This window comes from Sphingomonas quercus, from assembly GCF_018863195.1.
GTDB lineage: Bacteria > Pseudomonadota > Alphaproteobacteria > Sphingomonadales > Sphingomonadaceae > Solisphingomonas > Solisphingomonas quercus.
On the sequence record NZ_JAHKRT010000007.1, the window covers coordinates 114,457 to 169,547 of the forward strand.

At 68.1% G+C, this 55,091-nt stretch carries 54 protein-coding genes, 4 tRNA genes and 1 pseudogene (2 of these 59 only partly in view); 39 read left to right on the forward strand and 20 right to left on the reverse strand.

What is annotated here, in order from left to right:
* Both ruvX and KOF26_RS13550 read right to left on the reverse strand, forming a co-directional pair.
* On the reverse strand, window positions 1-302 hold the 5' portion of the coding sequence (ruvX, locus tag KOF26_RS13545) for a Holliday junction resolvase RuvX (RefSeq protein ID WP_216325940.1). Its footprint begins 157 nt before the window's first position; only the first 302 of its 459 coding nucleotides appear in the window; its start codon is at window positions 300-302; its stop codon lies off the left edge, out of view.
* Window positions 299-1,375: a DUF3089 domain-containing protein gene (locus tag KOF26_RS13550; RefSeq protein WP_435876857.1), complete on the reverse strand. Its 1,077-nt coding sequence runs from the start codon at window positions 1,373-1,375 to the stop codon at window positions 299-301. Before KOF26_RS13550 ends, ruvX begins: the two co-directional genes overlap by 4 nt.
* A 147-nt stretch (window positions 1,376-1,522) precedes the next feature.
* On the opposite strand from KOF26_RS13550, the gene gatC reads away from it, so the two are divergent.
* The 15 genes from gatC to KOF26_RS13625 all read left to right on the forward strand — a co-directional run bounded on the left by gatC (window position 1,523) and on the right by KOF26_RS13625 (window position 16,437).
* Entirely contained in the window at window positions 1,523-1,810 is a 288-nt protein-coding gene (gatC, locus tag KOF26_RS13555) for an Asp-tRNA(Asn)/Glu-tRNA(Gln) amidotransferase subunit GatC (protein ID WP_216325945.1), read from the forward strand.
* Window positions 1,810-3,297 carry an Asp-tRNA(Asn)/Glu-tRNA(Gln) amidotransferase subunit GatA gene (gatA, locus tag KOF26_RS13560; protein WP_216325948.1) on the forward strand — a complete coding sequence of 496 codons (1,488 nt, stop codon included), beginning with the start codon at window positions 1,810-1,812 and terminating at the stop codon, window positions 3,295-3,297. The genes gatC and gatA overlap by 1 nt, the downstream gene beginning before the upstream one ends.
* Complete coding sequence (gatB, locus tag KOF26_RS13565; protein WP_435876858.1) at window positions 3,294-4,796, forward strand: Asp-tRNA(Asn)/Glu-tRNA(Gln) amidotransferase subunit GatB; 1,503 nt, start codon at window positions 3,294-3,296, stop codon at window positions 4,794-4,796. Before gatA ends, gatB begins: the two co-directional genes overlap by 4 nt.
* 88 nt (window positions 4,797-4,884) lie before the next feature.
* Window positions 4,885-4,969, forward strand: a tRNA-Leu gene (locus tag KOF26_RS13570).
* Between the two features lie 71 nt (window positions 4,970-5,040).
* On the forward strand, window positions 5,041-6,732 hold the full coding sequence (gene tig / locus KOF26_RS13575; RefSeq protein ID WP_216325954.1) for a trigger factor: 1,692 nt from the start codon (window positions 5,041-5,043) through the stop codon (window positions 6,730-6,732).
* 84 nt (window positions 6,733-6,816) lie between these two features.
* A complete protein-coding gene (locus tag KOF26_RS13580) occupies window positions 6,817-7,779 on the forward strand; it encodes a glycosyltransferase family 2 protein (RefSeq protein WP_216325958.1) in 963 nt (320 codons plus the stop codon).
* Window positions 7,780-7,835: 56 nt separating this feature from the next.
* Window positions 7,836-8,474 (forward strand): ATP-dependent Clp endopeptidase proteolytic subunit ClpP, encoded by a 639-nt coding sequence (gene clpP / locus KOF26_RS13585; RefSeq protein ID WP_216325960.1) that lies wholly within the window; start codon window positions 7,836-7,838, stop codon window positions 8,472-8,474.
* Between the two features lie 148 nt (window positions 8,475-8,622).
* On the forward strand, window positions 8,623-9,897 hold the full coding sequence (clpX, locus tag KOF26_RS13590; protein WP_216325962.1) for an ATP-dependent Clp protease ATP-binding subunit ClpX: 1,275 nt from the start codon (window positions 8,623-8,625) through the stop codon (window positions 9,895-9,897).
* Window positions 9,898-10,138: 241 nt separating this feature from the next.
* The gene (locus tag KOF26_RS13595; RefSeq protein WP_216325964.1) at window positions 10,139-11,041 is read left to right on the forward strand and encodes a choice-of-anchor P family protein; all 903 of its coding nucleotides are present in this window, start codon (window positions 10,139-10,141) and stop codon (window positions 11,039-11,041) included.
* An 87-nt stretch (window positions 11,042-11,128) separates the two neighbouring features.
* A complete protein-coding gene (locus KOF26_RS13600; protein ID WP_216325966.1) occupies window positions 11,129-12,064 on the forward strand; it encodes a glutaminase in 936 nt (311 codons plus the stop codon).
* Window positions 12,065-12,216: 152 nt separating this feature from the next.
* Window positions 12,217-14,628 carry an endopeptidase La gene (gene lon, locus KOF26_RS13605; RefSeq protein WP_216325968.1) on the forward strand — a complete coding sequence of 804 codons (2,412 nt, stop codon included), beginning with the start codon at window positions 12,217-12,219 and terminating at the stop codon, window positions 14,626-14,628.
* A 76-nt stretch (window positions 14,629-14,704) separates the two neighbouring features.
* On the forward strand, window positions 14,705-14,977 hold the full coding sequence (locus KOF26_RS13610) for an HU family DNA-binding protein (RefSeq protein WP_216325970.1): 273 nt from the start codon (window positions 14,705-14,707) through the stop codon (window positions 14,975-14,977).
* Window positions 14,978-15,075: 98 nt separating this feature from the next.
* Window positions 15,076-15,150, forward strand: a tRNA-Val gene (locus tag KOF26_RS13615).
* Between the two features lie 61 nt (window positions 15,151-15,211).
* A tRNA-His gene (locus KOF26_RS13620) sits at window positions 15,212-15,288 on the forward strand.
* 99 nt (window positions 15,289-15,387) lie between these two features.
* Window positions 15,388-16,437 carry a Glu/Leu/Phe/Val family dehydrogenase gene (locus KOF26_RS13625; RefSeq protein ID WP_216325972.1) on the forward strand — a complete coding sequence of 350 codons (1,050 nt, stop codon included), beginning with the start codon at window positions 15,388-15,390 and terminating at the stop codon, window positions 16,435-16,437.
* 7 nt (window positions 16,438-16,444) lie between these two features.
* Here KOF26_RS13625 and KOF26_RS13630 read toward each other — a convergent pair whose 3' ends face one another.
* Window positions 16,445-17,365 (reverse strand): DMT family transporter, encoded by a 921-nt coding sequence (locus tag KOF26_RS13630; protein WP_216325974.1) that lies wholly within the window; start codon window positions 17,363-17,365, stop codon window positions 16,445-16,447.
* Window positions 17,366-17,470: 105 nt separating this feature from the next.
* Between KOF26_RS13630 and ccmC the strand changes: the two genes are divergently transcribed.
* The 8 genes from ccmC (at window position 17,471) to KOF26_RS13665 (ending at window position 24,382) form a co-directional block, all read left to right on the forward strand.
* Complete coding sequence (gene ccmC, locus KOF26_RS13635; RefSeq protein ID WP_216325976.1) at window positions 17,471-18,187, forward strand: heme ABC transporter permease CcmC; 717 nt, start codon at window positions 17,471-17,473, stop codon at window positions 18,185-18,187.
* On the forward strand, window positions 18,184-18,312 hold the full coding sequence (locus KOF26_RS17340; protein WP_301183145.1) for a hypothetical protein: 129 nt from the start codon (window positions 18,184-18,186) through the stop codon (window positions 18,310-18,312). The genes ccmC and KOF26_RS17340 overlap by 4 nt, the downstream gene beginning before the upstream one ends.
* Window positions 18,309-18,743, forward strand: coding sequence for a cytochrome c maturation protein CcmE (gene ccmE / locus KOF26_RS13640; RefSeq protein WP_216325979.1), 435 nt, complete (start codon window positions 18,309-18,311; stop codon window positions 18,741-18,743). Before KOF26_RS17340 ends, ccmE begins: the two co-directional genes overlap by 4 nt.
* Entirely contained in the window at window positions 18,740-20,680 is a 1,941-nt protein-coding gene (locus KOF26_RS13645) for a heme lyase CcmF/NrfE family subunit (RefSeq protein ID WP_216325982.1), read from the forward strand. The genes ccmE and KOF26_RS13645 overlap by 4 nt, the downstream gene beginning before the upstream one ends.
* Window positions 20,677-21,207 (forward strand): DsbE family thiol:disulfide interchange protein, encoded by a 531-nt coding sequence (locus KOF26_RS13650; protein ID WP_216325984.1) that lies wholly within the window; start codon window positions 20,677-20,679, stop codon window positions 21,205-21,207. The genes KOF26_RS13645 and KOF26_RS13650 overlap by 4 nt, the downstream gene beginning before the upstream one ends.
* Window positions 21,204-21,614: a cytochrome c-type biogenesis protein gene (locus KOF26_RS13655; RefSeq protein ID WP_216325987.1), complete on the forward strand. Its 411-nt coding sequence runs from the start codon at window positions 21,204-21,206 to the stop codon at window positions 21,612-21,614. The genes KOF26_RS13650 and KOF26_RS13655 overlap by 4 nt, the downstream gene beginning before the upstream one ends.
* Entirely contained in the window at window positions 21,611-22,234 is a 624-nt protein-coding gene (locus KOF26_RS13660) for a tetratricopeptide repeat protein (RefSeq protein WP_216325990.1), read from the forward strand. Before KOF26_RS13655 ends, KOF26_RS13660 begins: the two co-directional genes overlap by 4 nt.
* 219 nt (window positions 22,235-22,453) lie before the next feature.
* Window positions 22,454-24,382, forward strand: a complete 1,929-nt coding sequence (locus KOF26_RS13665; RefSeq protein WP_216325993.1) for a potassium transporter Kup — start codon at window positions 22,454-22,456, stop codon at window positions 24,380-24,382.
* 3 nt (window positions 24,383-24,385) lie between these two features.
* Here KOF26_RS13665 and KOF26_RS13670 read toward each other — a convergent pair whose 3' ends face one another.
* Window positions 24,386-25,051 carry a glutathione S-transferase family protein gene (locus KOF26_RS13670; protein WP_216325996.1) on the reverse strand — a complete coding sequence of 222 codons (666 nt, stop codon included), beginning with the start codon at window positions 25,049-25,051 and terminating at the stop codon, window positions 24,386-24,388.
* 117 nt (window positions 25,052-25,168) lie between these two features.
* Between KOF26_RS13670 and KOF26_RS13675 the strand changes: the two genes are divergently transcribed.
* On the forward strand, window positions 25,169-25,672 hold the full coding sequence (locus KOF26_RS13675) for a 2'-5' RNA ligase family protein (RefSeq protein WP_216326000.1): 504 nt from the start codon (window positions 25,169-25,171) through the stop codon (window positions 25,670-25,672).
* Here KOF26_RS13675 and KOF26_RS13680 read toward each other — a convergent pair.
* Window positions 25,669-26,082, reverse strand: coding sequence for a DUF3775 domain-containing protein (locus KOF26_RS13680; RefSeq protein WP_363182253.1), 414 nt, complete (start codon window positions 26,080-26,082; stop codon window positions 25,669-25,671). The two genes, KOF26_RS13675 and KOF26_RS13680, sit on opposite strands and share 4 nt — an antisense overlap.
* A 132-nt stretch (window positions 26,083-26,214) precedes the next feature.
* Between KOF26_RS13680 and KOF26_RS13685 the strand changes: the two genes are divergently transcribed.
* From KOF26_RS13685 to mltG, 9 genes are all read left to right on the forward strand, one after another.
* Window positions 26,215-26,291, forward strand: a tRNA-Met gene (locus tag KOF26_RS13685).
* A 74-nt stretch (window positions 26,292-26,365) separates the two neighbouring features.
* A complete protein-coding gene (locus KOF26_RS13690; protein WP_216326001.1) occupies window positions 26,366-28,531 on the forward strand; it encodes a penicillin acylase family protein in 2,166 nt (721 codons plus the stop codon).
* 31 nt (window positions 28,532-28,562) lie between these two features.
* Complete coding sequence (locus KOF26_RS13695; RefSeq protein ID WP_216326005.1) at window positions 28,563-28,967, forward strand: hypothetical protein; 405 nt, start codon at window positions 28,563-28,565, stop codon at window positions 28,965-28,967.
* A 59-nt stretch (window positions 28,968-29,026) separates the two neighbouring features.
* Window positions 29,027-31,282, forward strand: a complete 2,256-nt coding sequence (locus KOF26_RS13700) for a TonB-dependent receptor (protein ID WP_216326009.1) — start codon at window positions 29,027-29,029, stop codon at window positions 31,280-31,282.
* Entirely contained in the window at window positions 31,282-32,679 is a 1,398-nt protein-coding gene (locus KOF26_RS13705; RefSeq protein WP_253201440.1) for a PepSY-associated TM helix domain-containing protein, read from the forward strand. The genes KOF26_RS13700 and KOF26_RS13705 overlap by 1 nt, the downstream gene beginning before the upstream one ends.
* Window positions 32,680-32,980: 301 nt before the next feature.
* Window positions 32,981-33,118 (forward strand): hypothetical protein, encoded by a 138-nt coding sequence (locus KOF26_RS13710; RefSeq protein ID WP_216326012.1) that lies wholly within the window; start codon window positions 32,981-32,983, stop codon window positions 33,116-33,118.
* Window positions 33,119-33,185: 67 nt separating this feature from the next.
* Window positions 33,186-33,422 carry an acyl carrier protein gene (locus KOF26_RS13715; protein WP_216326015.1) on the forward strand — a complete coding sequence of 79 codons (237 nt, stop codon included), beginning with the start codon at window positions 33,186-33,188 and terminating at the stop codon, window positions 33,420-33,422.
* Window positions 33,423-33,530: 108 nt separating this feature from the next.
* Window positions 33,531-34,793: a beta-ketoacyl-ACP synthase II gene (fabF, locus tag KOF26_RS13720; protein WP_216326018.1), complete on the forward strand. Its 1,263-nt coding sequence runs from the start codon at window positions 33,531-33,533 to the stop codon at window positions 34,791-34,793.
* A gap of 1 nt (window position 34,794) precedes the next feature.
* Window positions 34,795-35,766, forward strand: a complete 972-nt coding sequence (gene mltG, locus KOF26_RS13725) for an endolytic transglycosylase MltG (RefSeq protein WP_216326055.1) — start codon at window positions 34,795-34,797, stop codon at window positions 35,764-35,766.
* A 14-nt stretch (window positions 35,767-35,780) separates the two neighbouring features.
* Here mltG and argC read toward each other — a convergent pair whose 3' ends face one another.
* The 11 genes from argC to KOF26_RS13780 form a co-directional block, all read right to left on the reverse strand.
* Window positions 35,781-36,713: an N-acetyl-gamma-glutamyl-phosphate reductase gene (gene argC / locus KOF26_RS13730; RefSeq protein WP_216326058.1), complete on the reverse strand. Its 933-nt coding sequence runs from the start codon at window positions 36,711-36,713 to the stop codon at window positions 35,781-35,783.
* Window positions 36,710-37,558 carry a C40 family peptidase gene (locus tag KOF26_RS13735; RefSeq protein WP_363182259.1) on the reverse strand — a complete coding sequence of 283 codons (849 nt, stop codon included), beginning with the start codon at window positions 37,556-37,558 and terminating at the stop codon, window positions 36,710-36,712. The genes argC and KOF26_RS13735 overlap by 4 nt, the downstream gene beginning before the upstream one ends.
* A 4-nt stretch (window positions 37,559-37,562) precedes the next feature.
* A complete protein-coding gene (locus KOF26_RS13740; protein WP_216326061.1) occupies window positions 37,563-37,904 on the reverse strand; it encodes a MarR family transcriptional regulator in 342 nt (113 codons plus the stop codon).
* A gap of 175 nt (window positions 37,905-38,079) precedes the next feature.
* Window positions 38,080-39,246 (reverse strand): trypsin-like serine peptidase, encoded by a 1,167-nt coding sequence (locus KOF26_RS13745; protein WP_216326065.1) that lies wholly within the window; start codon window positions 39,244-39,246, stop codon window positions 38,080-38,082.
* An 11-nt stretch (window positions 39,247-39,257) separates the two neighbouring features.
* On the reverse strand, window positions 39,258-40,064 hold the full coding sequence (locus KOF26_RS13750; RefSeq protein ID WP_216326066.1) for a gasdermin: 807 nt from the start codon (window positions 40,062-40,064) through the stop codon (window positions 39,258-39,260).
* Between the two features lie 57 nt (window positions 40,065-40,121).
* A complete protein-coding gene (locus tag KOF26_RS13755) occupies window positions 40,122-41,654 on the reverse strand; it encodes a DUF1353 domain-containing protein (protein ID WP_216326068.1) in 1,533 nt (510 codons plus the stop codon).
* 85 nt (window positions 41,655-41,739) lie between these two features.
* Window positions 41,740-43,002 (reverse strand): bifunctional alpha/beta hydrolase/OsmC family protein, encoded by a 1,263-nt coding sequence (locus KOF26_RS13760; RefSeq protein WP_216326070.1) that lies wholly within the window; start codon window positions 43,000-43,002, stop codon window positions 41,740-41,742.
* Between the two features lie 25 nt (window positions 43,003-43,027).
* Window positions 43,028-43,414 carry an OsmC family protein gene (locus KOF26_RS13765; RefSeq protein ID WP_216326072.1) on the reverse strand — a complete coding sequence of 129 codons (387 nt, stop codon included), beginning with the start codon at window positions 43,412-43,414 and terminating at the stop codon, window positions 43,028-43,030.
* A 13-nt stretch (window positions 43,415-43,427) separates the two neighbouring features.
* The gene (locus KOF26_RS13770; RefSeq protein WP_216326074.1) at window positions 43,428-44,348 is read right to left on the reverse strand and encodes a pirin family protein; all 921 of its coding nucleotides are present in this window, start codon (window positions 44,346-44,348) and stop codon (window positions 43,428-43,430) included.
* A 160-nt stretch (window positions 44,349-44,508) separates the two neighbouring features.
* Entirely contained in the window at window positions 44,509-45,207 is a 699-nt protein-coding gene (locus tag KOF26_RS13775) for a pirin family protein (protein WP_216326076.1), read from the reverse strand.
* A gap of 33 nt (window positions 45,208-45,240) precedes the next feature.
* Entirely contained in the window at window positions 45,241-45,540 is a 300-nt protein-coding gene (locus tag KOF26_RS13780; protein WP_216326079.1) for a hypothetical protein, read from the reverse strand.
* A 95-nt stretch (window positions 45,541-45,635) separates the two neighbouring features.
* Between KOF26_RS13780 and KOF26_RS13785 the strand changes: the two genes are divergently transcribed.
* Window positions 45,636-46,565: a LysR family transcriptional regulator gene (locus tag KOF26_RS13785; RefSeq protein WP_216326082.1), complete on the forward strand. Its 930-nt coding sequence runs from the start codon at window positions 45,636-45,638 to the stop codon at window positions 46,563-46,565.
* 13 nt (window positions 46,566-46,578) lie between these two features.
* On the opposite strand, the gene KOF26_RS13790 is transcribed toward KOF26_RS13785, so the two are convergent.
* Both KOF26_RS13790 and KOF26_RS13795 read right to left on the reverse strand, forming a co-directional pair.
* On the reverse strand, window positions 46,579-48,909 hold the full coding sequence (locus KOF26_RS13790; protein WP_216326084.1) for a putative bifunctional diguanylate cyclase/phosphodiesterase: 2,331 nt from the start codon (window positions 48,907-48,909) through the stop codon (window positions 46,579-46,581).
* Between the two features lie 44 nt (window positions 48,910-48,953).
* Entirely contained in the window at window positions 48,954-50,723 is a 1,770-nt protein-coding gene (locus KOF26_RS13795) for a fatty acyl-AMP ligase (RefSeq protein WP_363182255.1), read from the reverse strand.
* 135 nt (window positions 50,724-50,858) lie between these two features.
* On the opposite strand from KOF26_RS13795, the gene KOF26_RS13800 reads away from it, so the two are divergent.
* From KOF26_RS13800 to KOF26_RS17195, 5 genes and pseudogenes are all read left to right on the forward strand, one after another.
* Entirely contained in the window at window positions 50,859-51,389 is a 531-nt protein-coding gene (locus KOF26_RS13800; protein WP_216326087.1) for a RecX family transcriptional regulator, read from the forward strand.
* Window positions 51,390-51,563: 174 nt separating this feature from the next.
* Window positions 51,564-52,118 carry a cold-shock protein gene (locus KOF26_RS13805; protein ID WP_216326091.1) on the forward strand — a complete coding sequence of 185 codons (555 nt, stop codon included), beginning with the start codon at window positions 51,564-51,566 and terminating at the stop codon, window positions 52,116-52,118.
* 262 nt (window positions 52,119-52,380) lie between these two features.
* Window positions 52,381-52,770 (forward strand): NADH:ubiquinone oxidoreductase subunit NDUFA12, encoded by a 390-nt coding sequence (locus tag KOF26_RS13810; RefSeq protein ID WP_216326094.1) that lies wholly within the window; start codon window positions 52,381-52,383, stop codon window positions 52,768-52,770.
* Window positions 52,771-52,773: 3 nt separating this feature from the next.
* On the forward strand, window positions 52,774-53,304 hold the full coding sequence (mlaD, locus tag KOF26_RS13815; protein WP_216326097.1) for an outer membrane lipid asymmetry maintenance protein MlaD: 531 nt from the start codon (window positions 52,774-52,776) through the stop codon (window positions 53,302-53,304).
* A 239-nt stretch (window positions 53,305-53,543) separates the two neighbouring features.
* Window positions 53,544-53,750 (forward strand): annotated as a pseudogene (locus tag KOF26_RS17195) (DUF2155 domain-containing protein); the annotation flags it as partial.
* Between the two features lie 35 nt (window positions 53,751-53,785).
* On the opposite strand, the gene aat reads toward KOF26_RS17195, so the two are convergent.
* Window positions 53,786-54,559: a leucyl/phenylalanyl-tRNA--protein transferase gene (gene aat, locus KOF26_RS13825; RefSeq protein ID WP_216326100.1), complete on the reverse strand. Its 774-nt coding sequence runs from the start codon at window positions 54,557-54,559 to the stop codon at window positions 53,786-53,788.
* Window positions 54,560-54,616: 57 nt separating this feature from the next.
* On the reverse strand, window positions 54,617-55,091 hold the 3' portion of the coding sequence (locus KOF26_RS13830) for a hypothetical protein (RefSeq protein WP_216326104.1). 305 nt of this gene lie beyond the right edge of the window; 475 of the gene's 780 nt are visible here — the last part of the coding sequence; its start codon lies beyond the right edge, outside the window; it ends in the stop codon at window positions 54,617-54,619.

The following is a 55,091-nucleotide window of genomic DNA, read 5'->3' on the forward strand; positions in this document are numbered from 1 at the left end:
TTGAGGACCGACAGGTTGCGGGCGAAGGCGCGCACCCCTTGCGTGCGCGGCGAATCGCTGCCGTCGAGCGACAGCGGCAGGCCGATCACCAGCCCGCGCACCGCCTGCTTCGCGAAGAAGGCGTCGAGCGTGGCGAGATCCTGCCCGAACTTGGTGCGCTTGATCGTCTCGGCGGGGGTGGCGATCGTCCATTGCGCGTCGCACAGCGCGAGGCCGATCGTGCGGGTGCCGACGTCGAGCCCGGCCAGCCGGCCGCCCTGCGGCAGCGCCTCGGCGAAGGCGGCGACGTCGGTGCCGATCATCCGTGCTGCGCGTGGAAGGCGGCGACGCGCGCCTCGGCGTCGGCGCGGATATTCGCCCAGAACAGGGCATAGTCGAACACATGGTAATTCTCGCCGCGCAGCACGAAGGCGCCATAGCCCTCGGGCGGCGGCCCGATCAGCAGCACGCCGGACGCGTCGCAGCGCGCCGGCACCGCGCCGGGCTTGAGGATCGCGTCGGTCAGGCTCGCCGTCGGCTGTAGCGCGCCGAGATTGGCCGAGGCCGGGGCGGTATCGCCCGGCCTGCCGGTCAGCGGATTGACGCAGAGCATGTGCGTGCCCTTGCGCGGCCGGCCGGTGAAGCCGGTGGAAAGGTCGAACACGTCACGCACCTGACTGGGGTCGGCGGGCTCGGCGAAGCTCTGCCAGGACAGGATGCACCCGGTCTGCCCGGCGCGCGCGCAGGGCTGGAGACCGAGCGCCGGCACGTCTGCCTCCACCGACACCGGCCAGCCCACGGCATAGGCCGCGACGATGCGCCGCTGCACCGGCTGCCCGGCGACATGTTCGGCGAGCAGGCGCAGCAGGTGGAGCGAGCCCTGGCTGTGCCCGGCGAGGATGATCGGCACATGTGGCGGCACCTGCGCGAGGAAGGCGCCGAAGGCGCGCTCCACGTCGCGATAGGCGAAATCGAGCGCCTTGCCGGCGTCCGCGGTGGAGGTGAGGAATGCCCCCATCGTCGCCTGCCGATAGCGCGGCGCCCAGATCGCGCCGACCGAGTTGAATGCGCTCGCCTGGCTGGCCGCGAAGATGCGCAGCCGGCCGTTGGCCTCGGCGTCGTCGAGCGGCGCGTTCCAGGCGGTGCGGCGCAGATAGGTTGTCGGCGGCACATAGAAAACGGCGACGTCGGGATGGGCCGCGCGCGTCACGCCCTTGGGCGTCCAGTGTGTCGGATCGTCGGCGAGGTCGGGCCGGGCGAGCCACGCCGCGGCGGTGCCATAATCCGGCGCACCCGCATCCCCGGGGGGCGCGAACGGGGCGGAGGGCACCAGGGCGGCACGCATCAGCCTGTCCTGGAACAGATTCCATCCAATCCCGGCGGCGAGCGTCAGCATGATCAGACCTGCGACAATATAAAGAAAACGACGGGCCGCCATGCATCCTCACAGAGACTTGGCCCGCCTCATGGACCCGATAGCGGCGAACGACAACCTTTCCGCACCAAGCTTGAAAGCGGCGGCTACGTCGGCTAGCCGCCATGCATGTCCGTAGACGCCGCCACCGTTCGCAAGGTCGCCAGCCTGGCCCGCATCGCCGTCACCGATGCCGAGGCCGAGGCGCTGGTGCCCGAATTCAACAATATCCTCGGCTGGATCGACCAGCTCGCCGCGGTCGATACCGACGGGATCGAGCCGCTCGCCGCCGTCATCCCCAATCATCTGCGCCTGCGCGATGACGTGGTGACGGACGGCAATGTGCGCGACAAGGTGCTTGCCAACGCGCCCGAGGCGCAGCACGGCTTCTTCGCCGTTCCCAAGGTGATCGAATAGTGACCGACAAGTCCCTGACCGACCTCGGCATCGCCGCCATCCGCGACGGCGTGAAGGCCGGCGCTTTCACCGCGCGCGAGGTGGCGGAGGCGCATGTCGCCGCTGTCGCTGACGCCCGCGCGCTCAACGCCTTCCTTGTCGAGACGCCCGATCGGGCGCTCGCCGCTGCGGACGCCGCCGACGCCGATCGCGCCGCCGGCACGTTGAAGCCGCTGTCGGGCGTGCCGCTCGGCATCAAGGACCTGTTCTGCACCGAGGGTGTCGAGACGACTGCGGCGAGCGGCATCCTCAAGGGCTTCACGCCCACCTATGAATCGACGATCACGGCGAAGCTGTTCGCGGCCGGCGCGGGCATGCTCGGCAAGCTGAACCTCGATCAGTTCGCGATGGGCTCGTCCAACGAGACCTCCGCCTTCGGCAACGTCATCTCGCCATGGCGGCGGGGCGATGGCGGCAACGCCCCGATGGCGCCAGGCGGCTCGTCCGGCGGCTCCTCGGCGGCGGTGGCGGCACGGCTCTGCCCGGGCGCCACCGGCACCGACACCGGCGGCTCGATCCGCCAGCCGGCCGCCTTCACCGGCATCGCCGGCATCAAGCCGACCTATGGCCGCTGTTCGCGCTGGGGCGTGATCGCCTTCGCCTCCTCGCTCGATCAGGCGGGGCCGATGGCGCGCGACGTGCGCGATTGCGCGATCATGCTGGAGGCGATGGCCGGCTTCGACGCGAAGGACGCGACCTCGCTCGACCTGCCCGTGCCCCACTGGGAAGCCAATCTTTCCGGCGATCTCAAGGGCAAGCGCGTCGGCGTTCCCGCCGAATATCGGGTGGATGGAATGCCGGCCGAGATCGAGGCGCTGTGGCGTCGCGGCGAAGAGTATCTGCGCGACGCCGGCGCCGAGATCGTGCCGGTGTCGCTGCCGCACACCGCGCATGCGCTGCCGACCTATTACATCATCGCGCCGGCCGAGGCCTCGTCGAACCTCGCCCGCTATGACGGCGTGCGCTACGGGCTGCGCGACCTGCCCGACGGCGCGAACCTCCAGGAGATGTACGCCGCCACCCGCGCCGCCGGCTTCGGCGCGGAGGTGCGCCGGCGCATCATGATCGGCACCTATGTGCTCTCGGCCGGCTTCTACGACGCCTATTATACCAAGGCGCAGAAGGTCCGCGCGCTGATCGCCCGCGATTTCGAGCGCGCCTTCGGGGCCTGCGACGTCATCCTCACGCCGACGGCGCCGTCGGCCGCGTTCGCGCTCGGCGAGAAGATGGCCGATCCGCTGGCCATGTATCTCAACGACGTGTTCACCGTGCCCTCCTCGCTGGCGGGCCTGCCGGCCATGTCGGTGCCGGCGGGGCTGGACGGGCAGGGCCTGCCGCTCGGCCTTCAGATCATCGGCCGCCCGTTCGACGAGCAGGGCGTGCTCAACGCGGGTCTGGCGATCGAACAGCGCGCCGGCTTTGTCGCGCGACCGGAGAAATGGTGGTGAGCGTCTATCAGCTGGAAGGCGCGACCGGCGCCTGGGAAGTGGTGATCGGGCTGGAAGTCCATGCCCAGGTCACCTCCGAGGCCAAGCTCTTCTCGGGCGCCTCGACGAAATTCGGCGCAGAGCCGAACGCGAACGTGTCGCTGGTCGATGCGGCGATGCCAGGCATGCTGCCGGTGCCGAACCGGGAATGCATCCGCCAGGCAGTGCGCACCGGCATGGCGATCGAGGCGGAGATCAATCGCTGGTCGCGCTTCGATCGCAAGAATTATTTCTACGCCGATCTGCCGCAGGGCTATCAGATCAGCCAGCTTTACCATCCCTTGGTCGGCGAGGGCGTCGTCGCCATCGAGCCGCTGGAGCGCGACGGCCCCGGCGAGGCGAAGAAGGTCCGCGTCGAGCGCATCCATGTCGAGCAGGACGCCGGCAAGCTGATGCACGATCAGCATCCGACCCGCTCCTATGTCGATCTGAACAGGTCGGGCGTGGCGCTGATGGAAATCGTGTCGCGGCCGGACATGCGCTCGCCGGCCGAGGCGGGGGCCTATATCCGCAAGCTGCGCGCCATCCTGCGCTATGTCGGCTCGTGCGACGGCAATATGGAGGAAGGCTCCATGCGCGCGGACGTGAACGTGTCGGTGCGCCGCGTCGGAACGGAAGAGCTCGGCACGCGCACCGAGACGAAGAACGTCAATTCGGTCCGCTTCGTCATGGCCGCGATCGAGCATGAGGCGCGCCGCCAGATCGCCGTGATCGAGGATGGCGGCAAGGTGGTGCAGGAAACCCGCCTGTTCGATCCGGACAAGGGCGTCACCCGCTCGATGCGCTCCAAGGAGGACGCGCACGACTATCGCTATTTCCCGGACCCGGACCTGCTGCCGCTGGAACTCGACGAGGCGTTTATCGCGGAATGCCGCGAGAGCCTGCCCGAGCTGCCGGACGCCAAGCGCGATCGTTATGTCGACGCCCTCGGCCTCACGCCTTACGCCGCCGACGTGCTGACCGCGGACGTCGAGACGGCGCGCTGGTTCGAGGCGTTGCTGGTCGATGCGGCGGCCGCGCAGAATGCGCCGCAGGAGGCGGTGGCCAAGGCGGCGGCCAATTGGGTGACGTCCGACCTGTTCGGCGCGCTCAATCGGCTCGGCCGCGAGATCGGCGACAGCCCGGTCTCGCCGAGGCAGGGCGCGGCGCTGCTCGCGCTCGTGGCCGACGGGACGCTGTCCGGCAGCCTCGCCAAGCAGGTGTTCGAGGTGATGCTTGAGACCGGCGAGGACCCGGCGGCGATCGTCGAGGCACGCGGCCTGAAGCAGACCAGCGACACCGGCGCGATCGAGGCGGAAATCGCGAAGATCATGGCGGCCAATGCCGACAAGGTCGCCGAATATCGCTCGGGCAAGGACAAATTGTTCGGCTTCTTCGTCGGCCAGACGATGCGGGCGATGGGCGGCAAGGCCAATCCGGCCGTGGTCAACGAAGTGCTCAAGAAGGCGCTGGACGGCTGAGGCGGTATTGGCGGGCGGTGGCGCGGGCTCCCGCCTTGCCCTGCCGCCGTCGCTGCGATAGACGCGCCTTCGACCGGCGGCTCTCTAAGCGGGCGTGGCGGAACTGGTAGACGCGCTGGATTTAGGTTCCAGTATCGCAAGATGTGGGGGTTCGAGTCCCTTCGCCCGCACCAGCTCCCGTGCTTTCGTGGACGGGAGACGCCCATTTGCAATTTCAGGATAAGCAACGGGAAGGCCCGATAACATGCAGACGGTCGAGACTTTGAACGAGGGGCTTCGCCGCGCCTACACCCTCACCATCACGGCGACGGAAATCGATGCGCGCGTCAACGACCAGCTGGCGCGTGTCGCGCCGCAGGTGCGCATGCCCGGTTTCCGCCCCGGCAAGGTGCCGGCCAACCTCGTTCGCAAGATGCACGGCCCCGCCCTCCAGCAGGAGGCGCTGCAGGACGCCGTGCAGCAGGGCGTGCAGTCGCTGCTCGCCGAGAAGCAGCTGCGCCCGGCGATGCAGCCGGCGGTAGAGTTGGACGAGGGCTATGAGCCCGGCAAGGACGCCGAGGTCAAGGTGACGCTGGAGGTGCTGCCCCAGATCCCGACGCCTTCGATCGAGGGCCTCAAGCTGGAGCGGCTGACCGTCGAGGCCACCGACGCCGAGATCGACGAGCAGGTCGGCCGCATCGCTGCGCAGCAGAAGATGTACGATCCTGCTCCCGAGGGCCATCCGGCCGTCGAGGGCGATCTCGTCACCATGGATTTCGCGGGTTCCGTGAACGGCGTCGCGTTTGACGGCGGCACCGGTTCCGGCATGGCCGTCGAGCTCGGCTCCGGCCGGCTGATCCCGGGCTTCGAAGAGCAGCTCGAGGGCGTGAAGCTGGGCGAGAGCCGCTCGCTCAACGTCACCTTCCCGAAGGATTATCCGGAAAAGAAGCTGGCCGGCAAGGATGCCGTGTTCGAAGTCACCGTCACCGAGCTGAAGGTGCCCAAGGACGGCGGCGCGCCGGACGACGAGTTCGCCAAGAGCCTCGGCCTGGAGAGCCTGGACCAGCTTCGCGGTCTCATCAAGGGTCAGGTCGAGCAGGAGCTGAATGGCCTCACTCGCACCTATATGAAGCGCAAGCTGCTCGATCAGCTCGCCGAGAATCACGATTTCGACGTGCCGCCGTCGATGGTCGAGGCCGAGTTCGAGCAGATCTGGCGCCAGCTGGAGCATGAGGCGACGCACGAGGCCGATCCCGAGGCCGCCCGCGCCGAGCTCGAAAATGATCGCGACGATTATCGCAAGATCGCCGAGCGCCGCGTCCGCCTCGGCCTGCTCCTCTCCGAAATCGGCAACGCCAATGGCGTCACGGTGACGGACCAGGAGATGAACCGCCTCATCGCCCAGGCGGCGCAGCAATATGCCCCGGACCAGCGCCAGCGCTTCGCCGAATATGTCTCGCAGGACGCGATGGCCGCCGCCCAGCTGCGCGCCCCGCTCTATGAGGACAAGGTGGTCGACTGGCTGTTCAGCACGGCCGAGATCAGCGACCGCGCCGTGACTCGCGCCGAGCTGGAAGCCGCGATCGAATCCGACGACGGCTTCGCCACCGGCACCCATATCCACGATCATGATCACGATCACGATCATGACCATGATCATCACGATCATGACCATGATCACCACGATCATGACCACGATCACGGTCACGATCACAGCCACGAGGCCCAGGCCGAGGCGGCGCCCAAACCGAAGGCCAAGAAGGCGCCGGCCAAGAAGGCCGCCGCACCTGCGGCGGATGCCGAGGCGGAGGCTGCTCCCGCCGAGGAGAAGCCCGCGGCAAAGCGCAAGCCCGCCGCCAAGAAGGCCGCCCCTGCCGCCGACGCCGAAGCGCCTGCCGCCGAGGCCGACGCCAAGCCCAAGGCGAAGCGCGCCGCCAAGCCGAAGGCGGCCGAATAATCCCGGCGGCTTTCGCACCGCGCCGCCCTGCATAGGCAGAGGCCCATGTCCGCTTCCGAAGCGAGTTCGCCGATGGATGGTGATATGGGCCGACGCCCGCGCGTCGCGATCCTGCTGCCTTGCTGGAACGAAGAGGCGGCCATCGGCCGCACGGTGGCGGCATTCCGGGCCTCGGCGCCGGATGCCGCCATCTACGTTTACGACAATAATTCGTCGGACGGCACGATGGCGGCGGCGCGCGCCGCCGGCGCCATCGTCCGGTCGGAGCGGATGCAGGGCAAGGGCCATGTCGTCCGCCGGATGTTCGCCGATGTCGATGCCGACATCTACGTCCTCGCCGATGGCGACCTCACCTATGACGCCGCCGCGCTGCCCCAGCTGATCGACCGGCTGGTGGACGAGCAGCTCGACATGGTCGTCGGCGCGCGCAAATCGGAGGTGGAGCTGGCCTATCGGCGCGGACATCGCCTGGGCAACCGCTTGCTCACCGGCATGCTGGCGCGGCTGTTCGGGCGCAGCTTCACCGATATCCTGTCGGGCTACCGCGTCTTCTCGCGCCGCTTCGTGAAGAGCTTCCCGGTGCTGTCCTCCGGCTTCGAGATCGAGACCGAGATCAGCGTCCACGCGCTGGAGCTGCGCATGCCGGTGGCCGAGATCGTCACCGCCTACGCCGCCCGGCCAGAAGGCTCGGCGTCCAAGCTGTCCACCTATCGTGACGGCTGGCGCATCCTCAACACCATCCTCACCCTGTTCCGCGTCGAGCGGCCGGTGCTGTTCTTCGGCGGCCTCGGCCTCCTCCTCATTCTCGTCGCCCTGGTGCTGGCCGAGCCGCTCGCCGAGACCTATCTCGCCACCGGCCTGGTGCCGCGCCTGCCGACGGCGGTCCTCGCCACCGGCCTCACCATCGTCGCGTTCCTCTGCTTCTTCACCGGCGTGATCCTCGACACGGTGGTGCGCGGCCGGCGGGAGATGCGTCGCCTCGCCTATCTCGCCCATCCGGCGCCGGCAGCGGCAGCGGGAGCGCGGGGGCCGTCCGCTTCCACTTGAAGTCTCCTCCGCGAAAGCCGATGTTGCTTTTTCCCAGCTAAGGATTTGGTCTTCCCATGAGCATCGACCACGCCGACATCACCGCCGGCCTCGTTCCCATCGTCATCGAACAGTCCAATCGCGGTGAGCGGAGCTTCGACATCTTCTCGCGCCTGCTGCGCGAGCGGATCGTGTTCGTCACCGGCCAGGTCGAGGACCATATGGCCTCGCTGATCGTCGCCCAGCTGCTCTTCCTCGAGTCGGAAAACCCGAAGAAGGACATCTTCATGTACATCAACTCGCCGGGCGGCGTGGTGACGGCGGGCCTCGCGATCCACGACACCATGCAGTATATCCGCCCGCGCGTCGGCACGGTGTGCATCGGTCAGGCGGCGTCGATGGGCAGCTTCCTGCTCGCGGCCGGCGAGCCGGGCATGCGCATCGCGCTGACCAACAGCCGCATCATGGTCCACCAGCCGTCGGGCGGGGCCCAGGGCATGGCCGCCGATATCGAGATCCAGGCCCGCGAGATCCTGCGCATGCGCCACCGGCTGAACAGCCTCTACGCGCAATATACCGGCCAGCCGATCGAGGAGATCGAGAAGGCGATGGACCGCGACAAGTTCCTCGAGGCGGACGAGGCCAAGGCCTTCGGCATCATCGACGAGGTGTTTGACAAGCGCCCGGCGCCCGCCGAGGAGAAGGCGGCCGCGTGATGCGTTTGTCGTCAATCCCTTGTTTGCAGATGCGGGATAGACATATGATTAGGCCGTCGCCGATGTTTGGCGACGGTCCGGGGCTGTGGATCAAGCGGTGGGGCAGGGTGCGCCGCCGGCTTCCGCAGCGGATGAGGATAAGAGTTCTATGACGAAGCTGAGCGGCGGCGATGCGAAGAGCACGCTTTACTGCTCGTTCTGCGGAAAGTCGCAGCACGAGGTGAGGAAGCTCATCGCCGGGCCGACCGTGTTCATCTGCGATGAGTGCGTCGAGCTGTGCAACGACATCATCCGCGAGGAGACCAAGTCCGCGCTGGTGAAGAAGGGCGATGGCGGCGTACCGAGCCCGCAGGAGATTTGCGACGTGCTGGATGACTATGTCATCGGGCAGAAGCGGGCCAAGCGGGTGCTCTCGGTCGCGGTGCATAATCATTACAAGCGGCTGAATCACGGCGCCAAGGGCGCGGATGTGGAGCTGTCCAAGTCCAACATCCTGCTCGTCGGCCCCACGGGCTGCGGCAAGACCTTGCTCGCCCAGACGCTGGCGCGCATCCTCGATGTGCCGTTCACCATGGCCGATGCGACGACGCTGACCGAGGCCGGCTATGTCGGCGAGGATGTCGAGAACATCATCCTCAAGCTGCTCCAGGCCTCCGACTATAATGTCGAGCGGGCGCAGCGCGGCATCGTCTATATCGACGAGATCGACAAGATCAGCCGCAAGGCGGACAACCCCTCGATCACTCGCGACGTGTCCGGCGAGGGCGTCCAGCAGGCTTTGCTCAAGCTCATGGAGGGCACCACCGCCAGCGTGCCGCCGCAGGGCGGTCGCAAGCATCCGCAGCAGGAGTTTCTCCAGGTCGACACGACCAACATCCTGTTCATCTGCGGCGGCGCGTTCAGCGGGCTGGAGCGGATCATCGGCGATCGCCTTCAGGGCAAGTCGATCGGCTTCGGCGCCTATGTCGCCACGCCGGAGGAGCGCCGCGTCGGCGAAACCCTGAAGCAGTGCGAGCCTGAGGACCTGCTCAAGTTCGGCCTGATCCCCGAGTTCGTCGGCCGCCTGCCGGTGATCGCGACGCTGGAGGATCTCGACGAGACGGCGCTGGTCAAGATCCTCGCCGAGCCGAAGAACGCGCTGGTCAAACAATATCAGAAGCTGTTCGACATGGAGGGCGTGAAGCTCTCCTTCACGGACGACGCGCTGATCGCCATCGCCCGCAAGGCGATCGACCGCAAGACCGGCGCGCGCGGCCTGCGCTCGATCGTCGAGGCGATCCTGCTCGACACGATGTTCGATCTGCCGGGCTCGGAAGGCATTGACGAGGTGCTGATCGACCGCGACGTGGTCGAGGGCCGCAAGGACCCGGTTCGCGTCTATGCCAAGAAGGGCAAGGAAGCGGCCGCGCCGGGCGCCGCCTGACGCCTCGCTTTATCGACAAGGCATGAAGGGCCGCCGCGGGACATCTCGCGGCGGCCCTTTTCCTTTGCCTTTGCAAGGCGTTGCGGGAATTGCGGAGATTGGCTGTCGGAACGTTAGGGTTAATCGCCCGTCAATTGTCGGCTAAAGTTACATATTGATTTTGTTAACTATATTTCCCTTTGGGCAAATGAATTGGCACGCCGCTTGCTCTTATCTCCCTTGTCACACCAGGGAGAAAGACATGCCTACCAAGCAGAACGCAATTTACGCACTCACCTTCATCGGCGCCCTTGTCGCTTATACTGCGCCGGCGGCTGCCGTCGTTACTTCGAGCAGCAGCGCTTATGGCGTGAAGGCCAATGTAAACGTGCTCGCCAACGTTCTCGACTTGAAGGCCGGCATCGGCTCGACTTCAGGCAGCGCGCCCGGCGCCTATGACAAGAGCAACACTGTCGCCAAGGTAACGGCCGGCACGAACCTGACCACCCGGGTGTTCGGCGTTCCCGTGGTCAACGCCAAGGTCGGCATCGGCACCGGGGTCATCACCACCCGCGCCAAGTCCGACGTGCCGAACGCGGTCAATGCCTCCGCCAGCGCCACGGTCGACAATCTCGGCGTGAACTTCACCCCGCTCAACCTGCTCGGTCTCGACCTTGTCTCGCTGAATGTCGGCGCCAGGGCGATCACCTCCACCACCCAGGTTGGCGTCGGCCCGGACGGGCTGTGGGGCAGCGGCAGCTCCGACCTCGCCGGCCTCAACATCACCGGCGGCCTGCTCGGCCTGCTCAAGCTCGACTTCAGCGCGCTCGCCCATGCCGGCCCGAACACCGCGATCAACCTCGGCGCCATCTCGCTGATCCTCAACGAGCAGCAGCAGACGATCACCGACGACAGCATCTCGTTCTTCACCAACGCGCTGCGCATCACGCTGACCGACTATGCGCTGAACGGCCACCTGCTCAACGGCAACATCATCGTCGGCCACTCGGAGGCGCGCATCTCCGGTTACGTGCCGCCGGTCGTCACTCCGCCGGCCGCGGCGGTCCCCGAGCCCGCCACCTGGGCGATGATGATCCTCGGCTTCGGCATGGTCGGCTTCGGCGCCCGCCAGCGCCGCTCGCGGATGGCCCGGGTCACGGCCTGAGCCCCACGCGGGACGGATCGGGCCGCACTCTCCGGCCGCGATCTGTCCCGCGCTTGGAAAATCATTGCGGCCCCGCCACAAGAGGGCATGGCCGAACCCGATCTCGCCCCCATCATCGCCGCCATCGCCGAAGAGATGAAAGCCGCGCCGGATCGCGGCACGGTGGCGAGCTATATTCCGGGCCTCGCCCGCATCGATCCGGCCCGTTTCGGCATCGCCGTCGTCACCGCCTCGGGAGAGGCGTTCACGGCCGGCGATGCCGAAATGTCTTTCTCGATCCAGAGCGTGTCCAAGGTCTTCGCGCTGACGCTGGCGCTCGGCAAGATCGGCGATGCCTTGTGGAGGCGGGTCGGGCGGGAGCCGTCGGGCACCGCCTTCAACTCCATCGTCCAGCTCGAGGCCGAGCGGGGCATTCCGCGCAATCCCTTCATCAATGCCGGCGCGATCGTGGTGTGCGACGTCAACCTGTCGCGCGCGCGGCCCGTCGAGGCGGTCGCCGAACTCCTTCGCTTCGTGCGCTATCTGGCCGAGGACGAGACCATCGGCATCGACCGGATGGTCGCCAGCTCCGAGGCCGAGACCGGCTTCCGCAACGTCGCGCTCGCCAATTTCATGCGCGCTTACGGCAACATCCTGCATGCGCCCGAAGAGGCGCTGTGGCTCTATTTCAACCAGTGCGCGATCGCGATGAGCTGCACGCAGCTTGCCATGTCCGGCCGTTACCTGATGGCATCCGGCCGACATCCCTCCGGGGCGAGCGTGGTCTCCCCCGGACGGGCGCGCCGCATCAACGCGCTGATGATGATGTGCGGCCATTACGACGCCTCGGGCGACTTCGCCTTCCGGATCGGCCTGCCCGGAAAATCGGGCGTCGGGGGCGGCATATTGGCGATCGCCCCGGGCAAGGCCTCGATCGCGGTGTGGTCGCCCGGGCTCAATGCGCAGGGCAACTCCCAGCTCGGCACGCTGGCGCTGGAGCGGCTGGCGACGCGGACCGGCTGGTCGATCTTCGAAGGCAGCTAGGTACCGGCCGGGAGGCGAATCGCCTCATGATTCGACCTGTGTCATTTCAGGCGCTTGCAGGTTTAAAAGCCGTTCATTGATCGGAACCGCTCGCGTCTCCATATATTGGACAAGTGGGGCAGAGCGTCAGGCCTGCCTCTGTTGGAGCCATCATGTCCGATCTCATCCCCGTCCTGCCGCTTCGTGATATCGTCGTCTTCCCGCAGATGATCGTGCCGCTGTTCGTCGGCCGCGACAAATCGGTCGCCGCGCTGGAGGCGGCGATGGCTGCCGACAAGTCGATCTTCCTGGTCGCCCAGCTCGATCCGGCTGAGGACGATCCTGATGCCGAGGCGCTCTATGACATCGGCGTCACGGCGACGGTGCTGCAGCTGCTCAAGCTGCCCGACGGGACGGTGCGCGTGCTGGTCGAGGGGCGCCAGCGCGCCCGGCTCGACCGGCTGGTGACCGAGGGCAGCCACCTTACCGCCGAGATCCAGGAGATTGCCGAGACGGAATCGGAGGCCGATGGCGAGGAAGCGCAGGCGCTGATGCGCTCCGTCACCGAGCAGTTCGAAAGCTATGCCCGCCTCAACAAGAAGCTGTCCGAGGAAGTCGCCCAGCAGCTCGCCCAGATCGAGGATGCCGGCCGCCTGTCCGATGCGGTGGCGGCGCATCTGCAGGTCAAGGTCGCCGACAAGCAGGCTCTGCTCGTCGAGGATGATCCCGCCCGCCGGCTGGAGATGGCGCTGGCCTTCATGGAGGGCGAGCTCTCGGTAATGAAGGTCGAGAAGAAGATCCGCAGCCGCGTCAAGCGGCAGATGGAGAAGACCCAGCGCGAATATTATCTGAACGAGCAGCTCAAGGCGATCCAGCGCGAGCTCGGCACCGGCGAGGGCGAGGAGGGCGGCGACGAGATCGCCGAGCTCACCCAGCGCATCTCCAAGCTCAAGCTCAGCAAGGAGGCCAAGCAGAAGGCCACCGCCGAACTGAAGAAGCTGAAGACGATGGCGCCGATGTCCGCCGAGGCGACGGTGGTGCGCAATTATCTCGACGTGCTGCTCGGCCTGCCATGGGGCAAGAAATCGCGCGTCCGCAAGGATATCGCCGCCGCCCAGCAGGTGCTGGACGATGATCATTACGGCCTGGAGAAGGTCAAGGACCGCATCGTCGAATATCTGGCGGTGCAGGCGCGCACCAACAAGCTGAAGGGGCCGATCCTGTGCCTCGTCGGCCCGCCGGGTGTCGGCAAGACCTCGCTCGGTCGCTCGATCGCCAAGGCGACCGGCCGCGAGTTCGTGCGCCAGTCGCTGGGCGGCGTGCGCGACGAGGCCGAGATTCGCGGCCATCGCCGGACCTATATCGGCTCGCTGCCGGGCAAGATCGTGTCCAACCTGAAAAAGGCCGGGACCTCCAACCCGCTGTTCCTGCTCGACGAGATCGACAAGCTCGGCCAGGATTTCCGCGGCGATCCGGCGTCGGCGCTGCTCGAGGTGCTCGACCCGGAGCAGAACGGCAAGTTCCAGGATCATTATCTGGAGATCGACCTCGATCTTTCTGACATCATGTTCGTCACCACCGCGAACAGCCTAAACCTGCCGCAGCCGCTGCTCGATCGCATGGAGATCATCCGGCTCGAGGGCTATACCGAGGACGAGAAGGTCGAGATCGCCAAGCGTCACCTGACGCCCAAGCAGATCGAGGCGCACGGCCTGAAGGCGGGCGAGTTCGTGCTGACCGATGCCGGCCTGCGCGACCTGATCCGCTATTATACCCGCGAGGCCGGCGTGCGCACGCTCGAGCGCGAGATCGCCAAGCTCGCCCGCAAGAGCCTGCGCCGTATCCTCGAGGGCAAGACGAGCAAGGTCGAGATCACCCCGGAAACGCTCGCCGAATTCGCCGGCGTCCGCAAATACCGTTTCGGCGTGTCGGAGGAGGAGGACCAGATCGGCGCCGTCACCGGCCTCGCCTGGACCGAGGTCGGCGGCGAGCTGCTGACCATCGAGGCCGTCACCGTGCCCGGCAAGGGCCAGGTCAAGACCACCGGCAAGCTCGGCGAGGTGATGCAGGAGTCGGTGCAGGCCGCCTTCAGCTTCGTGCGCGCCCGCGCGCCGTCCTATGGCATCAAGCCGAGCGTGTTCGCCCGCAAGGATATCCATATCCACCTGCCCGAAGGCGCCGTGCCCAAGGATGGGCCGTCGGCGGGCATCGGCATGGTCACGGCGATCATCTCGACGCTCACCGGCCTCGCGGTGCGCCGCGACGTGGCGATGACCGGGGAGGTGACGCTGCGCGGCCGCGTGCTGCCGATCGGCGGGCTCAAGGAGAAGCTCCTGGCCGCGCTGCGCGGCGGCATCACCACCGTGCTCATCCCGCAGGAGAATGAGAAGGACCTCGCCGAGATCCCGGCCAATATTCGGGAAGGGCTGTCGATCATCCCCGTGTCGCATGTCGATGAAGTGCTGACGCGGGCGCTGGCCCAGCCTGTCACCCCGATCGATTGGTCTGATGCGGATGAACTGGCGACGCAGCCCAGCCATGTCCTGCCCAGCAATGAAACAGTTGAGGCTTCAATACGCCACTGATCTGCTTGACCTTGAGATGGAATCGCGGCTTCCTGTGTAAACCCGATGAAAGCGGGAAAATGAGGGGCCTGGAACCATGAACAAGCAGGAGCTGATTACTGCGGTCGCGGATAGTACCGGATTGGGACGATCTGAGATCGGCCGAGCGGTTGAGAGCGTCTTCGATACGATATTGAAGACGCTTCAAGTGGGGGACGAGGTGAGGCTGGTCGGCTTCGGCACTTTTTCTGTGTCGCGCCGCAAGGCGTCTACCGGGCGCAATCCACGAACCGGCGAGCCGATGAGCATCAAGGAATCGGCCCAGCCGAAATTCCGACCTGGCAAGACGCTGAAGGAAGCGGTGAACTGAGTCGAAAAGCGGCGCCTGCCCTGAGGGTGGGCAGGCGCCGCTCTCAAAAGGGCTTGCCGAGAACGGATCGCTCCCCTAAGCGGCCGGCAGCGAAGCGTGGGCGCGTAGCTCAGTGGTAGAGCACTGTGTTCACACCGCAGGGGTCGCAAGTTCAATCCTTGCCGCGCCCACCACGCGCTTCGCGAATTCCCGGGCGGATGGATCGCTGGCGATCCGCCGCCCGTGCGGATTGTGGCGACCGTAGTTCAATTGGTTAGAGCGCCGGCTTGTGATGCCGGAAGTTGCGGGTTCAAGTCCCGTCGGTCGCCCCACCCGCCTTTGCGCGGATACTGGCCTAATCGCCACTGGCCAAGCGCAGTCCAAAACATTAATGCTCTCTCTCGCAACTTTGTTACGCGGGAGGGAAGGCAATGACGGCGCCCTGGGATTATCCTGATTTCGACGACCATGAGGGGCTTCACCTCTTCCGGGATCGCGAATCCGGGCTCACCGCCATCATCGCGATTCACTCGACGGCCCTCGGCCCCGCCGCCGGCGGTACGCGCTTCTGGCATTATCCGGCGCCCGAGGCGGCGATCACCGATGTGCTGCGGCTGTCGCGCGGGATGAGCTTCAAGAATGCCATGGCCGACCTGCCGCTGGGCGGCGGCAAGGCGGTGATCCTCGCCGACGCGGCGCGCACCAAGACGCCGGCGATGATCGCCGCCTTCGGCCGGGCGGTGGAGTCGCTCGGCGGACGCTATGTCACCGCCGAGGATGTCGGCATCTCCACCGCCGACATGGCGGAAGTGGCGAAGCAGACGAAATATGTCTCGGGCCTGCCCGTGGCGGCGGGCAACGCCGGCGGCGATCCCGGCCCGCTGACGGCGCTGGGCGTGTTCCTCGGCGTCAAGGCGGCGGTACGCCGGGTGCTCGGCCGCGACACGCTCGCCGACGTGCGCATCGCCATCCAGGGCGTGGGCAGCGTCGGCGGTGGCCTCGCCCGCCTGGCGGCGGCGGAAGGCGCCAGGCTGGTGCTTGCCGATGTCGATCAGGCGCGGGCGGCGGCCCTGGCCGAACAGCTGGGCGGCCGAGCGGTCGCCCCGGCCGACATCCTCGCCGTCGAGGCCGACGTCGTCAGCCCCTGTGCGCTCGGTGCCGTGCTCGACGAACGGAGCATCGCCCGGCTCGACGCGCCGATCGTCGCCGGTGCCGCCAACAACCAGCTCGCCACGCCGGAGGACGGCGTCCGGCTTCATGCGAGGGGCGTGCTCTATGCGCCCGATTATGTGATCAACGCCGGCGGCATCATCAATGTCGGCCTCGAATATCTCGGCAAGGGCGACCGGGCCGAGGTGGAAGCGCTGATCTCGCGCATCCCGGATCGGTTGGAGCGCGTCTGGGACGAGAGCGCCGCCACGGGCGATTCGGCGGACGCCGTCGCCGACCGCATGGCGCTGGCGCTGATCGGGCGCGGATAAGCGAAGCTTACTCCACCGGCACCGGTGCGGCCGTGGTCCTGTCGAGGCTCAGGCGATGCTCGCGCCACGCGGTGTAGAGGCCGCTCCCCGCGATCAGCGCCGCGCCGGCCAGCGTCGTCCATGCCGGGGCGTCGGCCCATAGCGTCCAGCCGAGCGCGATCGCCCAGACGATCTGCAGATAGTCGAAGGGCGCCACCGCCGAGACGGGGGCGAAGCGCAGCGACGCCGTCATCATCAATTGCATCGCCCCGCCGCACAGCCCGCCGGCGGCGAGGTAGGCGAAGGTGCCCCAGTCGTGATGGTGGCCGGTGAAGGGGAGGGCGACCAGCCCGACCACCGCGGAGCAGAAGAAGAACCAGAACACGATTGCCGCCGGATGCTCCGTCCTGCCCAGCCGGCGCAGCGTCACCGTCACGCTGCCCTGGCCGAGCGCGGAGGCGATGGCGACGGCGACTCCGGCCAGCGGCAGGCCCGCCGATCCGGGCCGCGTGGCGACGACGATGCCGGCAAAGCCGATCGCCACCGCCGCCCAGCGCCGCGGCCCCACCGGCTCGCCGAGCAACACCGCGGACAGCAGGGTCGCGAAGATCGGCGCGGTGAAGCCGATGGTGATCGCCAGCTCCAGCGGCAGCATGATGATCGCCTGGAAGGTGAGCAGGATCGAGACGATGCCGAGGGTCGAGCGCAGGATGTGGGCGATCGGCCGCCGGGTGGTCAGCGCGCCGAGGCCCGGCCCGCTCGCTACCCACGTCAGCACCACCAGCATGCCGAACAGCGCCCGGTAAAACAGCATCTCGAAAGGCACGACGCCGCCGCGCTCGCTGGCGAGCTTGAGCAGCGCCGACATGATCGCATAGGTGCACGCGGCCCCCACGCGCAGCATGATGCCGGTGATCAGCCGGTCGCCGGATTGGGGGGCGGGGGCCATGATTCCAGCCTTTGCGCCGGGCCGTGTCGCATCGCAAGGACGCAGCCGCACAATAGCTGCCGGCTTTCCCCGGCGGGCAAGCTGGGATAAGCCGCCTGGAACACGATGCACATTTTCGCCAACCCTGCCCGTTTCCTGTCGATCGCGCGGCCGCTCACCCCCTGGCTGGGCTGGATCGGCGCGCTGCTGACCGCTGTCGGTCTCGGCGCAGGGCTGTTCATCACCCCGCCCGACTATCTCCAGGGCGAGAGTGTGCGCATCCTCTACCTGCATGTGCCGACCGCGTGGCTCGGCATGGCCGGCTGGTCGGGCATCGCGGTGGCGAGCCTGATGCAGCTGATCTGGCGCCATCCGCTGGCGGCGGTGGCGGCCCGCGCCGTCGCCGTGCCCGGCGCGCTCTACACCGCCATCTGCCTCGCCACCGGCTCGATCTGGGGGCGGCCGACGTGGGGGACGTGGTGGGAATGGGACGGGCGGCTGACCTCGATGCTGATCCTGCTGTTCCTCTACATCGCGTTCATCGCGTTCGCCGCGGCGTCGGACGAGCAGGGCAAGGAGAATCGCGCCGTCGCCATTTTCGGCGTGGTCGGCTCGGCGATCCTGCCCGTCATTCATTATTCGGTGGAATGGTGGCGCACGCTGCATCAGGGCCAGTCGATCAGCCTCACCAAATCCTCGATCGACGGCTCGATCCTTTGGCCGCTGCCATTCTCGCTGCTCGGCCTCACCCTGATCTTCGCGGCGGTGGTGTTGATGCGGATGCGGACGATGCTGGCGCGGCAGAAGGTGGAGGCCCGCATGCGGCGGATGGCGCGCGCATGAATCACTGGCCGTTCATCATCGCCTGCTATGTTATCGGCATCGGCGGCACCGCAGGCGTGCTGCTGTGGAGCTATATCGCCATGCGTCGCGCCGAGGCCCAGGCAGAGGCCATTACCCGCAAATGAAAGCCAAGCACCAGCGGCTGACCCTCGCCATACTGGCGGTGGCGGCGATCATCGGCGCCGCCCTGCTCGCCATGTCGGCGCTCCGCGATCAGGCCGCCTATTTCTACACGCCCGGCGACGTGAAGAAGGACGGCATCCCGGCCGGGCGCGCGATAAGGCTTGGCGGCATGGTCGAGCAGGGCTCGATCGCCCGCGCCGCCGACGGCGTCACCGTCACCTTCCGCGCGACGGACGGCGCAACGGCGGTGCCCGTGCGGTTCAAGGGCATATTGCCCGACCTGTTCAAGGAAGGGTCGGGCATGGTCGCCGAGGGCCGCTTCGAGCCCGGCGGCACGTTCATCGCCGACAATATCCTCGCCAAGCATGACGAACGCTACATGCCGCCGCAGATGGCCGGCGAAATGCACAAGACCGAGAGCCTCAAGAAATGATCGCCGAGGCGGGATTGGCCGCGCTGTGGCTCGCCGCCGCGCTGGCCCTGCTCCAGTTCGTGTTCGGGGCGATGGCGTTGCGGCCGGGCGGCGGGGCGCTGCTCGGCGCGGTGCGGCCGGTGGCGGTGGTCCAGGGCGTGCTGGTGGCACTCGCCTTCGGCCTGCTGGTGCTGTGCTTCCTGCGTACCGACCTGTCGGTCGAGCTGGTGGCGCGCAACAGCCATTCGGCGACGCCGTGGCTCTACAAGTTTGCCGGCACCTGGGGCAACCATGAAGGCTCGATGCTGCTGTGGGTGATGATCCTCGGCGTGGCGGGCGGGGCGGTCGCCCTGCTCGAGCGCCGGCTGCCCGAACCCACCCTGATCGCCACGCTCGCCGCGCAGGCGGTGATCGGCCTCGGCTTCTATGCCTTCCTGCTGTTCGCCTCCAATCCCTTCGCGCGGCTGGCGGCGCCGCCCGCCGAGGGGCTGAGCCTCAATCCGCTGTTGCAGGATCCCGGCCTCGCCTTCCACCCGCCGACGCTTTACATCGGCTATGTCGGCCTGTCGGTGGCCTTCTCCTTTGCGGTCGGCGCGCTGGTGACGCGCGACGTCGGCGCCGATTTCGCCCGCGCGATGCGGCCGTGGGTGCTGGGCGCGTGGATCCTGCTGACGCTCGGCATCACCGCCGGCTCCTACTGGGCCTATTATGAGCTGGGCTGGGGCGGCTGGTGGTTCTGGGATCCGGTCGAGAACGCCTCGCTGATGCCGTGGCTGGCGGCGACGGCGCTCCTCCATTCGGTGACGGTGCTGGCGACGCGCGACGGGCTGCGCGCCTGGACGGTGATGCTAGCGGTGGTCGCTTTCTCGATGTCGATGGTCGGCACCTTCCTGGTCCGCTCGGGCATCCTCACCTCGGTCCACGCCTTCGCCGTCGATCCGCGCCGGGGCAGCTTCATCCTCGCCCTTCTGCTCATCTATATCGGCGGCGCGCTGGCGCTGTTCGCGCTGCGCGTCGGCACCGTGCGCGAGGGCTCCCGCTTTGACATGGTCAGCCGCGAAGGGGCGCTGGTCGTCAACAACCTGCTGCTCTCCGCGATCCTCGGCATCGTGCTTGTCGGCACGCTCTACCCGCTCGCCGTCGAGGCGGTGAGCGGCGAGAAGCTGTCCGTCGGCCCGCCCTATTTCAACGCTGCCGCCGGGCCGCTGGCGCTGATCCTCGTCGCGGTGATGGGGGCGGGGCCGGTGATGCGCTGGCGGCGCGACGATCTCCTGCCGGTGGCGCGCCGGGTGGCGATGCCGCTGCTGCTGGCGGCGGCGGCGCTGCTGGCGGTGGCGCTGCTTGCCCCGGGCATCCATGTCCTGCCGCTGCTCGGGCTTGTTGCCGCGGCCGGTGTCGGCGCGGCCAGCCTGGCGCCGCTGTGGAAGCGCAATCTGCGCCGCACGCCGCTGTTCACCTGGGGGATGGTGATCAGCCACCTCGGCGTGGCGGTGTCGCTGGCCGGAATGGCCTCCGAAAGCGCCTTCACGCAGGAGACGCTGGTCGCCTCGCGCATCGGCGAGACCCACCGGGTCGGCCCCTACAGCGTCCGCCTCGACGGGGTGGAGCCCGTCGTCGGGCCGAACTGGACGGCGGTGGAGGCCAGTCTCACCGTACGTCGCGGCGACGGCCCGCCGACGGTGATGCATCCGCAGGCCCGGATGTTCTCGACCCCGCCGACGGAGACCAACGAAAGCGCCATCGCCACCCATGTCGATGGCCAGCTCTATACCGTGCTCGGCAAGGATGACGGGCAGGGTCGCTGGCAGCTGCGCCTGTGGTGGAAGCCGTTCGTCACCCTGATCTGGGCCGGCGGCGCGCTGATCGCGATCGGCGGGGCCTTGGCGCTGTTCGGCCGCATCCGTCGCGCCGGCCGCGCCCAGCGCGCCGAACGCGCGACGCAAGGGTATCTGGCATGAACAGGAAGCGGCTGATCTGGGTTCCGCTGATCATCTTCGCGGTGCTGGCCCTGGTGTCGATCATCGGCCTTACCCGCCCGAACGATCCGACGATCCGCTCCCATCTGATCGGCGAGGCGCTGCCCGACTTCGCGCTGCCCGCCTCGCAAGCCGGCAAGCCCGGCCTCGCCACCGCCGATTTCCGGCAGGGTCGGCCGCGGCTGCTGAACGTCTTCGCCAGCTGGTGCGTACCCTGCGCGGCGGAGGCGCCGCAGCTCCGCCAGCTCGCCGAGGCGGGCGTGCCGATCGACGCCATCGCCATCCGCGACCGGCCGGCCGACACCGCGCGCTTCCTCGCCCGCTACGGCGATCCCTATGCCCGCATCGCCGACGACAAGGACAGCAGCGTTCAGCTGGCGCTCGGCTCGTCGGGCGTGCCGGAGACGTTCGTGATCGACGGCAAGGGCGTGATCCGTCATCAGCATATCGGCGACATCCGGCCGGAGGACGTTCCCGGCATCCTCTCCGCGCTTCAGGCCGCGCAATGAAGCGCGCGCTGATCGCTCTGGCGCTGATCGCCGCCGCGCCGGCCCTCGCCGATTCGTCGCTGCCGCCGGCCGCGCTGGCCAACACCCAGCTTCCCGATCCGAAGCAGGAGGCGGCGGCCAAGGCGCTGATGGTGACGTTGCGCTGCCTCGTCTGCCAGGGCCAGTCGATCGCCGATTCGGATGCGGAGATCGCCGGCGACATGCGGGCTTTGGTGCGCCGCCGCATCCAGGCCGGGGAGAAGCCGGAGGATATCCGCCAATGGCTGATCGCCCGCTACGGCAACTGGGTGAGCTACGCCCCGCCGGTCGAGCCGGTGACCTGGCCGCTATGGGGCGCGCCGATCCTGCTACTGGTGGCCGGCACCGTCATCGCCCGCGGCTCGCTCAAGCGGAGGCGTCGGACATGACCGGATGGGTGATCCTCGTCGTGCTGGCGGTGGCCGTGGCCGTGGCGTTGATCCGGTTCGGGCGGCTGTCCGGATCGGCGCGGGAGCTGGCGCTGGCGGCGCTGCTCCTCGGTATCGCCGGCTATGCGTGGCAGGGCTCGCCCGGCGAGCCCGGCCAGCCGACCCGCCCGCGCGACATCGGCATGCAGCCGGACAGCGCCTTTGCCCAGCAACGCGGCGCGCTTTTGCAACGCTTCGGCACGTCGGCCCAGTGGCTCGACTTTGCCGACGCGCTGCATCGCATGGGGCGTGATCGAGAATCCGTGATCGCGATCAAGTCCGGCCTCAAGGAGCGGCCGCGCGACGCCAATCTGTGGGTCGGGCTTGGCAACGCGCTGGTATTGGCGGGCGACGGGATGGTCTCGCCGGCCGCGCGTCTCGCCTTCGAACGCGCCGCGCAGCTCGCCCCCGATCACCCCGGACCGCCCTATTTCCTTGCCCTTTCCTACGCCCAGTCGGGGCAGGTCGATCAGGCGCTGGAGATCTGGCGTGCCCTGCTCGCCCGTACTCCGCCGACCGTCGCCTGGCGGGCCGAGATCGAGAAGCGCATCGCCGAGGCCGAGGCTCAATTGCAGCGATAATCGGCGACGGCGCATCCATTGTCGCGCTCGACCATTTGAGCCGGATGAGCCAGGGAAGCGAGTTCTTGTGATGTTCCACTGGCCGCCGGTCCCGTTGCGGTGCAGAATGCCCCATGCTAGGGGCGCCGGCCTGCCGCATGGGGGCGGCTTTGGGGACTTGACCGCCGACATGGTTGCGGGACTGGCTTGTTGTTTCCATGGCTGCGCTGGCCCACGCCGATGAGCGCCGACGCCTCCGCCACGCCGGGTATCGATCAGCCCGCACACGGTCATGAGTTGCATGGCCATTCCCGGCAAGGCACGCCCGCCCTCGCGCTGGGCGCGATTGGCGTGGTGTTCGGCGATATCGGCACCAGCCCGCTCTATTCGCTGAAAGAGGCGTTCGACGGCCATCATCCGCTGTTTCCGGATGTGCTGCACGTCTATGGCGTGCTCAGCCTCGTCTTCTGGACGATGACGGTGATCGTCACGTTCAAATATGTCGCGCTGATCATGCGCGCCGATAACAAGGGCGAGGGCGGCTCGATGGCGCTGCTCGCCCTCATCCAGCGCGCCTCCGGCGCCAAGCGCTGGTCGTCGAGCCTGGTCATGCTGGGCGTGTTCGCCACCGCGCTCTTCTATGGCGATTCCATGGTCACGCCGGCGATTTCGGTGCTGTCGGCGGTGGAAGGGCTGACGACCGTGCAGGCCGGCCTCGAGCCCTTCGTCGTGCCGATCGCCGTCGTCCTGCTGATCGCCCTGTTCCTGCTCCAGGCGCGGGGCACGGAATGGGTCGGCAAGCTGTTCGGGCCGGTGATGCTGGCCTATTTCCTGACGCTGGCGGTGCTCGGCGCGATCAACATCGCCTATCGGCCGGAGGTGCTCACCGCGCTCAACCCGATGTGGGCGGTGCGGTTCTTCGCGGCGGACGGGATGCTGGCCTTTCTCGCGCTGGGCGCGGTGATCCTGTCGGTGACCGGGGCTGAGGCGCTCTATGCGGATATGGGCCATTTCGGGCGCCGGCCGATCACGCTCGCTTGGCTTTATCTGGTCTTCCCGTCGCTGATCCTCAACTATCTCGGCCAGACCGCGCTGCTCGCCAATCATCCCGAGGCCGCACAGAGCAGCCCCTTCTTCCTGCTCGCCTCGGATGAATGGCGCCTGCCGCTGGTGATCCTCGCCACGCTGGCGACGGTGATCGCCAGCCAGTCGGTGATCACCGGCGCCTTCTCCGTCACCCAGCAGGCGATCCAGCTCGGTTTCATGCCGCGCCTGCGCATCGCCCACACCAGCGCCAGCCGGATCGGGCAGATCTACATCCCCGCGCTCAACTGGGGGCTGATGATCATGGTGCTGGGGCTGGTGCTCGGCTTCCGCAACTCGACCAACCTCGCCGCCGCCTATGGCATCGCCGTCACCGGCACGATGTTCATCACCAGCTGCATGCTCGGCGTGCTGCTCTATCGCGTGTGGAACAAGCCATTGTGGATGGCGGTGCCGGTGGCGCTGCTGTTCCTGGTGGTGGATGGCGCCTATTTCTCGTCGAACCTGACCAAGGTGGTGGATGGCGGCTGGTTCCCGCTGCTCGTCGGCCTGATCACCTTCACCATGCTCACCACCTGGGCGAAGGGCCGCCGGCTGATGCTGGATCGGCTGCGCGAGGCGGCGATCCCGGTGAAGGTGTTCGTCCAGTCGGCGGTCAATTCGGCGGTGCGGGTGCCCGGCACCGCGGTGTTCATGACGACCGCGTCGGACGGCGTGCCGCACGCGCTGCTCCACAATCTCAAGCACAACAAGGTGCTGCACGAGCGCGTCATCCTGCTCACCGTCCGCATCGAGGACGTGCCCTATGTCGAGCGCAGCAAGCGGGTGGACTTCACCGATCTCGGTGAGGGCTTCTACCGCGTCGTGCTCCGTTACGGGTTCATCGAGGATCCGGACGTGCCGGCGGCGCTGGCGCTGGTCACCCAATGCGGGCCGCAGTTCCGCATGATGGACACGAGCTTCTTCCTCGCCCGCCAGACACTGCTCGCCTCGTCGCGGCCGGGAATGGCCTTGTGGCGGGAACGTCTGTTCGGCTGGATGATGCGCAACGCCGAAAGCGCGATGGAGTTTTTCCGCCTGCCGACCAATCGCGTCGTCGAGCTGGGCAGCCAGGTCGAGATCTAGCGATCAGACCAGGATCGCCCGTGCCCGCTCGGTGCGCACCCGATCGTCTTCGACAGTGGCGGAAGGGCGGGGCGGCACCTGCTGGGCGCGCTGCACGGCGGGCCGGGCGGCGATCGCGTCATGCCAGCGGGCAAGATGCGGATAAGCCTCGAGGCTGAGCCCCGGCCACCCATGGATCGCCACCCACGGCCATGCCGCCATGTCCGCCACGCCATAGTCAGCGCCGGCGAGATATTCATGCTCGGCGAGTCGTCCGTCCATCACGCCGAACAGGCGGTAGCTTTCCCGCTCATAGCGGGCGATGGCGGCGGGGATCTGCTCGGGGAAATAGCGTTTGAAGACGTTGAGCTGGCCCATCATCGGCCCCAGCCCACCCATCTGCCACATCAGCCATTGTACGGCGACGCTGCGCTGCCTCGGGTCGAACGACAGGAAGCGCCCGGTCTTCTCGGCGAGATAAAGCAGGATCGCCCCCGACTCGAACACCGCAAACCCATCATCGACGATCGCGGGGATGCGACCATTGGGGTTGATCGCCAGGAAATCCGGCTGTTTCTGCTCATTGTCGGACAGAGTGAGAAAATGCGGCGTGTAGGGCAGCGCCGTCTCCTCCAGCATGATCGCCACCTTGTAGCCGTTGGGAGTCGCGGCGGTGTAGAATTCGATCATGCTCCGAGCTCTCCTGACAATCCGCGAGTCTGTTATGGCGAGCATCTGGGGAGAGGGCAGGCCGCTTGCCAAGTGCTATGTTGAAATTTCGCGGCGACCCGATTTTTTGAAACGGATATGCGCGGCCCGATCATTTTAACAGCTTTGTTCAGCGCGGCCGACCACGCCCTGCTGGACGGTCTCCGGCGGGCGCACTACCCGCCCGGCCGCGACCGGGTGCCCGCCCATCTCACCCTGTTCCACCATCTACCGCCCTCGCTGGAGGACGCGCTGAGCGGGCAGGTGCGGCGCATGGCGGCCGGGCCGCCGCCCGCCGCGATCCTCGCCGGAACGATCAATCTCGGCGGCGGCACCGCGCTGCGCGTCCGCTCGCCGGGCCTGGAGACGATACGCGCGGAGCTGGCCGACGCGTTTGCCGGCATGCTCATCCCGCAGGACCGCGCTGCCTGGCGCCCGCACGTCACCATCCAGAACAAGGTGCCCGCCGCCGAGGCCCGCGCGCTCCAGCACGCTCTGGCCGGACGATTCGAGAACCGCCCGCTGGCCATCGCCGGCCTCGGCGCCTGGGAATATCGCGGCGGGCCCTGGGCGCCGCTGGGCCGCTGGGCGTTTCGCGGCTAGTCGATCTGGCCGATGCCTTCGCAGCTCAGGTCGAATGCGGCGAGGCCGGAATCGAGATAGGCCGACAGCATCGGCATCTCGAGCAGGCGTTCCACCGGGTCTTCCGCATCGGGATCGTTGGCGGCTTCCAGCGCCTCATCCCATTCGGAGGCGTCATAGGTGCCGCGCCCGATCAGCGCGAGCGCCAGCACCTCGGCGATCTGGTCGTCCGCCAGGTCCTCCAGCGCCGAGCGCATCTCCTCCTCGACCGCTTCGTTGATGTCATCGTCGAGCACGGCGAACTCGTCATCGACGTCGTCGGGCTCATCCTCATTGTCGGGATCGGTGCCGGGAACCTGCGCCTCCATCTCGCGGCCGCGGATGATCAGGCGGCAGATGGTCTCCAGTGAGATGGATAGGTCCAATGCCATGCGTGCCTCGTCTGCCGGATAACGCGCCCTCAACGTGATCCATGGCAGCGGGTTCCGCAATCGCGAAGGAGGCGGTGCGAGAGGGCAGTTGACCGCATGGTCCGCCCTGTTATAGGGCGCCCCTCGCCTCGGGGCGGAGTAGCTCAGCTGGTTAGAGCAGCGGAATCATAATCCGCGTGTCGGGGGTTCAAGTCCCTCCTCCGCTACCATTCATCCCTTGGGGCCGCTAGGATGCCGGCCGATGCCGAAGCATATCGGCACGCAATGGGGAGGGGGGGCTTTCATGACCTACGCAGCACGCGCCGTGATCCTCGCGGCACTGGCGCTCGCCGGCTCGCCGGTCGAGGCTGCCGAGGGCATGGCCGCCTGGAAGGCGCAGGCGAGCCGCGTCACCATCACCCGCGACGATTGGGGCATCGCCCATGTGAAGGGACGGACGGACGCGGATGCCGTGTTCGGCATGATCTATGCGCAGGCCGAGGACGACTTCAACCGCATCGAGACCAACTATCTCGTCAATCTCGGCCGCCTCGCCGAGGCCGAAGGCGAGAAGGCGGTGTGGCAGGATCTGCGCCAGCGGCTCTACATCGACCCCGTCGCTCTCAAGGCCGATTACGCCAGGAGCCCGGCGTGGCTGAAGACGCTGATGCAGGCCTGGGCGGACGGGCTGAACTTCTATCTCGCCACTCATCCCGGCAAGGCCCGGGTGCTCACCCGATTCGAGCCATGGATGGCGCTGTCGTTCAGCGAGGGCTCGATCGGCGGCGACATCGAGCGCATTCCGCTGTCTCAGCTCGAGGCTTTTTACGGCAAGCGCAAGCTCGCCATGACCGATGTCGAGCTCGGCCGGGTGTTCCGCGAGCCGCAGGGCTCGAACGGCATCGCCATCGCGCCGGGCAACACGCAGGGCGGCCACGCGCTGCTGCTGATCAACCCGCACACCAGCTTCTTCTTCCGTTCCGAGCTGCAGATGACGAGCGACACCGGGCTCAACGCCTATGGCGCGGCGACGTGGGGCCAGTTCTTCATCTATCAGGGCTTCAATGCCCATGCCGGCTGGATGCATACCTCGGCCGGTGTCGACAATGTCGACGAGTTCGCCGAGACGATCGTCCACAGGGGCGACAAGCTCTTCTACCGCTACGGCACGGGGGAGCGGCCGGTAACCACCGCCACCGTCACCTTGAAGGTGAAGGACGCCGGCACGCGTCGCTTCACCGTCTATCGCACCCATCACGGGCCGATCGTGCGCGAGGCCGACGGCAAGTGGATCGCCTTTGCGATGATGTACCGGCCGGTGGCGGCGCTGGAGCAGAGCTTCCTGCGCACCAAGGCGACCAATTACGCCGCCTTCAGCAAGGTCGCCGAGCTCAAGGCCAATTCCTCGAACAACACCCTCTATGCCGACGACCGCGGCACGATCGCCTTCCTGACGCCGCAATTCATGCCGGTCCGCGACAATCGCTTCGACTATACCAGGCCGGTCGACGGCAGCGACCCGGCCACCGACTGGAAAGGCCTGCACCGGCTCGACGAGCTGCCGCGACTCGTCAATCCGGCCAATGGCTGGGTGTTCAACACCAATGACTGGCCATGGTCGGCCGCCGGCAAGGACAGCATCAAGGCGGCCGCCTTCCCGCGCTATCTCGATCAGGTCGGCGAGAACCCGCGCGCCGAACATGCGATCAGGGTGCTGGACGGGATCAAGGACTTTACCCTGCCGTCGCTCATAACCGGCGCCTATGATAGCTGGCTGCCCGCCTTCACGCGGATGATGCCGGCGCTGCTGCGCGCCTATGAAGGGCTTCCGGCGGGCGATTCGCGCCGCGCCGAGCTTGCCGCGCCGATCGCCCTGCTGCGCGGCTGGGACCAGCGCTGGGCGGGCGACTCCACGGCCACCACGCTTGCGGTGTTCTGGGGCGAGAACATGTGGCGCGAGGCGACCGAGCGACTGCCCGCCCACAAGGGCATGTCGCGCTATGACATCATGGCCGATGCCATGCCGGACGACAGCACGCTGGCGGCGCTGTCGCAGGCGGTGGCGCGGCTGAAACAGGATTTCGGCGAGTGGCGGGTGCCGTGGGGCGAGGTCAATCGCTACCAGCGCAACGACGCCGCCATCGTCCAGCAGTTCGACGACGCCAAGCCGAGCGTGCCGGTGCCGTTCGCCTCGGCGCAATGGGGCTCGCTCGCGTCGTTCGGCGCGCGCCGCTATCCGGGCACGAAGCGCTTCTACGGTACCAGCGGCAACAGCTTCGTCGCCGCCGTCGAGTTCGGCCCGAAGGTGACGGCGCGGGCGGTGTCCGTCGGTGGCGAGAGCGGCGATCCGGCCTCGCCGCATTTCTCCGACCAGATCCAGCGCTATGCCAGCGGCGACCTCCGCCCGGTTTATTTCTATCCGGACGATCTCGCCAGCCACGCCCGGCGCCGTTATCGCCCCGGTGAGTGACAACCCCGCCGATGTGGCGTAATCGCCGCCCATGACCGCGGGGATCCGGCAATCGAGGGCGTCGCGCGACCTGTTCGTCGCGCTGGCTTTCCTCGTCCTGCTGATTCGCACCCTGGTGCCCTCCGGCTTCATGCCGGTGGCGATGGACGACAAGGTCGTCATCCAGCTCTGCACCGGCGCCGGCCCCGCCAGCATCGTCATTGATCGTGACGGCGGCAGCGATCACCATCCGGCCGACGAACACAAGGCGTCCGATCACCCGTGTACTTACTCGGGCGGCTTCACCGGGGGCCTGCTCGATGCCGTCCCGCCGCGATTGGCCGCGCCGCTGGTTCACGCGGTGACGCTGCCCTTCGGCGCGGCGCTGGCGGACCTCACCGTCCACCGGCTCGCTGCCCCGCCGCCGCCGGCGATCGGCCCGCCGCCCACCCTCTGACCGCCACGCGCGACGCCCGTTCGTCGCTCGTTTCATGCTGTCGGACATGGGGGCTTCCCTTGAAAACCATCTGTTTCCTCGCGCTCGCGGCCGGTGTGGCCGCGGCGCCCGCCTTTGCTGGCGAAGGCCCGGGCCAGCCGGGCGACGACGCCATCCTCGTCATCGGCCAGCAGGACGCGCCGATCACGGTCGCGCCGCGTGGCCTGTCCGTCTCGCTCGGCAAGGCCGAGTTCGATGCCGTCAACGCCGTCAATGTCGAAGATCTGATGAAGTACGCGCCCAATTTCTACGTGCGCAAGCGCTTCGCCGGGGATGACAATGCCGTGGTCGCGCTGCGCGGCGCGAACACCGTGCAGAGCGCCCGCACGATCGTGCTCGTCGACGGCTTTCTCGTCTCCAACTTCCTCGGCAACCGTTATGATTATCCGCCGAAGTGGAATGTCGTCGGCCCTTCCGAGGTGCGCCAGTTCGACATCGTCTACGGTCCCTATTCGGCCCGCTATGGCGGCAATTCGATGGGCGGCGTCATCTCCGTCACCACCGACGCGCCGGAGGGCACCGCCATCTACGGCACGGCGCAGAGTTTCGTCATGCCGTTCAAGGACTATGGCATCGACGAAAGCTTCGCGGGGTACAGTGTCGAGGGCGGCGCCTCGTGGACGCAGCGGGATGGGCCATGGCGTATCCGCGGCAGCTTCCGCCACTTCGCCAATACCGGCCAGTCGATGACCTACAACCTGCTCAGCCCGGCGAGCGGAGCAGGGGCGGCCATCCCCGTGACCGGTGCCTATGACGATGCGCGCCTGTCCGCGCCGGTGTTCGGCGCCGCCTCCCCCGTCGATGTGGCGCAGGATCAGGCGCGCCTGCGCATCGGCTATCAGGCAGGCGACTGGCTGATCGAGGCGCTCGGCTTCGTCTGGAAGACCCGGCAGGACCTCACCGATCCGCGCAGCTTCCTTACCAATGCCGCCGGCGACCCGGTCTATCAGGGCCGCGTTTCCTATGAGGGGCAGGTGTGGAACGCCACCGGCCTCAACTCTTCGGTCAGCCGCCGCACCGAATATCTTGCCGGCCTCAAGCTCGACGGCCCGATCGCGGGGTGGGACATCTCCACCAATCTGTCGCGCTACTGGATCCCCCACGCGGACAGCCGCACCTCCAACAACTACGCCACCGGCCGGTCGTTCGGCGCCGGCACGCAGGCGGTGCAGGATAATCCCGGCTGGTGGAGCGGCGACGTCACCGCCGAACGTCGGATCGGCGCGCACAAGCTCGCCTTCGGGCTTAACGCCAGCCTCTACGAGACCGCGCAGGACAGCTATGCCACCGCCAATTGGCGCAGCGCCGCCGCGCCGCTGTTCACCGCCGCGACCGGCGGCAAGACAAGCCTGTGGGGCCTGTGGCTGGAGGATGGCTGGGCGCTGGGCGCATTCACCCTCACCGGTGGGGTGCGTTATGATCGCTGGCGGGCGTTCGGCGGGGCGATCAGCGGGGTCATCTTCGGCGGAACACGGGTCGATTCCCGTTACCCCAGCCGCCGGGACGATTCGATCAGCCCTAAGCTCAGCCTTCAGGGCCGGCTGCCCGGCGAGATCGACCTGCAACTGAGCTTCGGCACGGCGACCCGCTTCCCGACCGTGGGCGAGCTGTTCCAGGGCCGCTTCGACACCGACCTGCGGGCAATCGATCCGCAAAGCTTCGATCCGAATCTCAAGCCGGAGAAATCAAAGGACGCCAATCTTGTCCTGGCGCGGCGCTTCGGCCGGGTGCGGGCGACGGCGAGCGTCTTCTACCAGTCCATCGACGACGCCATCTTCAGCTTCAGCGGGCTCAACCAGTTCGGCACCGTCGTCACCTCGTACAAGAATGTCGACCGGGTCCGGCAATATGGCGTGGAGCTGATCCTCGAGGCCAAGAACTTCCTCGACGGGCTCGATATCGATGCCAATGCCGCCTGGACCGACGCGGAAACCGTGCGCAACCGCGCCAATCCGGCGGCGGAGGGCGTGCAATTCCCGCGCATCCCGCGCTGGCGGGCCAATGGCAATATTCGCTATCGCCTCGCCGGGCCGGTGAAGCTGTCGCTCGGCTGGCGTTACGCTTCGCGGCCCAATTCGGACCTGTTCGGGCTGCAGCGTGGCGGCGCCTATGGCTTCCAGACCGAATATTTCTTCGTCGACACCCGCGCCTCCTGGGCGATCAGCAAGACGCTGGAGCTGAGCGCGGGCGTCGACAACCTCCTCAACGACCGGGCCTACGTCTCGCATCCGCTGCCGCAGCGGACGTTCGTGGCCGACATCAAGGCGAAATGGTGATGACGATGCGCACGCTATCGACCGCTTTCGACCGGGCCGGCCTTTATCGCACGATCTGGCGCTGGCATTTCTACGCCGGGCTGCTGGTGATCCCGTTCGTGCTGCTGCTGTCGGTGACCGGCAGCTTCTACCTGTTCAAGCCGCAGGTGGAGCGCTGGGAGGAACGCGCCTTTCAGGGCCTGCCGGGCACCGGCGCGGTGTCGGCAGAGCGGCAGGTGGCGGCAGCCCTCGCCGCGTTCCCCGGGGGCCGCTTCAACGCCTATCGCCTTCCGGAGCGGCCGGGTGACGCGCCGATGGTCCATCTCGCGCTGGCCGATGGCCGGGCGATGCGCGACGTGTTCGTCTCGCCGCAGGGCAGGGTGCTTGGCAGCCTCGATCCCGACGCGCGGCTGATGGAACTGGACAAGCGCATCCATGGCGAGCTGCTGCTCGGCAAGCGCGGCAGCTGGCTGGTCGAGCTGGCGGCGAGCTGGGCGATCGTGCTGGTGCTTTCCGGCCTCTACCTGTGGTGGCCGCGGGGGCGGGGACTCGCCGGGGTGCTCTGGCCGCGCCTTGGCGCCGGCCGCAGGATGTTCTGGCGCGACCTGCACGCCGTCACCGGTTTCTGGATATCGGCGCTGGTGCTGGTGCTGCTCACCACCGGCCTGCCCTGGGCCGGGCTATGGGGCAGCGCCTTCAAGGCGGCGCGTACCGAACTCGGCTGGGTCAAGGGGCCGCAGGACTGGACGATCGGTGGCGAGGCGCCGGTCGACGAGGTCAACGATCCCCATGCCGGACATGATCACGCCGCGATGATGCAGATGGCGTCGATGGAGCCGGCCAGCGCCCCCGCCGGCCTCGACGCGATGGTCGCAAGCGCGGCGCAGGCGCGGCTTGCCTTCCCGGTGATCGTGACCCCGCCGGGCGCACCCGGCGCCTTCGGCCGGCCCGGGGCAATGGTGTGGAGCGTCCGTTCCGACGCGCAGAACCGCCCCTTGCGCGCCAGCATCACCTACGACGCCGCCACCGGGCGCGAGCTGTCCCGCGAGGGCTTTGCCGATGGCCATCTCGCCGATCGCGTCGTGGGCTATGGCATCGCCTGGCATGAGGGGCAGCTGTTCGGCTGGGTGAACCAGCTGATCGGCGTGCTCACCGCGATCGGGCTGCTGACGATGGCGGTAAGCGGCTTCGTGCTGTGGCGACGGCGCAAACCGCAAGACGCGCTTGGCGCCCCGCCACCGGCCAGCGTGCCGGCGCGCATCGGCGGCGTGGCGCTGATTCTGCTGGCGCTGGCGGCGCTGCTGCCGCTGCTCGCCGCCTCGCTGCTCCTGCTGTGGCTGGTCGAGCGCCTGGTGCTGCCCCATCTGCCCGGGCTCGCGCGCTGGCTGGGTGTGCCACTGCGGGACGTTCGTGCTTGATGCGATTGATTCGCGCCAGTCAGGCCGCTTATGAGGCATTCCCGAGGGTGGGCGGCCAGGTGAAGGCCGCCGTGTGCTTACCGGCGAACATCTTTCGTTCTACCGCAGAAATTGCCCGATCTACAGGTTTTCCCCAAGAAAATCCCCAGGAGGCGGAGGATCGGGGATGTCCTCGGGCACAGAAACGGGTAGAAATTCGTTAGGACCGCCGGTCGAACCATTCATCTTCAGGGAATTGGTACGGGTCTTGTCCATGGAGCGTGTGCGAATCTTGCAGTCGACCGCGGAACGCTATCGGATGATGGCGGGCACCATCACCGATCAGGACGTTGCGCGTCGTCTGCTTGACTATGCGGACGAGCTGAGGGCCAAGGCGCGCCAGCTCAGTGACGCTCAAGGCGGCGATCCGGGCCGCCAAGGGGAAGCCGCCGAGGTCTGACCTATTGCCAGCATGCTAGGCTACGTTTAGGGCACGGCAAAACAGGCCTGATGAAAGGTAACGGGACATGAGCGAGACCGCCGAGCGCGTGAAGAAGATCGTCGTCGAGCATCTGGGCGTCGAGCAGGAGAAGGTGACCGAGGACGCGAGCTTCATCGACGACCTCGGTGCCGACAGCCTCGACATCGTGGAGCTGGTGATGGCGTTCGAAGAAGAGTTCGGGGTCGAGATCCCGGACGACGCCGCCGAGAAGATCACGACGGTGAAGGACGCCATCAGCTACATCGACAACAATAAAGGCTGACGGCTTTCAGGCCCGGTGACGGGCGAGCCGCGGATTCAATGACGGCTCCCCGGAACCTCCGGGGAGCCGTTTCCATTCTCAGCCGATAATGCCCCAAGGAGAACGTGGATGCGCCGCGTTGTAGTGACTGGATTGGGTCTCGTGACGCCGCTCGGCGCCGACGTGGAAACCGCCTGGGCCAACCTCATCGCCAGCAAATCGGGTGCCGGCCCCATCACCCGCTTCGACGCTTCCGACCAGGCATGCCGGGTGGCCTGCGAGGTGAAGCCGGCCGATCACCCCTGGGGCTTCGATCCCAACAAGCGCGTCGACCACAAGGTGCAGCGCCAGGTCGACCCGTTCATCATCTACGGCATCGACGCTGCCGGTCAGGCACTCGAGGACGCCGGCCTCACCGGAATGTCCGAGACGGAGCGGCTGCGCGCCGGCCTGTCGATCGGCGCGGGCATTGGCGGCCTGCCCGGCATTGAGCACGAATCGATCGTGCTGCACGAGAAGGGGCCGCGCCGCGTTTCCCCGCATTTCGTGCATGGCCGGCTGATCAACCTGATCTCCGGTCAGGTCTCGATCAAATATGGGCTGATGGGCCCGAATCACGCGGTCGTCACCGCCTGCTCGACCGGCGCCCACTCGATCGGCGACGCCGCGCGGATGATCGCGCTCGGCGACGCCGACGTGATGCTCGCCGGCGGCGCGGAGGGCGCGATCTGCCCGCTCGGCATCGCCGGCTTCGCGCAGGCGCGGGCGCTGTCCACCGCTTTCAATGATCAGCCGGAAAAGGCCAGCCGCCCCTATGATCGCGACCGCGACGGCTTCGTCATGGGCGAGGGCGCAGGCGTCGTCGTGCTCGAGGAATATGAACGGGCCAAGGCGCGCAGCGCCAAGATCTATGCCGAGCTGGTCGGCTACGGCCTGTCGGGCGATGCCTATCATGTGACCGCCCCGCACCCGGAAGGCTCGGGGGCGTTCCGCTCGATGGAAATGGCCCTGAAGAAGTCCGGCCTGACGCTGGCCGACATCGACTATGTCAACGCCCATGGCACTTCGACGCCGCTCGGCGACGAGCTGGAGCTGGGCGCCGTCCGCCGCCTGTTCGGTGATCAGATCGGCCATATCTCGATGTCGTCGACCAAGTCGGCGATCGGGCATCTCCTCGGCGGGGCCGGGGCGGTGGAGTCGATCTTCTGCATCCTCGCCATGCGCGACCAGATCGTGCCGCCGACCCTCAACCTCGATAATCCGAGCGAGAGCTGCGAGGGGGTCGACCTGGTACCGCTCGTCGCCAAGAAGCGGCAGGTGCGCGCCGTGCTCAACAACAGCTTCGGCTTCGGCGGCACCAACGCCAGCCTAATCTTCAAGCCGGCCGAATAGGATGCGCCGCCCGGTCCGCGTTCTCCTGCTGCTGCTGATCGTGGCGGCGGTGGTCGGACTGGGCACCGTCTGGCGTTTCTGGTGGGCCGAAGGCCCCCTCGCCAGGCCGGCGACGGTGACGATCGCGGACGGCTCGACGATCATCACCGCCTCACGACAGCTGGAACGGGCCGGCGCGATCCGGTCGGCGGACTGGTTTCGCCGGCTGGCGACGCGGCTCGGCGCGCATGATCCGATCAAGGCCGGCGAGTTCGAGCTGCCGGCCCATGCCAGCGCCTCGCGCATCCTCGACATCCTCCAGCATGGCCAGCCGGTCCGCCGCCTGATCAATGTGCCCGAGGGAATGCCGTCGGTGCTGGTCGCCGAGAAGCTTGCCGCCGAACCCTTGCTGGCCGGCCCGGTCACCGTGCCGGCGGAAGGCTCCGTCCTCCCTGACAGCTACAGCTTCGAGCGCGGCGAGGCCCGCGCCGCCGTGCTCAAGCGCATGCAGGCGGCGATGGACAAGGAACTCGCCGCGCTGTGGGCGAAGCGTCGCCCCGACACCGTGGTCAAGACCCCGCGCGAGGCGATCATCCTCGCCTCGGTGGTCGAGAAGGAAACCGGCGTCGCTGCCGAGCGGCCGATGGTCGCCGCCGTCTATGCCAACCGGCTGCGGCTCGGCATGCCGCTCCAGGCGGACCCGACCGTCATCTACCCGATCACCCGGGGCAAGCCGCTCGGGCGCCGCATCCGCGTGTCGGAGCTGCGCGCCAAGAACGGCTACAACACCTATGCGGAGCCCGGCCTTCCGGCCGGGCCGATCGCCAATCCCGGGCGCGATTCGATCGCAGCGGTGCTGGCGCCCGCGGATAGCAAGGCGCTCTACTTCGTCGCCAACGGCAAGGGCGGCCACGTCTTCGCCGACACGCTGGCGGAGCATAATGCCAATGTCGCCAAATGGTATGCGATCAGGCGGTCGCGCGGGGAGATGTAGGCGCTCGTCGGCGCCTAAAGCCGCAGCCCCGCCGTCTCGTTAAGGCCAAGCGCCAGATTGCCGTTCTGCACCGCGGCGCCGGCAGCGCCCTTGCCGAGATTGTCCAGCGCCGCAACCAGCCGCACCTGTCCCGCGGCCTCGTTGGCGAACACGAACAGCTCGATGCGATCGGTGCTGGCGCAGCGCTCCAGGGTCAGCGTGCCGCTCTCCGGCCGCTCCTGCAACGAGATCAGCCGGCTGCCTGAATAGGCATCGCCCAGCGTCTGCCTGATCTCCCGGACGCCCCCATTCAGATAGGCAAGCGGCAGCGGCACCTCGACCAGCATGCCGCGATAGCTGCGTGCCACCGCCGGCGCGAACAAGGGCGAGTGGGTGAGGCCGGCGTGCTGGCGCATTTCCGGCACATGCTTGTGCGCCAGATCGAGGCCATAGATGCGGAAACCGGTACCGGTGGCGCCGGGCGCCGAGGGATCCTCGAAGTCGGCGATCATCGCCTTGCCGCCGCCGGAATAGCCCGAGGTGGCGTTCACCGTGACGGCGAGGTCCACGGAGATGATGCCGGCGCGAACCAGGGGCCTCACCAGCGCAAGAAAGCCGGTCGGATAGCAGCCCGGATTGGAGATCCGCGTCGATCCCGCGATCGCCGCCGCCCCGCCCGGCTCAAGCTCGGGGAAACCATAAGCCCAGCCCGGCGCGGTGCGATGCGCGGTCGAGGCATCGACGATGCGGGTGCGATCATTGTCGATCAGCGCCACCGCCTCGCGCGCCGCATCGTCGGGCAGGCAGAGGATGACGAGGTCGGCCGCGTTCAGCGCTTCGGCGCGCGCGCCGGCATCCTTGCGCCGCTCATCCGGCAGGGTGAGCAGCTCAAGCTCCGGACGTCCGGTCAGCCGCTCGCGAATCTCCAGGCCGGTGGTGCCGGCCGCGCCGTCGATAAAAACCTTCATAGCCGCCTCCGCGCCGTCACCGGCTGCATGTAGGCGGGCGCCAGCCGGGCGACAACGTCATCGAGCGGCTCCGCGACAGTCGCCATCCAGAAGGCGTTGGCGTGGAGCAGTGTCGCCTCGTCGGCCATGATGCCGACATGGCCGGGGAAGAAGATCAGGTCGCCCCGCCGCAGCGCCTCGCCCTCGGCAATCTCCTCGCCGAGCGCGGCCTGTTGGTCGCTGTCCCGCGGGGCGGCGATGCCGGCAGCGGCGAGAGCCGTCTGCACGAGGCCGGAACAGTCCAGCCCGTCGCCGCTGCGCCCGCCCCAGCGATAGGGTGCGCCGATCAGCCGTTCGGCGACGCCGGTGTAATCGGCCTCATCGTCATCGAGCGCCCGAACGTGGCGCATGTGGACGAAGCCCTCCGCCGTATCGAGAAAGGCATCGCCCGACGTGCCGGCCAGCAGCACGCCCATCGGCAGGCGGGCGACGATCGGCGCCTTGATGTCGGGTGCGGAGAACAGGTAGCCGGCCGGCGCGCTCACGCGGTGCGTCGCCGCCAGCGGTGTGCCAAGCGCATCAAGCGCGACATAGCCGACATAATGATCGTGCAGGCTGTAGCCCCAGGCCCAGCCACCCGCCACGTCGACCACCGCAAAGCCCTCGCCGCGCAGCAGCTCGGAGACGGCGCGGGCCTCCAGCGACGGTTCGGCGCGGATCGGCGCCGACACTGCCGCGCAGCCATGCTCCAGCGGCAGCGCATAATGCGGCGCGAACACGCGATCGGCGAGCGCGACGTCGGCGATGTCCCCCCGGGCTGCGTGAATTCGTGGGTCGATCCGCCGGGACGGACCGGTCAGCCGGATCCGCTCAACCGTGAGCGAGGCCGGCGAACTGTTGGCCCGGTGGGGGGCTTCGGCCCGTATCGCCGCCGATGAGGCCACTGAAACCTTCAAGAAAATCCGCCCCTGACTGCGTGCGCGTGATGAAGATATTGCGACGATCCTTTTCGTCGCGTTCGCGGCGCAGATAGCCCAGCGCGGAGAGGGTGTTCAAGGCTCGCGTCACCACGGGCTTGGAGACGCCCAGCATGCCGGCGAGGCCGCGAACCGTATGCGGCCCGTTAGTGCGATAGACGATCAGCAGCAGCGCCATCTGCCGATTCGTCAGGTCCGGCCTTCCGGAGCGGACATAGCCGATCAGGGTCTTCATCCACTTCCAGAGTGCGTCATTCTCCGCCATCACATTTCCCTCAGCCCCGGGGATACGCAACCTTGCGCTAGGGTTAACAAACTCGTGAATGACACAATCGTTTCCTGCGCGTTCTTATTTTTTCCCGAAACCGGACAGTTTGCCCTCGATCAGCGCTGAATCGTTACGGGGCCGATCAAGCGAAGCATTTGATGAGGTCGGGGAGCGAGGCGCGGATCGCGGCGAAGCCGTGACCATAATTCTCCTCCCGGCTGATGCCGCCGAAATGGATGCCGATGATGCGCCCGCCGTCGGCATCAAGATCGACCAGTGCCGAGCCGGAATTGCCGCCGAGCGTCGATGCGTCATGGGAGAGGACCCATTTGCGCCGGTCGCCGGGCAGGGCGCCGGGCATGTCCTCGATGCGGCCGGGCGCCAGCTTCTTGACGCCGAAATCGCCGTGGAAGACGGAGCTGATCACCGCGCTGGTCTCGAAGCCGGGCGGCGGCACGGCGTCGCCGACCTGCACCAGCGGCCGCGCCGGAAAGCCGATGGCGCAAAAGGCGCCGCTTTCCGCCAGCCGGTCCGGCCCGGCGTCGAGCGACACGGCGTCGGGAAGCCGGGCGCCGCCGATCCCGGTGCAGCGCAGGACGGCCACGTCGAGATGGCCGAAATCGACCATGCCTGCGATCGGATCGGGCCCGGCGAAGGGGATGTCGGTGACCCGGGCGGATGGCCTGGCGGGGGCGCCGTCCTCGGCGAGGAAATCCAGCGTGGTCGCGTCGGGCCAGCGCAGCGTCCAGGTGCCGCGCGGCCCTTCCACGGCGATCGCCTCGGCGACATGGCGATTTGTGATGACGAGATCGTCGGCGACGACGAAGCCGGTGCCGGCGAAGAACGGCTTTACCGGCACGTTGATCCGCGCCACCGAGCGGATCACCTTCTCGATCGCCGGCCGGAACAGCGACAGGGCCGTGCGCCATTCGCCGACCTCCGCGGCGGCGAGATCGATATAGCCGTCGCGGATGGTGAGGCTCGGCCGCGTGCCGTCGGTCAGCACCACCGCCTCAAGCGCGACCGCCTCGCGGATGGTGAAGTCGTCGCGGCCGTCGTCGAGCTTGGGCAAGGCCGTCTGCGCACCGGCGACGAGCGCCGCGGCCAGCTCCGGGTCGGCATTGCGCGCGTCGAGCCCGGCGCGGAGCATCTCCACGCGATCCTCCCGCGGCAGCCCCGGCGCCGCGGCGAGCCCCCGGGAGGGCGCCGCCGCCTCCAGGCCGAGGCCGGCGCTCCCCCTGGGCTGCCCTGTTCGCGCGAGGCGCGCCGTGCTTCGCGGCACGCGCACCGTTCCATCCATCCAGTGCATCGGCTTGCCCCTCACAGATCGGTTGCGATCAGGCCGCCCTGGTCGAGATAGACATAGCCCTGGGGCCCTTCGCCCAGCGCTGCCTCCAGCGCGATGCTGCCGGCATCGGCGAGCTTCATCGTGCGATAGCGGCCGTCGTCGAAGATCAGGCGCACCGCCTGAAAGCCGAACACCAGTGGAACCTGTCCCTCGTAAGTGACCACGGAACTGCTCGCGCCGCTGCCCGAGACCTTCAGGCTGCCGCCCACCGCGCCCTGGATCACCGGCACGTCGAGGCCGATCGAGTTCTTGTGGTCGTCCTTGGCGGCGACGTTGATCTTGCTGGATTTCAGGGTCGAGGTGATGACGAACACATCGTCCGAATCCAGCATGTCGCTAATCGCGTGCGCAAAGGGATTGATGGTCGCGCCTGCAAAAAACTGGTCGAGAAGCGCCGGCTCGGCATTGCTTTCCAGCACCCCGGCGAACTCGAACTGCACGGACCGCGCCTGGGTATAGCCCGCGTTCAGTGCGAGCGTGGAGCCGCCGAGCGCCGAGATCAGCCCGCCAAGGATGTTGAGCCCGATGCCGATGTCGATATCGGCCGATTTCGTGCCGGACACGTTCGGCGCCGGATTGTCGGCGGAAATGGCCGGGACCGGCGCCGCCGGTGCCGGTGTGAACACGGACGTGAGCGAGCCGATGCGCTGCAGCTTGCTGCCCTTGCGCGCCAGCAGCAGCGTCGGCGTCAGGTCCGCCTTGGGCAACCGGACGACATTATAGCCCATCGCCTTGAGGGCGGTGAGGGCAGGATCCTTGCAGTTCGGTATCAATCCCATGTCCGTCTCCTGGAATAGGCCGGCCGGAAAGCCGGCGGCGAGAAAGTTGAGGGGGCGTCAGCGCGATGCCGGCATCGGTCGGAACGGCAGCACGCGCCCCGGCGCCGCCTCCAGCGCGCCGCCGGCGAACAGATGATCCCGCACCGCCGGGAAGACGATGTCGGTGCGGGCGATGACGAAGGCGGCATGGCCTATGGCGCCGCCCGGTCCCTCCGCGCGCAGATCGAGCCGGATGGCGCCGTCGTCGCGCAGCTCGGCGGTGCCGATCGGCGCTGCCGGGTCGGGCTCGGCGACGGCGAGCGGCGATTCGAGCACCGGCCCGGCGGCAAGCGGCGCCGCCTCCCAATAGCCGAACAGATTGGGCCAGTCGCCGTGCAGCGCTGCGGACTCGACGCAGAAGCGCGCGCCGCTCTCGGCGAAGGTCTCCTCCAGTCCGGCATCGCCCGGCTGCGATTCATAGACGCCGAGCCGGGCCAGATCGCCGTCGCGGGCCGTCTGGAAGCCGGCGGCGCGGATCACCTGATGTCGGCCGCTATAGTCATGGCCGTGCAGCGATTCATGCACGACCAGCGACGCCGAACCATGTTTGCCCGACGCCGCGGTGGGCACCACCCGCTCGCCCGCCGGCCCGGCGATGGTCGCGATCACCACCCGCTTGCGGTCGTCCAGATAGGTGCCGGGCACGTCGTCCCAGGTGCGCCCGGTATTCTCCCAGCCGCGCGGCACGACGCCGCGCAGCCCGGTCTCGAAATCGGTGACCGCTTCGCGGCAGGCGATGATGCGGATGCCCAGGTCCTCGAACCGCGCCATCACCGCATCGGGAAGGGACGCCGCCTCGCGGGCGACCGCTTCCAGATCCTCGCCGGTGCCGCTGCCGCCGGTGACGACCAGCAGCCGGGCGCGGGCGATGCGCTCCGCCGGGGCGTCGAGCGCGCCCTCCACGGCCGCCCGCACCGTGTCGCGGGCATCGGCCAGCGCCTCGATCTCGGCGAGGTTGAGGCCGTGGCCGACGATCGCCTCGCTGTCGGCGACCAGCGTCGCGGCATCCGCATCGCCCGGCTGGCGCATTGCCTCCAGCGCGCCTTCCAGCGCCACGCCCGGCGCGTTCCAGCGCGGGCCGAAGCGGTAGACGGCGTAGAACATGATCTTCGCCTGTACCGCCGACACGCCGCTGCACCGCATGGCATCGTGGAACATGCGGTGCGTATCCCGCCACGGGCGCGATCTGGCGTCGCAATAATGATCGTGGACGATCGAGGCGTTGAGATACCGGCCCTCGAACGGCCCGCCGATCAGCGACCAGAAGACGCGCGGGATCGAGGCCCCGTCGAGGGCCGAGCCGAGCGGCACCGGCCAGGCGCTGCCGTCGGGCCGCGTGTAGGAAATGGGCGCGAGCAGCGTTGCGTTGCGCCCCTCGTCGGAGAACTCGACCCTGGACGGCAGCCCGTCATAATGGCCGAAGCCGGGCGCTGGAGCGGCGCCCTCCAGCCCGATCGCGGGCGTGGCCTGCGTGAACAGGTCGCCGATCGCCTGGATGGCGGCGGCGAGATCGGAACAGGTACGCACCGGAGACAGGGATGTGATCGGCATAGTCGATCCTCTTTCCCCGGAGCATCGCTATTGCCCGGATGCTATCCGGTTTCGCGGTCGCCGCAAAGCCGTCATTTGCGCGATCTCAGCCGCCCGGGTGTTCCATCATCCGTGCCATTTCCTCGGCGTGCGCCTCGATGCGCTCGGCCTGGGCAGGCGGGTCGCCGAGGCGGGTCATCACCCGCGATCCCTTCTCGAGCGTGCGGTGGACCGGGCAGCGATCGGCGATCTCCAGAAGCCGCGCGCGCTGCGCTGCGTCGAGCGCGCCGTCGACGGCGATGCGGCGGGTGAACAGGTCGGCAGGCTCCACGCCCGCCTCGCGGACATGCCCGACCGCGGTCTGGATGCGGTTGACCGGCCAGCCCTTGCCGTCGGCATAGAGCCGCAGTGTCATCGTCGTGCAGGCGCCGAGCGCGGCCGACAGCAGGTCATAGGGCGTCGGCCCCGATCCCATCCCGCCGACGCTGACCGGTTCGTCGGCCAGGAAACGCAGACCGCCGGCGCGGATCGCGACCTGGTAACGTCCCTCGCGCGTTTCCTCGGCGACGACGTCCTGCGCGTCGAAGCCTTCGCGGGTTTGCTCCAGCGGCGGCAGATAGCGGCTTGCCCACGCCGCGATCAGGCCGGCGGCGTAGCGCGCATCCTCGGCGCCCGACAGGAGGTGATCGGCATTGTCCAGAGAAATGAAGCTCTTGGGATGGCGCGCTGCCATGAAGATGCGGGTGGCGTTGTCGATGCCGACCACGTCATCCTGCGGAGCGTGGAGGATGAGCAGCGGCCGGTGCAGCGCGGCGATGCGAGCGCCCTGATCGTGGCTGCGCAAATCGTCCAGAAACTGTCGCCCTACGGCAAAGGTGCGGCCTGCCAGCGGCACCTTCGCCATGCCGTCGCGTGCGATCGCCTCGAGGCTGTCCGGCGCGAAATGATGGAGGACGTGGGCGACATCAAACGGCGCGGCGATCGTCGCCACCGCCTTGATCTGCTCCAACTGACCCGCAGCGGCGAGTACGGCGGCGCCGCCAAAACTGTGCCCGATCAACAGGCTGGGCGTCATTCCTGATGCGGTCATCGAAGTGACGGCGGCGACGAGGTCGGCGACATTGGTGGCGAAGCTGGTTTCGGCGAACTCGCCCTCGCTGTCCCCGAGTCCGGCGAAATCAAAGCGCAGCACGCCGATGCCCTGCGCCGCCAGAGCGCGGGCGATGCGCACCGCGGCGATATTGTCCTTCCCGCAGGTGAGGCAGTGGGCGAACACCGCCCAGGCGCGCGGCAGCCCTTCCGGCATCTCGACACGGCCGGACAATGGCATGAGGGTGCTGCCGGTGAATTCCAGGCTGCGGGTTGGCATTGCCGGTCTCTCCTCGGAAATCGTCTCAGGCGAGCTGGGTGTGGATGGGAAGGCCGGACTTGAGCGTCAGGGTCACCGGCGTGCGCTCCGCGATATCGGCGAGGCGGGCGCGCTGCTCCTCGCTGAGTGCGCCGGCGGGGCGTAGCGTCCGCTCGATACGCATGTCCTCGCCGGCGCGGACGATGCGCAGGCTCACATCCAGCGACTCCAGCGGCCATTCCTTGCGATCGGCATACATGCGCAGCGTGATCGCGGTGCAGGCGCCGAGCGCGGAGAGCAGCAAGTCATAGGGAGCCGGCCCGGCATCGCCGCCGCCGACACGCTGCGGTTCGTCGGCGGTGATCGGATGGCCCGATACCTCGATGGTCGTGCGATAGCGGTCGCGCCCGATATGGGCGGTGGCGTGGGTCATGGCGAGGCTCCTTTCAGGGATAGCGGACCGGCCGGGGATCGTCGGGAAGGGGAATGAACTCGCTCTCCTCCGGCACCGGCGCAAAGCGTTGCCCGCGCCAATCCTCCTTCGCCTGTTCGATCCGATCGGCAGAAGATGACACGAAGTTCCAGTAAATATGCCTTTTTTCCGGGAAAGGCTCGCCGCCTGCAAGCATCAGCCGGGTCGGACCCTTGGCGCGGACGACGATCTCGGCGCCGGGTTTGAACACGACCAGCTCATGTTCGGTGAAGCTGCCGGCCTGGCCCTCCACCTCGATCGCGCCGGACACCACATAAATGGCCCGCTCCACATGCTCGGCCCTGAGCTGGTAACGTGCCCCGTCGACGAGCAGGATCTCGGCATAGACCATGTCCGAGAAGGTCTTCACCGGCGAGACCAGCCCGTCGGAGCGGCCCGCGACGAGGGTCAGGGTAACCCCGTCCGCGTCCAGCTTCGGAATTTCGCTTTCCTTGTAGTGCGAGAAACTTGGGTCAGATTCCTCATAAGCCGTAGGAAGCGCGACCCAGGTCTGCAGTCCGTGCAGCGGGCCGCCCGCAGCGCGCAGCTCCGGCCCGGTGCGCTCGGAATGGACGATGCCGGAGCCTGCGGTCATCCAGTTCACTTCACCCGGGCGGATCGACTGGACCGAGCCCACCGAATCCCGGTGCATGATCTCGCCTTCGATAAGATAGGTGACGGTGGCGAGCCCGATATGCGGGTGCGGGCGGACGTCCAGTCCATCGCCGCTGTTGAAGGCGGACGGGCCCATATGGTCGAAGAAGATGAACGGCCCGACCATGCGGCGATGCGCGGATGGCAGCGCGCGCCGCACGCTGAACCCGTCGCCGAGGTCGCGCACCGGCGGCAGGATGACGAGGTCGACGCCGTCGACGTCGCTGGAGCGGAGGGTCATGCTGGCAACTCCTGGGTCGGGTCGCGCCACTGTCGCAGGGTGGGGCGAGAAAGAAAAGTTGGTGCCGCCGGGCGGAGGGGAGAGGCCCGGCGGCACACTGGACCGGCAGATCGCGGAGAGGGGGGCCACGCGATCGATGTTGCCGGTCCGAGGCAGTGGTTCAGGCGGCGTCGACCAGCACGATCTCGCTATCTTCGAGCGCGGTCACCGTGATCGTGTCGACCTCGCTGATCGCGGCGCCATCGCGGGCGTTGATCCGCTGGCCGTCAATCTCGATGGCGCCGGTGGCCGGCACCAGGTAGCCGCGCCGATCCCGGCCGAGCGGATACTCCGCCGTCTCGCCGGCCTTCAGCGTCGCGCCGACCACCCGCGCATCGGTGCGGATCGGCAGCGCGTCATCGTCGTTGGCGAAGCCCGAAGCGAGCACGACGAACTGGCCGGCGCGATCGCCCTTGGGGAAAGGCTTGGCGCCCCAGCTGGGCTTTTCGCCGGTGCGCGTCGGCAGGATCCAGATCTGGAAGATCCGGGTCGTCACGTCCTCCATATTATACTCCGCATGGGCGATGCCGGTGCCGGCCGACATCACCTGCACGTCGCCGGCTTCTGTACGGCCCTTGTTGCCGAGATTGTCCTGATGGGTGATCGCGCCCTCGCGGACATAGGTGATGATCTCCATGTCGCGATGCGGATGCGGCGGAAAGCCCGACTGCGGCGCGATCGTGTCGTCGTTCCAGACGCGCAGATTGCCCCAGTTGGTGCGGGCGGGATCGTGATAATTGGCGAAGGAGAAATGATGCTTGGCATCGAGCCAGCCGTGGTTCGCGCCGCCAAGGGAGGCGAAGGGACGAAGTTCGATCATGTCGCGGTTCCTTTCGGTGAGGTCGGAGGAAGGTCAGGCGGCGAGCAGCGCGATCGCGCGCACCTGCGCCGGATTGTAGCCCTGGTCGATCAGCGCCGGGACGAGGCTCTCCGCCGGCTTGCGGCTGCGGCGCGTGTCACAGACGAACAGGCGCAGTGCCTCCAGCCGGGGATCGGCCAGCGGCTTCGGCCGCTCGATGCCGGTCAGCGCGGCGAAGATGCGCCCGAGCCGGCCCGGCTCGCCGCTGGCGCAGCCGCAATTGGCGGCGTCGTTGATGGCGACGGTAACGGCCTTCCACTCGGTCTGGCTCAGCGCGGGAATGTCCTGGTTCATCTCGACCCTCCTTCGATCTGTCCCGTCCCAGATAGTCGCGCTGGACTTGCGTGCTCAGCCGGATAAATTCTGGGTGAACGTTCGAGGAAGTTGAAATGTCGAGCCCGGGAACGCCTACTTTCGATCAGCTCCGCGTGTTCCTGACGGTGGTCGAGACGGGCAGCTTCGCCGCCGCGGCGCGCAAGCTCAACCGGGCAGTGTCGGTGATCAGCTACGGCATCGGCAATCTCGAGGCGCAGCTCGGCCTTGCCCTGTTCGATCGGGAGGGCACGCGCCGGCCGAAGCTCACCGTCGCCGGCCATGCCGTGCTCGCGGAGGCGCGGGCGGTGTCGCAGGGAATTGACGGCCTGCGCGCCAAGGTGAAGGGCCTGCTTGACGGGCTGGAGGCGGAGGTCAATCTCGCCGTCGACGTGATGCTGCCGTCGGAGCGGCTCGGCCGCGTGCTGCGCGCTTTCAACGCGGCTTTCCCGACCGTGTCGCTGCGCCTCCATGTCGAGGCGCTCGGCGCGGTGACGGGGCTGGTGCTGGACAGGCAGGCGGTGATCGGGATCAGCGGCCCGCTCGCTTCCGAGATGGACGGCATCGCCTGCCAGACGATCGGGTCCGTGCTGATGGTGCCGGTGGCGGCGCCCGATCATCCGCTGGCCCGCACCAATCCGCTGCCGCCGGGAGCGGGGCGAGATCATATCCAGATCGTCCTCACCGACCGCTCGCCCCTGACCCAGGGACGCGACTTTTCGGTGATGAGCCCGCGCACCTGGCGGCTGGCCGATCTCGGCGCCAAGCACGCCCTGCTGCGCGAGGGCATTGGCTGGGGCAACATGCCGCTGCCGATGATCGAGAGCGACCTGGTGGCGGGCACGCTGGTCCGCCTGGCGATGCCGGATCATCCCGGCGGCAATTATCGGCTGTCGAACATCTGGCGGCGCGATACCCCGCCGGGGCCGGCCGCCTCCTGGCTCCTGCAGCAATTCGCCGATTGCCTGCGCGAGGACGGTGCGGCAGCGATGATGGCCGATGTCTGAGGGTCGCGCCCGGTCAGGCGACGTGGCGCTCCGCCGGCACGCCGGCCAGCAGCCGCGCCTCGCACGCGGCGACCGGGTGGCCGAACAGATAGCCCTGTGCCTGGGTGCAGCCGAGGCGTCGGATCAGTTGATACTCGTCCTCGGTCTCGGTGCCTTCGGCGGTGACGACAATGCCCAGGCTGTCGGCCATCGCCACCACCGCGCGGATCACCGCCAGACTGTCCGAGGCATTCTGGCTGGCCCCGACGACGAAGCTGCGGTCCAGCTTGATCGACGAGAAGCGTGCGTTGCGGATATAGCCCAGCGAGGCATAGCCGGTGCCGAAATCGGAGAGGGCGATACGCACGCCGGTGGCGTGGATGCGATCGATCACCGCCTGGGTCTGGCCGCCGTCGCGCAGGAACACGGATTCGGCGACCTCCAGCTCCAGCCGCGTCGGCGCCAGTCCGCTGGACGAGAGCGCGGAGACGAGCGTGCTGACGAGTTGCGGATCATGGAACTGCCCGCGCGACAGGTTGATCGCCAGCCGCGTCTGGCCCGGCCAGCCGGCGGCCTCCTGGCAGGCGGTGCGGATCACCCATTCGCCGATCCGGCCGATCAGCCGCGCTTCCTCGGCGATCGGCACGAAGCGCTCCGGCGGCACCTCGCCCAGCTCGGGATGCGTCCAGCGCAGATAGGCCTCGAAGCCCTCGATGCGGCTGTCGGCCGAGGCGACGATCGGCTGGTAGACGAGGCGGAACTGGCCCTTCTCCAGCCCTTCGCGCAGCGCGATCTCGATGACGCGGCGCTCCTCGGCGCGGGCGGAGAGATGCTGTTCATAGCGGCGGTGGCAGCCGCGCCCCTCCTCCTTGGCGCGATAAAGGGCGAGGTCGGCATTGCGCACCACCGTCTCCGCCGAACGGCCGTCGCGCGGGGCGGTGGCGCTGCCGATCGAAGCGCCGATGAACAGGCGCTGCGCCTCGATCTCATAGGGGGCGGACAGGGCGGCGATGATCTCGTCGGCCAGCCGGTCGATGCGCGCGGTGTCGCTGGCGTCGTGGACGACGACGGCGAACTCGTCGCCGCCCAGCCGCCCGGCCTGGGCGAAATCGCCGCATATCTCGATGAGGCGGCGCGCCACCTGCTTGAGGAGCTGGTCGCCGATCGGGTGGCCGAGCGTGTCGTTGACCTGCTTGAAGCGGTCGAGATCGATGATGAAGAAGCTGGCGCGATGGCCGTCGCGATGCGCCGAAACGAGCGCTTCGGAGAGCGCGTCCATGATCTGGCGGCGATTGGCGAGGCCGGTCAGCGCGTCGAACCGGGCCATGCGGTCGATCCTGTCGGCCGAGCGGCGCTGGTCGGTGATATCGGACCCGACGCCCTGGAAGCCGATGAAGCGGCCGGTCTCGTCATGTCGCGGTGTCGCCGAAAGCGACCACCAGCGCATCTCGCCCGCCACCGGCACCGGCAGCACGAGGTTGCCGAAGCTCTCCCGCAGGCGGAATTTCTCGGCCAGATCGCGCAGGCCATGGGCGACCTTGCCGCTGCCCCAGGCGTCGCCGGCAAGCAGCTCGAGCAGCGGCTGTCCTTCCAGCGCCGCCACCTCGCGCCCGAAGCGGCGCGCGAGATTGGGGGTGACGCCGGTCAGCATCTTGGCGGTGTCGATCTGCCATAGCCAGTCGGCGCCTTCGTCGAACTCGCGCAGCAACAGGCTGATCACGGCGTTGCGCTCGTCGAGCAGTATCTCGATGCCGCGGCGCTGCATCAGCGTGCGCGCGTGGCGCAAATAGGCAGCCGCCATCAGCACCGTCGCCACCAGCGCGGCCGCGGCAAGCAGGGGCGATCCGACGCGCAGGATCATCACGGCGCCGCCGATCCCCTCCAGCGCGATGAAGATCAGCGCGGCGAGCGGGGCGGCCGAGAGCAGGAACGCGGCGCCCGCCATCATGATCGGAACCAGCATCGCCAGCACGATGACGTCCGCGGTGTCGCACCAGCGCGAGAACAGCGCCGAGGGCACCATCCACAGCAGGCCGAACAGCATCGCGTTGAAGGTCGTGTTGCGGAGCAGCCGGCGCGGGGCGAACTCGCTGCCGACGCGGCAATGGCGCCGGATATCGCGCACCGCGAGGGCGGTGAGCCCGGCCAGCGCCGCCAGCCACAGCGCCAGCGGCGCCAGCGGCATGATCGGCCCGAGCAGCAGGGCGAGCATCGCCGCTGTCGCCAGGCTGAGCGTCAGCGCCAGCGGGCAGGAAGCGGCGAGGTCCTCCGCCTGCACCGAGCGCGCGCTGTCGAGTTCGCCTTCGGCATGCGTGGCAAAGCCCAGCACCCTGGCCAGAGTCGGAAGGCGTGGCTCGTCGGACATCGCGACGAGTTACGCGGGAGCAGGTTAAGACGGGGTAAGCCGCCTCAGGCGGCGAGGTCGTAAGGCTGGATCTCGCCGGACAGATAGAGGTTGCGGGCCTTGGCGCGGCTGAGCTTGCCGGACGAAGTGCGCGGCAGCGTGCGCGGGGGCACCAGCTCGACCACGCAGTTCATGCCGGTGATGGTGCGCACCTTGTCGCGGATCATGTCGCGCAGCCGCGTTCGCTCGCTCGGGTCCGAGGTGCGGCACTGGACGAGCACCGCCGGCGTCTCCTCCCCGCCGGGGGTCGTGATCGCGAAGGCGGCGATGTCGCCCGATTTGAAGCCCGGCAGCTGCTCCACCGCCCACTCGATGTCCTGGGGCCAGTGATTCTTGCCGTTGATGATGATCATGTCCTTCGCCCGGCCGACGATATAGACATAGCCGCCCGACATGTAGGCCATGTCGCCGGTGTCCAGCCAGCCGTCCTGCATGCAGGCGGCGGTCGCCTCCGGATCGCGGAAATAGCCTTCCATCACCGAGGTGCCGGAGCACCACAGCTTGCCGATCGCCTTGTCGGGAAGGACGTTGCCGTCCTCGTCGCGAATCTCGATCGCCATGCCGCGCGCCGGCACGCCGCAATTGACGACCGCGCGATAACGCTGCGGCCGATGCGCCGAGACCGAGCCGCCGGACAGCTGCGTCTCCTCCACCAGCTCGACGACGATGCCTTCGCCCGGGGGCATGATCGACACCGCCAGCGTCGCCTCGGCAAGGCCATAGGATGGCAGGAATGCGGAGGCCTGGAACCCCGCCGGCGCGAAGGCGTCGACGAAGGCCTGCATCACGTCCGGGCGGATCATGTCCGCGCCGTTGCCGGCGATGCGCCAGCGCGACAGGTCGAACCGTTCAGCGACCGGCGTCTGGCTGCCGATGCGTCGCGCGCAGATGTCGTAGCCGAACGTCGGCGAATAGGAGAGGGTGGTGCCCGGATTGCGGCTGATCAGATCGAGCCAGGCGAGCGGGCGGCGGGCGAAATCCTCGGTCTTCAGGTAATCCACCGACACCTGGTTGGCCACCGGCGACAACAGGCAGCCGACCAGCCCCATGTCGTGATACCAGGGAAGCCACGATACGCAGCGGTCGCCGTCGCGGATGTCCATGCCGATCGAATGGGCGGCGAGATTGCTGAGCAGCTGGCGGTGGGTGACGGCGACGCCATGCGGGAAGCGCGTCGAGCCGCTCGAATATTGCAGATAGGCGATCTCGTCCGGGCGCGCGTCGGGCAGCGCGATGTCGGGCGCGTCGCCCTCCGCGAAATGTTCCCAGACGATGCCGGTGACGCCGACCGCCTCGGCCGCCGCGCCGCACAGCGCGGCCAGTTCGTCCGGATAGAAGAGCAGGCTCGGATCACAGGAGCCGAGCTGCACCTTGAGCTGATCGATATAGGCTTCCCGCCCGCCGAAGCTGGTCGGCAGCGGCAGTGGCACCGGCCACGCGCCGGCATAGACCGCGCCGAAGAACAGGGCGGCGAATTCAGGGCCGGTCTCGGCGATCAGCGCCAGCCGGTCGCCCGGCTTCACGCCCTGCGCCAGCAGCCGGCGCGCCGCGGCCAGCGCATCGGCGCGCAGCATCGCGAACGGATAGGCGCGCACCAGGGTGCCGCGCGCGTCATGGAAATTCAGCCCGCGCTCGGTGCCCGCTGCGTAATCCAGCGCCTCGCCCAGCGTCCCGAAATCGGAATAGCGACGCGGGCGGGGGCAATCGGAAGGCGTCGGCAGGAGCCGGTCCGCATCGTCCAACCCCTTGTCGGTGCTAATAATCTCGTTCAGCACCTATGGCTGCTCCACTTCTCTAAAGGTACAGGCATTGGCGTTTTTTGTCGCGTCGGTCCAGTCCCAAGCTCCTTGGCCCTTACACTGTCGAATGGCGGCGTTCAAAATTCGACTCGACTGTGGCACAAACATGGCATGAGCCGGCAAGCGCAAGGGGACAGGCGGCAACGGCCGATCGACGCGCCCGCGCTGGAGGCGCTCGCTCTGGCTTATGCGGCGCGCTACGCGACGACGCGGGCGAAGCTCGCCGCCTATTTATCGCGAAAACTGACGGTGCGGCAATGGGTCGGCACAGGTTCACCGCCGGTGGAGGACATCGTCGCCCGCATGGCCGAGGCCGGCTATGTCGACGATCGCGCCTTCGCCGAGGCGCGCGGCCGCTCGCTTGCCCGGCGCGGCTACGGGCGGCGGCGGGTCGCCGCGGCGCTCGCGGCGGACGGCATCGCGGCGGAGGATCGCCAGGGCGCGCTTCCCGACGACGAGGAGGGGGCCCGCGCGGCGGCGCTCGCCTTCGCGCGCCGCCGGCGCATCGGGCCTTATGCCGCCGAGCCCGCGACGGGCGATGTCCGCGCCAGGGCGATCGCGGCGATGATCCGCGCCGGCCATGAGCCGGAGCTTGCCCGCGCGATCATCTCTGCCCCGCCGGGAGACAATGATGCCGACTAGGTCATCCTATGCTTAATCGCCTGTTGTTACTGCTTCGCATCTCCGTTTCGTCGTGTTAACGTCGTGCTCTCGGGGGAGAATTCGGGAATGCGCAGCGATCCGTCGTCCGCATCCGGGTTTGGCACCGTGTTCCCGGGGGGGAGCGTGGAACGAACGTCGGGGGCGGATTTTGAAATGAGTGATGCCGGTGTCGATGACGACGCCGGAGCGTCGGAAGTCGTCTTGGACGTATGTGGCGTCGTCAAATGGTTCGACGCGACACGCGGCTTCGGCTTCCTGGTTGGTGATCATGGCGAGGGCGATGTCCTCGTTCACTTCTCCGTGTTGCGCGAACATGGCCGCCGCACCCTGCCCGAAGGGGCGACGGTGCGTTGCCAGGCGGTGCAGCGGGAACGCGGGCTTCAGGCCCGCTCGCTCGTTTCCTTCGATCTCAGCACCGCGACCGGGCCCGATCCCGACGCGGTCGCCCGCCGGCAGACGGATCATGTCGATCCGATTGCGCTGCTCGAGGGCGCCGGGGACGAAGAGGCCGTGCGCGTGAAATGGTTCAACCGGCTCAAGGGCTATGGCTTCGTGCTGCGCGAGGGCCAGACCGAGGACATCTTCGTCCATATGGAGACGGTGCGCCGCGCGGGCTTGCGCGATCTGATTCCGGAACAGCGGCTCGTCGCCCGCATCGCCGCCGGCCGCAAGGGCCCGCTCGCAGTGACGCTCCGCGACCCGGATTGAGGGGGAAGGACGCCCACTTCCCGTTTGTCCCGGGCAGGGCTGTTTGAGACCCGCTTCGGCAAGCCGGGCGGCTTCTTCAGGGTCGACGGGTCCGGCTTTGCCCCGGCCGGCGCGATCCCGCCCGTTCGTTGCGGGCATGGACTGGGCGTAGTCGAGGGGACCGAGCCCTTCGTCATCCCGGACGACGGCGCCCGCACGGGAAAACCATCCTTCCATCCCTTTGCCGTTGCGCGGCCACCCGCATCCCGGCTAGGGGCAGGGCATGGGTTTGTTGAAGAGCATCTTCACCTGGTGGGATGGGGCCACGATCGGCACCAGCCTGTTCAGCCGCCGCAATGGCAGCGAAGTCGGCCGCGACGCGCTCGGCAACGTCTATTTCGAGACGAAGGCCGGCCGCAAGGGCCCGCGCCGCCGTTGGGTGATCTATGCCGGCGCCAATGACGCGAGCCGCGTGCCGCCGGAATGGCATGGCTGGCTGCACAACACCGTCGATCAGACGCCGGATCAGGCGCCCCCGCCGCGCGAATGGCAGAAGCCGCCGCTCGCCAACATGACCGGCACTGCCCAGGCCTATCGCCCGGCCGGCGCGCTGGAGGCCGGCGGCGTGCGCGCCGCGGCCACCGGCGATTATGAGGCCTGGAGCCCGAACTGAGCGATGCGTGGCGTTTTCCGTGAGAATCTGACCGAGGCCCTTGTCGGCTTCGTCGTCGTCGCGCTCGCCCTGTGGTTCGCGGTGTTCGCCTGGCAGCGCACCGGCGGCGGCGGTGCCACCTCGGCGGTCCACGTCACCGCGCTGTTTCCCAACGCCACCGGCGTCAGCGTGGGCACCGATGTGCGCATCGCCGGCCTCAAGGTGGGCACGGTCTCGACCCAGCGGCTCGATCCCAAGACGTGGCAGGCCGAAGTCGTCCTCGCGCTCGATCCGTCGACGAAGGTGCCGGCGGATTCGACGGCGGTGATCACGTCCGAGGGGCTGCTCGGCGGCACTTATATCCAGCTCGTGCCCGGTGCGGATCAGGTCGCGCTGAAGGAAGGCGACATGATCGTCGACACCCAGGGCTCGCTGGACCTGATGAGCCTGATCGGCCAGTTCATCAACCGCACCGGCTCCGGCGACGACAAGTCCGGCGGCGCGGCCGCCGGCGGCTCCGGCACGATGGGAACGGCCCCGGCGCCGGGCAAGTGAAGGGCTGGCAACTCGGCCTGCTCGGCGCGGCCGGCGTTGCCGCTGCGTGGCAGGGCCTGCACGCCTACCAGGAAGCCACCGCGCCTGCCATCCAGCCGGACAGCGCCGCCCCCGCCGCGGCGGACCCCGCCGCCACGCCGGCCGCGGCGCCCCGGCCCCGTGCCGCGCCGCCGGTGTTGCCGACGCGCCCGATCAGCAAGGGCGAGACGCCGCTCGTCGATCGCGTCGCCGTGCTTGGCGTGCTCAACAAGCGCAACGGCGTCTGGCGCGACGTCACGCTGAAGCCGGGACAGGCGATCCGCCTCAACGACCTCATCATCCGCCTGCGCGCCTGTGAGACCACCGCCGATTGGGAGCCGGAGCAACTTACCGGCGCGTTCGTGCAGGTGGATGTACAGGCGCGCGACGGCACATGGTCGCGTATCTTCTCTGGCTGGCTCTACAAGGAATCGCCGTCGCTCAACGTCGTCGAGCACCCGATCTACGATGTCTGGCCCAAGAGCTGCGCGATGACGCATCCGGATATCGGGCCGGACACCGTCTCGCTGGCCGGCGGGGGCGAGACGAGCTTGTCGAGGGCCGCGAAATCGACGCCTGCCGATGCCGCGACCAATGCCGAGGGCAGGCCAGCGCCGGGGCCGACCCCGCCGGCGACCAGCGCGGAATCCAGCAACGCGCGATAGGCCGCTCGGCTCACCTCCACCGCGCCCATCGAGGCGAGGTGATCGGTGATGAACTGGCAGTCGAGCAGGCGATACCGCCCGACCCTCAGCCGCGCGACGAGATGGGCGAGCGCGATCTTCGAGGCGTCGCGGGCGCGGCTGAACATGCTCTCGCCAAAAAAGGCCGCGCCCAGCGACACGCCATAGAGCCCGCCGACCAGCTCGTCGCCCTGCCAGCATTCGATCGAATGGGCATTGCCGCGGCGGTGAAGCTCTCCATAGGCATCTTCGATCGCCGGATTGATCCAGGTATCGGGCCGGTTCTCGACCCGCTCCGCACAGGCCGACACCACTTGGCCGAAAGCGCGATCGGCGGTCACCTCGAAGCGATCCGCCTTCAGTGTCTTGGCCAGCGAGCGGGCGAGGCGGAACCCGTCCAGCGGCAGAATGCCGCGCTGTTTGGGCTCGACCCAGAAAATATCGGGTGCCTCGCGGCTGTCGGCCATCGGGAAAACGCCGATCGAATAGGCCCCGAGGAGCAGATCGGGGTCGATGTTCGGCGATACGTCGCGGTCGGCGCGGGCGCGGTTCATTCCAGCGTCTTTATATGCCCGAATGGCGGCGGTGCGCCAAGCATCCGCCAAAGCGGTTCATCGCAGCGTCAGGAACATGATGACCGCCATGACGATGCCGCCCAGCAGCAGCATCGTCTTCCACGCCGGGCCCCGGCCCCGGCGGCGCGGGTCCGGGCGGAGCAGACGGGCGACGCCCGGCGGCAGCGCGCTGAGCAGCACGGCCTGCGCCTGCGTCGAGAGGGCACCGCTCATCACCGCCGCGGTGATGTCCTTGCTGCCCTGGAAGATGGTCACGCCATGCGCATCGGCATGGATCTGAAAATTGCCGGCGGCCGGCGGCGGCTTGTCGTCCTGTTCGGGAAGCGCGGGGTGGCCGGCCGGCCGACCGCTTGCCGGCGTGGCACCGCCGCCACCGCCGGGGTAGAGCCGCCGGTCCTGCTCGACGAGGAACTGAACGAGGTGGCGCAGCTGTTCGGGCGTCGGCTGGGGCAGGCGGGGCATGTCAGCGGCGGCCGCGGTTTGGGGCAGCGGGCCGTCCTTCGTGCGGGCT

What these genes read in the sequence shown, in the direction of transcription:
- KOF26_RS13550 (WP_435876857.1), bottom strand. Translation starts at nt 1,375, where the DNA reads ATGCTGACGCTCGCCGCCGGGATTGGATGGAATCTGTTCCAGGACAGG.
- gatC (WP_216325945.1), top strand. Translation starts at nt 1,523, where the DNA reads ATGTCCGTAGACGCCGCCACCGTTCGCAAGGTCGCCAGCCTGGCCCGC.
- tig (WP_216325954.1), top strand. Translation starts at nt 5,041, where the DNA reads ATGCAGACGGTCGAGACTTTGAACGAGGGGCTTCGCCGCGCCTACACC.
- KOF26_RS13580 (WP_216325958.1), top strand. Translation starts at nt 6,817, where the DNA reads ATGGGCCGACGCCCGCGCGTCGCGATCCTGCTGCCTTGCTGGAACGAA.
- clpP (WP_216325960.1), top strand. Translation starts at nt 7,836, where the DNA reads ATGAGCATCGACCACGCCGACATCACCGCCGGCCTCGTTCCCATCGTC.
- clpX (WP_216325962.1), top strand. Translation starts at nt 8,623, where the DNA reads ATGACGAAGCTGAGCGGCGGCGATGCGAAGAGCACGCTTTACTGCTCG.
- KOF26_RS13595 (WP_216325964.1), top strand. Translation starts at nt 10,139, where the DNA reads ATGCCTACCAAGCAGAACGCAATTTACGCACTCACCTTCATCGGCGCC.
- KOF26_RS13600 (WP_216325966.1), top strand. Translation starts at nt 11,129, where the DNA reads ATGGCCGAACCCGATCTCGCCCCCATCATCGCCGCCATCGCCGAAGAG.
- lon (WP_216325968.1), top strand. Translation starts at nt 12,217, where the DNA reads ATGTCCGATCTCATCCCCGTCCTGCCGCTTCGTGATATCGTCGTCTTC.
- KOF26_RS13610 (WP_216325970.1), top strand. Translation starts at nt 14,705, where the DNA reads ATGAACAAGCAGGAGCTGATTACTGCGGTCGCGGATAGTACCGGATTG.
- KOF26_RS13625 (WP_216325972.1), top strand. Translation starts at nt 15,388, where the DNA reads ATGACGGCGCCCTGGGATTATCCTGATTTCGACGACCATGAGGGGCTT.
- KOF26_RS13630 (WP_216325974.1), bottom strand. Translation starts at nt 17,365, where the DNA reads ATGGCCCCCGCCCCCCAATCCGGCGACCGGCTGATCACCGGCATCATG.
- ccmC (WP_216325976.1), top strand. Translation starts at nt 17,471, where the DNA reads ATGCACATTTTCGCCAACCCTGCCCGTTTCCTGTCGATCGCGCGGCCG.
- KOF26_RS17340 (WP_301183145.1), top strand. Translation starts at nt 18,184, where the DNA reads ATGAATCACTGGCCGTTCATCATCGCCTGCTATGTTATCGGCATCGGC.
- ccmE (WP_216325979.1), top strand. Translation starts at nt 18,309, where the DNA reads ATGAAAGCCAAGCACCAGCGGCTGACCCTCGCCATACTGGCGGTGGCG.
- KOF26_RS13645 (WP_216325982.1), top strand. Translation starts at nt 18,740, where the DNA reads ATGATCGCCGAGGCGGGATTGGCCGCGCTGTGGCTCGCCGCCGCGCTG.
- KOF26_RS13650 (WP_216325984.1), top strand. Translation starts at nt 20,677, where the DNA reads ATGAACAGGAAGCGGCTGATCTGGGTTCCGCTGATCATCTTCGCGGTG.
- KOF26_RS13655 (WP_216325987.1), top strand. Translation starts at nt 21,204, where the DNA reads ATGAAGCGCGCGCTGATCGCTCTGGCGCTGATCGCCGCCGCGCCGGCC.
- KOF26_RS13660 (WP_216325990.1), top strand. Translation starts at nt 21,611, where the DNA reads ATGACCGGATGGGTGATCCTCGTCGTGCTGGCGGTGGCCGTGGCCGTG.
- KOF26_RS13665 (WP_216325993.1), top strand. Translation starts at nt 22,454, where the DNA reads ATGAGCGCCGACGCCTCCGCCACGCCGGGTATCGATCAGCCCGCACAC.
- KOF26_RS13670 (WP_216325996.1), bottom strand. Translation starts at nt 25,051, where the DNA reads ATGATCGAATTCTACACCGCCGCGACTCCCAACGGCTACAAGGTGGCG.
- KOF26_RS13675 (WP_216326000.1), top strand. Translation starts at nt 25,169, where the DNA reads ATGCGCGGCCCGATCATTTTAACAGCTTTGTTCAGCGCGGCCGACCAC.
- KOF26_RS13680 (WP_363182253.1), bottom strand. Translation starts at nt 26,082, where the DNA reads ATGGCATTGGACCTATCCATCTCACTGGAGACCATCTGCCGCCTGATC.
- KOF26_RS13690 (WP_216326001.1), top strand. Translation starts at nt 26,366, where the DNA reads ATGACCTACGCAGCACGCGCCGTGATCCTCGCGGCACTGGCGCTCGCC.
- KOF26_RS13695 (WP_216326005.1), top strand. Translation starts at nt 28,563, where the DNA reads ATGACCGCGGGGATCCGGCAATCGAGGGCGTCGCGCGACCTGTTCGTC.
- KOF26_RS13705 (WP_253201440.1), top strand. Translation starts at nt 31,282, where the DNA reads ATGACGATGCGCACGCTATCGACCGCTTTCGACCGGGCCGGCCTTTAT.
- KOF26_RS13710 (WP_216326012.1), top strand. Translation starts at nt 32,981, where the DNA reads ATGGCGGGCACCATCACCGATCAGGACGTTGCGCGTCGTCTGCTTGAC.
- KOF26_RS13715 (WP_216326015.1), top strand. Translation starts at nt 33,186, where the DNA reads ATGAGCGAGACCGCCGAGCGCGTGAAGAAGATCGTCGTCGAGCATCTG.
- fabF (WP_216326018.1), top strand. Translation starts at nt 33,531, where the DNA reads ATGCGCCGCGTTGTAGTGACTGGATTGGGTCTCGTGACGCCGCTCGGC.
- mltG (WP_216326055.1), top strand. Translation starts at nt 34,795, where the DNA reads ATGCGCCGCCCGGTCCGCGTTCTCCTGCTGCTGCTGATCGTGGCGGCG.
- argC (WP_216326058.1), bottom strand. Translation starts at nt 36,713, where the DNA reads ATGAAGGTTTTTATCGACGGCGCGGCCGGCACCACCGGCCTGGAGATT.
- KOF26_RS13740 (WP_216326061.1), bottom strand. Translation starts at nt 37,904, where the DNA reads ATGAAGACCCTGATCGGCTATGTCCGCTCCGGAAGGCCGGACCTGACG.
- KOF26_RS13745 (WP_216326065.1), bottom strand. Translation starts at nt 39,246, where the DNA reads ATGCACTGGATGGATGGAACGGTGCGCGTGCCGCGAAGCACGGCGCGC.
- KOF26_RS13750 (WP_216326066.1), bottom strand. Translation starts at nt 40,064, where the DNA reads ATGGGATTGATACCGAACTGCAAGGATCCTGCCCTCACCGCCCTCAAG.
- KOF26_RS13755 (WP_216326068.1), bottom strand. Translation starts at nt 41,654, where the DNA reads ATGCCGATCACATCCCTGTCTCCGGTGCGTACCTGTTCCGATCTCGCC.
- KOF26_RS13760 (WP_216326070.1), bottom strand. Translation starts at nt 43,002, where the DNA reads ATGCCAACCCGCAGCCTGGAATTCACCGGCAGCACCCTCATGCCATTG.
- KOF26_RS13765 (WP_216326072.1), bottom strand. Translation starts at nt 43,414, where the DNA reads ATGACCCACGCCACCGCCCATATCGGGCGCGACCGCTATCGCACGACC.
- KOF26_RS13770 (WP_216326074.1), bottom strand. Translation starts at nt 44,348, where the DNA reads ATGACCCTCCGCTCCAGCGACGTCGACGGCGTCGACCTCGTCATCCTG.
- KOF26_RS13775 (WP_216326076.1), bottom strand. Translation starts at nt 45,207, where the DNA reads ATGATCGAACTTCGTCCCTTCGCCTCCCTTGGCGGCGCGAACCACGGC.
- KOF26_RS13780 (WP_216326079.1), bottom strand. Translation starts at nt 45,540, where the DNA reads ATGAACCAGGACATTCCCGCGCTGAGCCAGACCGAGTGGAAGGCCGTT.
- KOF26_RS13785 (WP_216326082.1), top strand. Translation starts at nt 45,636, where the DNA reads ATGTCGAGCCCGGGAACGCCTACTTTCGATCAGCTCCGCGTGTTCCTG.
- KOF26_RS13790 (WP_216326084.1), bottom strand. Translation starts at nt 48,909, where the DNA reads ATGTCCGACGAGCCACGCCTTCCGACTCTGGCCAGGGTGCTGGGCTTT.
- KOF26_RS13800 (WP_216326087.1), top strand. Translation starts at nt 50,859, where the DNA reads ATGAGCCGGCAAGCGCAAGGGGACAGGCGGCAACGGCCGATCGACGCG.
- KOF26_RS13805 (WP_216326091.1), top strand. Translation starts at nt 51,564, where the DNA reads ATGAGTGATGCCGGTGTCGATGACGACGCCGGAGCGTCGGAAGTCGTC.
- KOF26_RS13810 (WP_216326094.1), top strand. Translation starts at nt 52,381, where the DNA reads ATGGGTTTGTTGAAGAGCATCTTCACCTGGTGGGATGGGGCCACGATC.
- mlaD (WP_216326097.1), top strand. Translation starts at nt 52,774, where the DNA reads ATGCGTGGCGTTTTCCGTGAGAATCTGACCGAGGCCCTTGTCGGCTTC.
- aat (WP_216326100.1), bottom strand. Translation starts at nt 54,559, where the DNA reads ATGAACCGCGCCCGCGCCGACCGCGACGTATCGCCGAACATCGACCCC.